The sequence below is a fragment of the Streptomyces sp. NPDC058632 genome, assembly GCF_042717095.1.
In the GTDB taxonomy this organism is placed as follows: domain Bacteria; phylum Actinomycetota; class Actinomycetes; order Streptomycetales; family Streptomycetaceae; genus Streptomyces.
On record NZ_JBHXQZ010000032.1, the window covers coordinates 1 to 56665 of the forward strand.

Annotated in this window: 50 protein-coding genes and 3 pseudogenes (1 of these 53 cut by a window edge); 36 read left to right on the top strand and 17 right to left on the bottom strand. The window is 70.0% G+C overall.

Features of this window, described 5'->3' with window-relative positions; translation table 11 throughout:
• Positions 1 to 742 precede the first annotated feature (742 nt).
• The gene (locus ACFWVE_RS14605; RefSeq protein WP_384013027.1) at positions 743 to 970 is read right to left on the bottom strand and encodes a hypothetical protein; all 228 of its coding nucleotides are present in this window, start codon (positions 968 to 970) and stop codon (positions 743 to 745) included.
• Between the two features lie 327 nt (positions 971 to 1297).
• Between ACFWVE_RS14605 and ACFWVE_RS14610 the strand changes: the two genes are divergently transcribed.
• Positions 1298 to 2023, top strand: coding sequence for a glycoside hydrolase family 11 protein (locus tag ACFWVE_RS14610; protein WP_384013030.1), 726 nt, complete (start codon positions 1298 to 1300; stop codon positions 2021 to 2023).
• 358 nt (positions 2024 to 2381) lie between these two features.
• Here ACFWVE_RS14610 and ACFWVE_RS14615 read toward each other — a convergent pair.
• The 3 genes and pseudogenes from ACFWVE_RS14615 to ACFWVE_RS14625 all read right to left on the bottom strand — a co-directional run.
• Positions 2382 to 2957: pseudogene (locus ACFWVE_RS14615) on the bottom strand (hypothetical protein); the annotation flags it as partial.
• A 3-nt stretch (positions 2958 to 2960) separates the two neighbouring features.
• Positions 2961 to 3815 carry a helix-turn-helix transcriptional regulator gene (locus ACFWVE_RS14620; RefSeq protein ID WP_384013033.1) on the bottom strand — a complete coding sequence of 285 codons (855 nt, stop codon included), beginning with the start codon at positions 3813 to 3815 and terminating at the stop codon, positions 2961 to 2963.
• Positions 3816 to 4035: 220 nt separating this feature from the next.
• A complete protein-coding gene (locus ACFWVE_RS14625) occupies positions 4036 to 5568 on the bottom strand; it encodes an HD domain-containing phosphohydrolase (protein WP_384013036.1) in 1533 nt (510 codons plus the stop codon).
• Between the two features lie 287 nt (positions 5569 to 5855).
• Between ACFWVE_RS14625 and ACFWVE_RS14630 the strand changes: the two genes are divergently transcribed.
• The 3 genes from ACFWVE_RS14630 to ACFWVE_RS14640 all read left to right on the top strand — a co-directional run bounded on the left by ACFWVE_RS14630 (position 5856) and on the right by ACFWVE_RS14640 (position 8091).
• Positions 5856 to 6269: a nuclear transport factor 2 family protein gene (locus ACFWVE_RS14630; RefSeq protein WP_384013039.1), complete on the top strand. Its 414-nt coding sequence runs from the start codon at positions 5856 to 5858 to the stop codon at positions 6267 to 6269.
• Positions 6270 to 6433: 164 nt separating this feature from the next.
• On the top strand, positions 6434 to 7501 hold the full coding sequence (locus ACFWVE_RS14635; protein ID WP_384013042.1) for a methyltransferase: 1068 nt from the start codon (positions 6434 to 6436) through the stop codon (positions 7499 to 7501).
• Between the two features lie 389 nt (positions 7502 to 7890).
• Positions 7891 to 8091, top strand: a complete 201-nt coding sequence (locus ACFWVE_RS14640) for a hypothetical protein (RefSeq protein WP_384013045.1) — start codon at positions 7891 to 7893, stop codon at positions 8089 to 8091.
• A gap of 355 nt (positions 8092 to 8446) precedes the next feature.
• Here the strand turns inward: ACFWVE_RS14640 and ACFWVE_RS14645 are convergent, their stop codons facing one another.
• Positions 8447 to 9202: an Atu4866 domain-containing protein gene (locus ACFWVE_RS14645; RefSeq protein ID WP_384013048.1), complete on the bottom strand. Its 756-nt coding sequence runs from the start codon at positions 9200 to 9202 to the stop codon at positions 8447 to 8449.
• 336 nt (positions 9203 to 9538) lie between these two features.
• Here ACFWVE_RS14645 and ACFWVE_RS14650 point away from each other — a divergent pair, with 336 nt between their 5' ends.
• The 4 genes from ACFWVE_RS14650 (at position 9539) to ACFWVE_RS14665 (ending at position 12164) form a co-directional block, all read left to right on the top strand.
• Positions 9539 to 9829 (top strand): Atu4866 domain-containing protein, encoded by a 291-nt coding sequence (locus tag ACFWVE_RS14650; RefSeq protein ID WP_384013051.1) that lies wholly within the window; start codon positions 9539 to 9541, stop codon positions 9827 to 9829.
• A gap of 162 nt (positions 9830 to 9991) precedes the next feature.
• The gene (locus ACFWVE_RS14655) at positions 9992 to 10219 is read left to right on the top strand and encodes a hypothetical protein (RefSeq protein WP_384013054.1); all 228 of its coding nucleotides are present in this window, start codon (positions 9992 to 9994) and stop codon (positions 10217 to 10219) included.
• Between the two features lie 46 nt (positions 10220 to 10265).
• Positions 10266 to 10805, top strand: a complete 540-nt coding sequence (locus ACFWVE_RS14660) for a DUF6183 family protein (protein WP_384013057.1) — start codon at positions 10266 to 10268, stop codon at positions 10803 to 10805.
• A 54-nt stretch (positions 10806 to 10859) separates the two neighbouring features.
• Positions 10860 to 12164: a YncE family protein gene (locus tag ACFWVE_RS14665; RefSeq protein WP_384013060.1), complete on the top strand. Its 1305-nt coding sequence runs from the start codon at positions 10860 to 10862 to the stop codon at positions 12162 to 12164.
• 623 nt (positions 12165 to 12787) lie between these two features.
• On the opposite strand, the gene htpG is transcribed toward ACFWVE_RS14665, so the two are convergent.
• Positions 12788 to 14707 (bottom strand): molecular chaperone HtpG, encoded by a 1920-nt coding sequence (gene htpG, locus ACFWVE_RS14670; protein ID WP_384013063.1) that lies wholly within the window; start codon positions 14705 to 14707, stop codon positions 12788 to 12790.
• A gap of 129 nt (positions 14708 to 14836) precedes the next feature.
• Complete coding sequence (locus tag ACFWVE_RS14675) at positions 14837 to 15487, bottom strand: type III effector protein (RefSeq protein ID WP_384013066.1); 651 nt, start codon at positions 15485 to 15487, stop codon at positions 14837 to 14839.
• 129 nt (positions 15488 to 15616) lie between these two features.
• On the opposite strand from ACFWVE_RS14675, the gene ACFWVE_RS14680 reads away from it, so the two are divergent.
• The 4 genes and pseudogenes from ACFWVE_RS14680 (at position 15617) to ACFWVE_RS14695 (ending at position 17076) form a co-directional block, all read left to right on the top strand.
• A complete protein-coding gene (locus ACFWVE_RS14680; RefSeq protein ID WP_384013069.1) occupies positions 15617 to 16048 on the top strand; it encodes an Hsp20/alpha crystallin family protein in 432 nt (143 codons plus the stop codon).
• A gap of 97 nt (positions 16049 to 16145) precedes the next feature.
• Positions 16146 to 16541: a DUF2267 domain-containing protein gene (locus ACFWVE_RS14685; RefSeq protein ID WP_384013071.1), complete on the top strand. Its 396-nt coding sequence runs from the start codon at positions 16146 to 16148 to the stop codon at positions 16539 to 16541.
• A gap of 59 nt (positions 16542 to 16600) precedes the next feature.
• Positions 16601 to 16750, top strand: a pseudogene (locus ACFWVE_RS14690) (DUF2267 domain-containing protein); the annotation flags it as partial.
• Positions 16751 to 16887: 137 nt separating this feature from the next.
• The gene (locus ACFWVE_RS14695; RefSeq protein WP_384013191.1) at positions 16888 to 17076 is read left to right on the top strand and encodes a transposase; all 189 of its coding nucleotides are present in this window, start codon (positions 16888 to 16890) and stop codon (positions 17074 to 17076) included.
• Between the two features lie 425 nt (positions 17077 to 17501).
• Here ACFWVE_RS14695 and ACFWVE_RS14700 read toward each other — a convergent pair whose 3' ends face one another.
• The gene (locus ACFWVE_RS14700; RefSeq protein WP_384013074.1) at positions 17502 to 18377 is read right to left on the bottom strand and encodes a helix-turn-helix domain-containing protein; all 876 of its coding nucleotides are present in this window, start codon (positions 18375 to 18377) and stop codon (positions 17502 to 17504) included.
• A 167-nt stretch (positions 18378 to 18544) separates the two neighbouring features.
• Between ACFWVE_RS14700 and ACFWVE_RS14705 the strand changes: the two genes are divergently transcribed.
• The 6 genes from ACFWVE_RS14705 to ACFWVE_RS14730 all read left to right on the top strand — a co-directional run bounded on the left by ACFWVE_RS14705 (position 18545) and on the right by ACFWVE_RS14730 (position 26472).
• Positions 18545 to 18832, top strand: a complete 288-nt coding sequence (locus ACFWVE_RS14705) for an aldo/keto reductase (RefSeq protein ID WP_384013077.1) — start codon at positions 18545 to 18547, stop codon at positions 18830 to 18832.
• A gap of 194 nt (positions 18833 to 19026) precedes the next feature.
• A complete protein-coding gene (locus ACFWVE_RS14710) occupies positions 19027 to 19941 on the top strand; it encodes an MBL fold metallo-hydrolase (protein ID WP_384013080.1) in 915 nt (304 codons plus the stop codon).
• Between the two features lie 21 nt (positions 19942 to 19962).
• A complete protein-coding gene (locus ACFWVE_RS14715) occupies positions 19963 to 21453 on the top strand; it encodes a carboxylesterase/lipase family protein (RefSeq protein ID WP_384013083.1) in 1491 nt (496 codons plus the stop codon).
• Positions 21454 to 22326: 873 nt separating this feature from the next.
• Positions 22327 to 23973: a family 43 glycosylhydrolase gene (locus ACFWVE_RS14720; RefSeq protein WP_384013086.1), complete on the top strand. Its 1647-nt coding sequence runs from the start codon at positions 22327 to 22329 to the stop codon at positions 23971 to 23973.
• Positions 23974 to 24332: 359 nt separating this feature from the next.
• A complete protein-coding gene (locus ACFWVE_RS14725; RefSeq protein WP_384013089.1) occupies positions 24333 to 25757 on the top strand; it encodes a non-reducing end alpha-L-arabinofuranosidase family hydrolase in 1425 nt (474 codons plus the stop codon).
• Positions 25758 to 26097: 340 nt separating this feature from the next.
• The gene (locus ACFWVE_RS14730; protein ID WP_384013092.1) at positions 26098 to 26472 is read left to right on the top strand and encodes an aldo/keto reductase; all 375 of its coding nucleotides are present in this window, start codon (positions 26098 to 26100) and stop codon (positions 26470 to 26472) included.
• A gap of 1254 nt (positions 26473 to 27726) precedes the next feature.
• On the opposite strand, the gene ACFWVE_RS14735 is transcribed toward ACFWVE_RS14730, so the two are convergent.
• Positions 27727 to 28563, bottom strand: coding sequence for an alpha/beta fold hydrolase (locus ACFWVE_RS14735; RefSeq protein ID WP_384013095.1), 837 nt, complete (start codon positions 28561 to 28563; stop codon positions 27727 to 27729).
• A gap of 413 nt (positions 28564 to 28976) precedes the next feature.
• Here ACFWVE_RS14735 and ACFWVE_RS14740 point away from each other — a divergent pair.
• Positions 28977 to 29054 (top strand): annotated as a pseudogene (locus ACFWVE_RS14740) (hypothetical protein); the annotation flags it as partial.
• Between the two features lie 53 nt (positions 29055 to 29107).
• On the opposite strand, the gene ACFWVE_RS14745 reads toward ACFWVE_RS14740, so the two are convergent.
• A complete protein-coding gene (locus ACFWVE_RS14745; protein WP_384013098.1) occupies positions 29108 to 29422 on the bottom strand; it encodes a hypothetical protein in 315 nt (104 codons plus the stop codon).
• A gap of 314 nt (positions 29423 to 29736) precedes the next feature.
• Between ACFWVE_RS14745 and ACFWVE_RS14750 the strand changes: the two genes are divergently transcribed.
• Both ACFWVE_RS14750 and ACFWVE_RS14755 read left to right on the top strand, forming a co-directional pair.
• Positions 29737 to 31830, top strand: a complete 2094-nt coding sequence (locus ACFWVE_RS14750) for a sensor histidine kinase (RefSeq protein ID WP_384013101.1) — start codon at positions 29737 to 29739, stop codon at positions 31828 to 31830.
• 118 nt (positions 31831 to 31948) lie between these two features.
• Positions 31949 to 32620: a response regulator gene (locus tag ACFWVE_RS14755; protein ID WP_384013194.1), complete on the top strand. Its 672-nt coding sequence runs from the start codon at positions 31949 to 31951 to the stop codon at positions 32618 to 32620.
• Here ACFWVE_RS14755 and ACFWVE_RS14760 read toward each other — a convergent pair.
• Positions 32575 to 33132, bottom strand: a complete 558-nt coding sequence (locus ACFWVE_RS14760) for a hypothetical protein (protein WP_384013104.1) — start codon at positions 33130 to 33132, stop codon at positions 32575 to 32577. The two genes, ACFWVE_RS14755 and ACFWVE_RS14760, sit on opposite strands and share 46 nt — an antisense overlap.
• Positions 33133 to 33652: 520 nt before the next feature.
• On the opposite strand from ACFWVE_RS14760, the gene ACFWVE_RS14765 reads away from it, so the two are divergent.
• The 6 genes from ACFWVE_RS14765 (at position 33653) to ACFWVE_RS14790 (ending at position 40375) form a co-directional block, all read left to right on the top strand.
• Positions 33653 to 34027 (top strand): peptidase inhibitor family I36 protein, encoded by a 375-nt coding sequence (locus ACFWVE_RS14765; RefSeq protein ID WP_384013107.1) that lies wholly within the window; start codon positions 33653 to 33655, stop codon positions 34025 to 34027.
• 235 nt (positions 34028 to 34262) lie between these two features.
• Positions 34263 to 34688, top strand: coding sequence for an OsmC family protein (locus ACFWVE_RS14770; RefSeq protein WP_384013110.1), 426 nt, complete (start codon positions 34263 to 34265; stop codon positions 34686 to 34688).
• A 783-nt stretch (positions 34689 to 35471) separates the two neighbouring features.
• Positions 35472 to 37109, top strand: coding sequence for an alpha/beta hydrolase (locus ACFWVE_RS14775; protein ID WP_384013113.1), 1638 nt, complete (start codon positions 35472 to 35474; stop codon positions 37107 to 37109).
• Positions 37110 to 37840: 731 nt separating this feature from the next.
• Positions 37841 to 38044 carry a cold-shock protein gene (locus ACFWVE_RS14780; RefSeq protein ID WP_004986771.1) on the top strand — a complete coding sequence of 68 codons (204 nt, stop codon included), beginning with the start codon at positions 37841 to 37843 and terminating at the stop codon, positions 38042 to 38044.
• Positions 38045 to 38389: 345 nt separating this feature from the next.
• Positions 38390 to 39868, top strand: coding sequence for a DEAD/DEAH box helicase (locus ACFWVE_RS14785; protein ID WP_384013120.1), 1479 nt, complete (start codon positions 38390 to 38392; stop codon positions 39866 to 39868).
• Between the two features lie 198 nt (positions 39869 to 40066).
• The gene (locus tag ACFWVE_RS14790) at positions 40067 to 40375 is read left to right on the top strand and encodes an SCO5918 family protein (RefSeq protein WP_384013123.1); all 309 of its coding nucleotides are present in this window, start codon (positions 40067 to 40069) and stop codon (positions 40373 to 40375) included.
• 115 nt (positions 40376 to 40490) lie between these two features.
• On the opposite strand, the gene ACFWVE_RS14795 is transcribed toward ACFWVE_RS14790, so the two are convergent.
• The gene (locus ACFWVE_RS14795) at positions 40491 to 40829 is read right to left on the bottom strand and encodes a helix-turn-helix domain-containing protein (RefSeq protein ID WP_384013196.1); all 339 of its coding nucleotides are present in this window, start codon (positions 40827 to 40829) and stop codon (positions 40491 to 40493) included.
• Positions 40830 to 41633: 804 nt separating this feature from the next.
• Between ACFWVE_RS14795 and ACFWVE_RS14800 the strand changes: the two genes are divergently transcribed.
• A complete protein-coding gene (locus tag ACFWVE_RS14800; protein ID WP_384013199.1) occupies positions 41634 to 42680 on the top strand; it encodes a sodium:calcium antiporter in 1047 nt (348 codons plus the stop codon).
• Between the two features lie 110 nt (positions 42681 to 42790).
• On the opposite strand, the gene ACFWVE_RS14805 is transcribed toward ACFWVE_RS14800, so the two are convergent.
• Together ACFWVE_RS14805 and ACFWVE_RS14810 are read right to left on the bottom strand one after the other, a co-directional pair.
• The gene (locus ACFWVE_RS14805; RefSeq protein ID WP_384013126.1) at positions 42791 to 42946 is read right to left on the bottom strand and encodes a hypothetical protein; all 156 of its coding nucleotides are present in this window, start codon (positions 42944 to 42946) and stop codon (positions 42791 to 42793) included.
• 31 nt (positions 42947 to 42977) lie between these two features.
• On the bottom strand, positions 42978 to 43634 hold the full coding sequence (locus ACFWVE_RS14810) for a hypothetical protein (RefSeq protein WP_384013129.1): 657 nt from the start codon (positions 43632 to 43634) through the stop codon (positions 42978 to 42980).
• A gap of 167 nt (positions 43635 to 43801) precedes the next feature.
• Between ACFWVE_RS14810 and ACFWVE_RS14815 the strand changes: the two genes are divergently transcribed.
• The 5 genes from ACFWVE_RS14815 (at position 43802) to ACFWVE_RS14835 (ending at position 47613) form a co-directional block, all read left to right on the top strand.
• A complete protein-coding gene (locus ACFWVE_RS14815) occupies positions 43802 to 44323 on the top strand; it encodes a hypothetical protein (protein ID WP_384013133.1) in 522 nt (173 codons plus the stop codon).
• 102 nt (positions 44324 to 44425) lie between these two features.
• Positions 44426 to 44584 (top strand): hypothetical protein, encoded by a 159-nt coding sequence (locus tag ACFWVE_RS14820; RefSeq protein WP_384013136.1) that lies wholly within the window; start codon positions 44426 to 44428, stop codon positions 44582 to 44584.
• A 340-nt stretch (positions 44585 to 44924) separates the two neighbouring features.
• Positions 44925 to 45752 carry an SAM-dependent methyltransferase gene (locus tag ACFWVE_RS14825; protein WP_384013139.1) on the top strand — a complete coding sequence of 276 codons (828 nt, stop codon included), beginning with the start codon at positions 44925 to 44927 and terminating at the stop codon, positions 45750 to 45752.
• Positions 45753 to 46112: 360 nt separating this feature from the next.
• A complete protein-coding gene (locus ACFWVE_RS14830) occupies positions 46113 to 46622 on the top strand; it encodes a glutathione peroxidase (RefSeq protein WP_384013142.1) in 510 nt (169 codons plus the stop codon).
• 139 nt (positions 46623 to 46761) lie between these two features.
• Entirely contained in the window at positions 46762 to 47613 is an 852-nt protein-coding gene (locus ACFWVE_RS14835) for a MerR family transcriptional regulator (RefSeq protein WP_384013145.1), read from the top strand.
• Between the two features lie 232 nt (positions 47614 to 47845).
• On the opposite strand, the gene ACFWVE_RS14840 is transcribed toward ACFWVE_RS14835, so the two are convergent.
• The 3 genes from ACFWVE_RS14840 to ACFWVE_RS14850 all read right to left on the bottom strand — a co-directional run bounded on the left by ACFWVE_RS14840 (position 47846) and on the right by ACFWVE_RS14850 (position 50172).
• Positions 47846 to 48037 (bottom strand): DUF397 domain-containing protein, encoded by a 192-nt coding sequence (locus ACFWVE_RS14840; RefSeq protein WP_042169210.1) that lies wholly within the window; start codon positions 48035 to 48037, stop codon positions 47846 to 47848.
• Positions 48038 to 48264: 227 nt separating this feature from the next.
• On the bottom strand, positions 48265 to 49122 hold the full coding sequence (locus tag ACFWVE_RS14845; RefSeq protein ID WP_384013148.1) for a helix-turn-helix domain-containing protein: 858 nt from the start codon (positions 49120 to 49122) through the stop codon (positions 48265 to 48267).
• Between the two features lie 288 nt (positions 49123 to 49410).
• On the bottom strand, positions 49411 to 50172 hold the full coding sequence (locus tag ACFWVE_RS14850; protein ID WP_384013151.1) for a GPP34 family phosphoprotein: 762 nt from the start codon (positions 50170 to 50172) through the stop codon (positions 49411 to 49413).
• Between the two features lie 228 nt (positions 50173 to 50400).
• Here ACFWVE_RS14850 and ACFWVE_RS14855 point away from each other — a divergent pair, with 228 nt between their 5' ends.
• From ACFWVE_RS14855 to ACFWVE_RS14865, 3 genes are all read left to right on the top strand, one after another.
• The gene (locus ACFWVE_RS14855; RefSeq protein WP_384013154.1) at positions 50401 to 53061 is read left to right on the top strand and encodes a D-alanyl-D-alanine carboxypeptidase; all 2661 of its coding nucleotides are present in this window, start codon (positions 50401 to 50403) and stop codon (positions 53059 to 53061) included.
• Positions 53062 to 53279: 218 nt separating this feature from the next.
• A complete protein-coding gene (locus ACFWVE_RS14860; protein WP_384013158.1) occupies positions 53280 to 55196 on the top strand; it encodes a DUF3488 domain-containing protein in 1917 nt (638 codons plus the stop codon).
• Between the two features lie 467 nt (positions 55197 to 55663).
• Positions 55664 to 56665 carry the 5' portion of a sodium:solute symporter family protein gene (locus tag ACFWVE_RS14865; protein ID WP_384013161.1) on the top strand. Its footprint extends 567 nt past the window's final position, so 1002 of the gene's 1569 nt are visible here — the first part of the coding sequence; its start codon is at positions 55664 to 55666; its stop codon lies off the right edge, out of view.

The following is a 56665-nucleotide window of genomic DNA, read 5'->3' on the forward strand; positions in this document are numbered from 1 at the left end:
CCTACGCCATGCCGCCCGCGACTGCCACAGGCCCCTGACCGCCCTCGGCCTCACCGGATGAATCCGGACAGATCTCGATCATGCAAGGGACCCTGCCTGATCACCCGTCTCACCCACCGCCGGCCTCCACCGTCGACCACATCCTGGCTTGGTGATGTCACCACTCCCCGCATCCCGGGGGGACCTCACCCGCCCGCCCTGCCGTGGCCGTGGCCGTGGCCGCGCCGCAACGTGCTCGACATCACCCCCGGCATCAACCAGGCCTCCGCAGAAGCGGCCATCGCGGAGACCGGCGGCGGTGCGGCGAAGGCTGGTGGGATGCTGCCCGGACGCGGTGAAACGAGGTCGGACCTGCGACAGGGAGAAGGGGGGCGTGTCCGGTGACGCGGCCGGTGGTGACGGAAAGCCGGTCCAAGCGTTCGCGGGAGTGGACGAAGGCGGTGCCGTCGCTGACCTTCGGATGCGGGAAGCGTTCCGCGAGCTGTGCTTCGAAGGCGTCGACGGCGTGCAGGCCGCGGAGCCGGACCACCACGAGCAGGTTGTCGGAGCCGCTGACGGACACGGCGGGGCGGACCTCCTCCCTCCGGGCCGGCGCGTTGCCCGTGCCGCGAGATGGGTGCGGGGGACCACCGTGCGGTGGAACACGCGTCGAGAGCCCCGCGAGGGGGTGGGCCAGGTCGCAGCGGAAGGTGATGGCACCGTCCCGCCATCCGCTGAAGCCGGCGACGGACGGTGTGCTCGCTCATCCCGGTCGCCGCCCCGCGGTCGAGAGAGCCGAGGCGTCCGTCAGGGCGAGGCTGACGGATTCGAGGGTCCGCGCGCGGCACCGCACCTCGACGTAGACGACGGTCGCGGATTTCGCCGCGTCGTACGCGGTGACCCGGGTCGGGCCGTTCGCGCTCAGTCGTTCCCGATGGGGCCGCCGCAGTCGCGTCCACTCCCGTTCGAAACTTTCGAACGTTGCGTACATCCTTGCGTTGCATCCCTTCCCTGTCTCATTCCATCCCGCACGGTGATTCGCGTGAGAAGTAGCCTGAACAGCAAAGATGCACTCGACATGACCTCTTCTGGTTAAGGAAATGTTTCCGAAAGACCGTCGAAAGTGTTGACAGGGTCATTGCGCTTTACGAAAACTGTGGCCACCGAACGACAGGAGACCGTCGTTCCCCTCACGTCATGTGGCCGGGGATGGCGGTCGGTCGTTGCGGCACGACGACGGGTGACCCCCGCCGTGTTCCATGCAAGGCCGCAGGCAGCAGAAGCCGCCTGCCCCCACCAGCCTTCATCGGGAGGACGCATGCAACAGGACGGCACGCAGCAGGACCAGATTCAGCAGAACCCCGCTCCCTCCAGCGGCTTGAGCCGACGAGGCTTCCTCGGCGGCGCCGGCACCGTCGCGCTCGCCACCGCGTCCGGACTGCTGCTGCCCGGCACCGCCCACGCCGCCACCACCATCACCACCAACCAGACCGGCTACGACGGCATGTACTACTCGTTCTGGACCGACGGCGGCGGCTCCGTCTCCATGACGCTCAACGGCGGCGGCAGCTACAGCACCCGGTGGACCAACTGCGGCAACTTCGTCGCCGGCAAGGGCTGGAACACCGGCGGGCGCAGGACGGTCCGCTACACCGGCTACTTCAACCCGTCGGGCAACGGCTACGGCTGCCTCTACGGCTGGACGTCGAACCCGCTGGTGGAGTACTACATCGTCGACAACTGGGGCAACTACCGGCCCACCGGCGAGTACAGGGGCACCGTCCACAGCGACGGAGGCACGTACGACATCTACAAGACGACGCGGTACAACGCCCCCTCCGTCGAGGGCACCCGCACCTTCGACCAGTACTGGAGCGTCCGGCAGTCGAAGGTCACCAGCGGCTCCGGCACCATCACCACCGGCAACCACTTCGACGCCTGGGCACGCGCGGGCATGAACATGGGCCAGTTCAGGTACTACATGATCATGGCTACCGAGGGCTACCGGAGCAGCGGAAGCTCGAACATCACGGTCAGCGGCTGACCTCTGTCCGGCGAACAACCGGCTGCGGGCTCCGTCCCCGTGGCGGATCCCGCAGCCGTGGCGAACTCGCCACCGCGGTGGGGGCGCCCCCGGCCGAAGGCTGGGGGAGGTCGACCGGTGAAGCTTCCCCTTGATCGTGGACACCTGGAGACTGGGGCGTGAGCGCCCAGAGGAAGCTGTGCCAGGTGGGAGGCAAGTACACGAAGCGGTACTCGGAGGAGTACAAGCGGGACGCGATCGAGCTGGTGCGGTCGTCGGGCCGGACGGCACCAAGGTCAGTGCGGCGGCGTGCGCCGCCAGGCGCACGGAACGTGGGACCGGCGGTGCGGCCCGTGCGGGCGTTCCGGCAGCCAGGGCGTCAGGCACGGCGGCTTGCCGCTTCCGGCGGTGCGGGTGCCTTCGCGATCTCGGCGTGGACCACCTTGAAGCCGCCCTTGATCACGGTCGTGAACGGTGCGGGGGCCATGCACGTACCGGCCTGCGGCCTGAGGTGCCGGCCGTTCTCGTCGATGAGCTCGGGGTCGAAGTTCACCACGCCCCAGGAGAAGCCGAGCCGGTCCGGCTCGCCCCTGGCGCCCTGCTGGACGCTGATGCCGAGGCGGGCGCCGGTCTCCTCGACGTTCGACTTTGTCACGACCGCGGTCAGGGTTGCCGTCCGGCCACTGGTGACCAGGCAGTCCACTTTGGCCTCCGCCCACCCCGCGTCTCCGTCAGGGAGAGTGTGGGAGATCTTCAGCGTGCCCCGGGCATCTGTGGGCAGACCCGAGGGGGCACTGGGCGGCAACGGGCGGGTGAACGGTGTCTGTTCGGCGTGGATGGTGAAGCGGATGTCGTGGTCGATCGACTCGATGTAGGAAATGCGTGCTTTTCCATGAACGCTCGCGGTCTTCGCCGGACTTTTCTCGGCGGACGGAGCCGGGGCTGCAGGAGCGGGCCCTCACGTGACCTGCCTCGGCGAGTCGTCCTGGTGTCCGGGGTGGGTGGTCGCCGCCAGCGAGCCGAGCAGGCGGAGCGCGTCCGCGGTCCGGGTGCCCTCCTGGGCGTGGTAGACGATCAGCTGCTGCCCAGGGGCGGAGCGTACGTCGAAGGTCTGCATGCGCAAGGTGAGCTCACCGACATCGGGATGCAGCAGGACCTTCACGGCGTCGCTCTTGCCCCGTGCGTCTCGCCTCTGCCAGAGGCCGGTGAACTCGCGGCTGCTCTTCGAGGCCGTCTGCAGTACCTCGTGGATCCGCGGGTCGTTCGGCCGGGCGCCCTCCAGGAAGCGGAATCCCGCGACCGCGTTGGCCGCGGCCTTCTCCCAGTCCGCGTGGAAGGAGCGGACCGACGGGTCGAGGAACATCGCGAGCAGCACGTTCGCGCCGGGTTGGAGGTGGGGGAAGACAGCCCGCCCCAGCGTGTTCGTGGCCAGAACGTCGTAGGCCCGTCCCAGGAGCAGAACCGGCGTGCGGTCCCACAGTTCGGCCAGTGTCAGCAGCTGGGGGTCGGCTCGCTCGATGCTGCCCTCGTGGCGCGGGAGCGGGGAAGTGCCCGCGATGCGGTGCAGGTGCAGCCGGCCGTCGTCGTCCAGCAGCAGCGCGTCACTCAGGGCATCCAGGACCTGCGGCGACGGGCGCCGCTCACGGCCCTGCTCCAGTCGCAGGTAGTAGTCGACGCTGATGCGGGCCAGCATCGCGACCTCTTCGCGGCGCAAGCCTGGAACGCGTCGCCGCCCGTCCCGGGGCAGACCGACGTCGGTCGGCGTCACCTGCGCACGCCGGCTCCGCAGGTAGTCGCCCAGTTTCGTTGTCATGTCGCTCAGGCTAGGCTCCCGAGCGGCTGGGAGCCTGGTCCCAACGCCCCCAGGACGGACGTGGTCCGCCGCCGTCTCTCATCCCGTCGAGGGTGCCCGAGCCCCGTGGACCGGGGCCGGCCGGGGTCCAGGATGTGCACCCTGGCGGACGCGAACGGACTGTCCCTTCTCGTCGGCGTCTCAGCCGCCGACGTCCACGACGGCGGAGGCCGAGCGACGGTCAGGGCAGGAGCTGCTGCTCCATGGCGAAGACAGCCACGCCGGCCCGGGTCCGTCGCCCGGTCTTGTCGTAGATGTGCCCGAGGTGATGGCCCACGGTGCGGCTCGATATGGACAGCTCGGCGCCTATCTGATGGTTGGTCAGGCCGCGGGCGGCCAGTCGCAGTACTTCGATCTCCCGCGCCGTGAGCCCGGCCGGCCGGCCGGGCCGGGACGGCCGTCCGCCCGCCGCCCGGAGCACGAGGTCGCAGGCGGTGCGGTCCAGGGTGCCGGAGTCCGCCTCCCGCGTCAGGTGTCCTGCGGCCTCGTCGGCGGTGAAGGCGTCCCGGTGCGCCCGCGGCTCGGTCAGTGCGGCGAACACGTCGGCGGCGGCGAGAATGCGGGCCGCGGGAGAGGTACGGGCCCCGGAGTCCCCGCGGTGGTAGCCGCTGCCGTCGAGGCGCTCGTGGTGCGCGGCGGCGATCGGTGCCAGCGGAGCGAGCGCGGGCACGCGTTCCAGTACGCGCTGGGTCCAGTACGTGTGCATCCGCACCCGCTCCATGTCGGCGGTGCTCAACGGCCCGGGCCGGTCCCAGACGTCTGCGGAGATCCCGGCCCGCCCCAGGTCGTGCAACAAGGCCGCGCACCGCAGCCGGGTCACCTCGTCGAGGGCGAGACCTCCCAGCCGGCCGGCGCTCTCCGCCAGCCGCGCGACGTGCTCGCTGTGTCCGACCAGCCACTTGCCTTTGAGGTCCACGAACCTGCCGAGAACCGCGCACAGGCTGGAGACCTCCTCGGCGGGCACCATGACGTACGGCGGCGGTTCGGCGGTCACCGCGGAGGCGACGGCATCGGGTTCACGAAGTGAGGCGAGCACCACCGTGGCATCGGCTGCGAACGCACGCGCCAGTGCGGGATCGAGGTGGCCGCCGGCACGCCCGACCACCTGCGAGACGGCGGCCGGCTCGCCGCCCTTCGCATGGGCCAGGACAGCCTGTTCGGCCACCTGGACGACGCGAGCGGCGAAGGAAAGGTGCTCGCCCGCGGCTCCGTGGGGGATTCCCTGCCCGTCCCATCGTTCGTACACGTCGTTCAGCGCCGTGAGGGTCTGCGGCAGCACACCGAGACCCGAACCGAGCGCCTGGCCGGCCTCGCAGCCGTTGCGCATGGCCTCCACCCCGAGCGTGGGCAGCACCTCGGTCAGCGTGTCCGTCAACCGCTGGGCCGTCTCGTGCGTCCAGCCACCGAGCCGGAGCAACTGCTCTGCCAGCGGCACCTCGTCACTCGGGTCGAGGTACTTCAGCGCGCTCTGGAACGCCACTTCGTCGCCGAAGACCGCCGCGAGTTCGGGAGCGAACGACGTGCAGCCGACCGAGCGCAGCAGTGCCGTCTCGTAGACCGCCCGGCAGGTCTCCCGGTCGCCCGCGAGGACGTCGCGGGCGAACACCGTGGCGACGACGCAGGTGCGCAGCCCTTTTTCGAAGGTCATGCCTGCGGCCAAGTCGGTCGTCAGGGACAACGCCGCCAGCACCTCGGCCAACCGAACCTCTTCCACCGATCAAGCGTAACTGCCCCTCCTCGGCGCCCCGGCCCCGTCCGCCCGCGCTCCTCACGCACAGGACGCGCACCGGCAGCCGCGAGGCGAGGAGAGCGAACACGCCTCCCACGGCAGGTAGACCAGCGGCATAGGTCGAACAGCCGATGTCCGTCGGTCGCTTTACGAGGAGGATCTGGCGGAGGCGGGCGCGGGCTCGGCCGCAGCGCTCGGAACCGTGTTCCGCGCCCCGGCGGCGGGCTGCCGGGGCGCGCCTGCCGCCCCTCGACACAGCACGGAGGTTCCGCATGACCACGCACCAGCACGACGAACACACCGCCACAGGGAGCGCGGTGGTGGAAGCGTTGTACAGCTCGCTCGCCCAGGGTGACGTCACCGCGCTGCTCGCGGGACTCGACGAGCGGATCGAATGGGTCGTTCCGCCGGGTCTGCACTACGGAGGCACCTACCGGGGACCCGAGGAGGTGCTCAGGAACGTGTTCTCCCGTTTCGTCACCGAGTGGCAGGACTTCACCGTCGCCCCTGCGGAGATCATGGAGGCCGGGGGCCGTGTCATCGCACTCGGCTACTACAGCGGCAGAAACCTGGCGACCGGGAAGCCCATGAGGACACGCTTCGTGCACGTGTGGCGACTGCGGGACGGTGTCCCCGTGCACTTCGAGACCGTCCTCGACACCCACACCATGGTCGCCGCGATGTGAACCGGTTTTCTCCGGCAGCCGAGCAGAGCCACGCGAAGCCCGTTGCCGCACGCACAGCGCAGTACTCGTGGAACCGCGACGCGGGGCAGGCACCCGCCCCTTCGGGGGCGATCCGGTCGAACGTCCCAGGCTCCGGCCCATCTCTGAATCGAAAGACGCAGCACATGACTTTGTTCGAGCATGATTTCGTCGCGGCGGGTTCCGCCGAACCGCCCGGGAACGACACGGGGCGCATGCTCCAAATGATGACCGGGTACTGGGTGACCCAAGTAGTGCGGACCGCAGCCGAACTGCACATCGCCGATCACCTGTACGCCGGCGGTGCCACGCCTGCGGAAGTGGCCGCGGCGGAGTCACTGGACCCGGACTCGACCTTCCGGTTCCTGCGGGCGTGCGCTTCCCTCGGGCTCGCCGCGTCGACGGACGGGAAACGGTTCGTCAGTACGTCCCTGCTGGACACCTTGCGCACCGACGTCCCGGGTTCCCTGCGGGGCCTGGCGCTGTGGGGCGGGGCCGAGTCGCACTGGCTGCCCTGGGGACGGCTGTCGGACGCGATCCGCACCGGCACCACCCAGGCGGAAGCCGCCCTCGGCACCTCCTTCTTCGACTGGCTTGCCACCGTTCCCCGAGAAGCCGAGGTCTTCACCAGTGCCATGACCGCCATGACGCGCGGTCTTGCCCACCATTTGGCGGACGTGATCGAGCTCAAGGGCGCCGAAGTTGTCGTGGATGTCGGCGGCGCCGGCGGCAACCTCGTCCAGACACTCATGCAGCGGCATCCCGGACTGACCGGGGTGGTCCTCGACCTCCCGCACGTGGGTGCCCAGGCGGAGGCCTCCGCGTCGAGCCTGGGCGTCACGGACCGGTTCACCTTCGTCGGCGGCGACTTCTTCGAGGAGGTGCCGTCCGGGGACGTGCACCTGCTGAAGTTCGTCCTGCACGACTGGGACGACGATGCCTGCGTGCGCATCCTGCGCAACTGCCGCGAAGCGCTCGAGCCGGGTGGACGCGTGCTGGTGATGGAGCTCATCGTGGACGAGGTGGGCACACCCGGCCTGGAGCCACTGATGGACCTCAACATGATGGCCCTGTCGACCGGACGCGAGCGCAGTCTCGACGAATTCGAGAACCTCTTCGAACGGGCCGGCCTGACGCTGACCAGAACGACGGCGTCCGCGTCCCTGGTCTCCGTCCTGGAGCTCGCGCCGCCCAACCCTCGCTCAGAGCACTGAGGTTGGTGCTCAGAAGAATCAACGTACGTGCAGCAGTGGACACATCCGTGTGGGAGAACCGTGAACACGATCACGGACCCGGCTTCTTCACGACAGCGGCCGGCCCGCGTCCCATCAGCTCGCTTCGCCTTGGCCGGTGTCTGTTCGCTGTGGCAGCTGAAAACATCACCGGAGTGGTCGGAGCGGGGCAGGCGTGACGGTAGCAGTGGTGGAGAGTTCGCCCGAAACGTTGCCGGTTTCGTGCCGAACGGCTCGCCACCGGACCACCGTCCAGTCCTGCTCGATCCAGCATCGCCGGCCGGTCCACCATGCCCGGGGCCGGTCGGCGAGACGAGAGCGACGACGCCGCGAAAGAGTGCCCGACGCCAAAGGCACCTGTGCGCGGGGCGGTGGACGCCTGGCTCAACCGGGGCGGCGACCGCGACGGAAAGCCCGGCTGGGTGGAGCGAGGACAGATCGCCAAGGGCGGTCTCCACGACCCCCTGCGTGAGCAGATCCGTTTCGCCGACCTCGATGGTGACTACTTGAAGGTGGATGACGAGACCGGGGCGGTGGACGCCTGGCTCAACCGGGGCGGCGACCCGGCCTGACGTCCGGGGGTGACCCACACCGAGGGGCGGGCCGGGCCGGCCCGCCCCTCGGCGCGCCCCCACCTGCGGGCCGCTGCCCCCGACCACGCGCCCGCGAACGCGGCCTACGGTGAGCCGGACCGGGCGCACGACGGTGTACGGGTGAGGCGATGGGGCGCGCCCACCGTGGAAACGTGCCGAGAGCACTCGGGAGGACCGGTGGAACTCGGGACCCAGCCGGTCGCGGCGCGTGCGGCACCAGGCGGATCGTGGCCTCGGCCCCTCCGCTGGGGGCTGACCGTGCCGCCGTTCCCCGGTGCCGCACGCCCGGGCGCGGAACGTGCCCCGGCACATGATTCCGGGGCCGCGCGAGGAATCAGCCCAGGTGCATGATGTAGCCGACGTGGTGCAGTTCGTCACCGCGGAAGTACCCCACGGCCCAGAAACCGAGGTCGTCCAGGTAGTCGATCCGGTCGCCGTCGATCCAGTACCGGCCCTGATAGGCGTGCGGCCGGCCGCCCCGTGTCTCGTCGTAGCGGCCGTCGGCGGTGAGCTCCTGGTGCAGGAAGTCCTCCTGGTCGATCCAGACGCCGACCCGCGGGCTGCCGGTCAGGTCCGGTGAGGCCGGGATGCCCACCTCGGGGGCGGTGGCCCGGCCGGGGGCGTCGCGGCCGGCCCACAGTACGGGCCGGCCGGCCGCGACCAGTGCGCGGACCTGCTCCGGCCGGGACATGAGCGTGGCCAGGGCGCTCGGCACGTCGGCGGCGAGCTCGTCGGGCACCACCAGCAGGTCGCTGGTGTTGCCCGGGGTCAGCGTCGCGACGTGCTCCGAGCGCTTACCGCGGCCGCCGGCCAGCGCGACGGTGTCCACGACGGCGGGGACGATGGTCGTGCCCGTGGAGTCGACGACGATGGCGTTGTCGTCCTCCGCCGCGGTGAACAGGGACGGGCCGACCGCCACGATCAGGGAGCCGACGAACAGGATGTCGGCACCGGTCATGGTCCCGATCAGCGGGTCCATCGTCAGGATGCGGGCGTTGGTGAACAGGACGGGACGTCCCGCGTCGTTCGAGAGGATCTCGTCGAGGGCCTTGGAGTTCCAGCCCGCGATGTCCGTGTCGGTGATGCTCATTGCTCACTTCTCAGGTGGTCGGTTCATCGGTGTGCACGGTGCGCGAAGTGCGCTGCTGCGAGCCGTCGGGGGATGGGTGGCGCCGGACGGCTGCTGCACCATCAGCTTCGGCGCGTTCCGGAGTCGGAACCAGGCCGCCATGTCCCCAGGTTCACCGCACCCACGGTGAGTGCCGCCCGGTGCGGTGGTGAGCGAGGAGCGGTCCCGGACGGCCTGCTCAGGGGGCGGGACGGTGATCATGACCACCGTGGACGGTGGGTGCGCGGCACCCAGGAAGCCCTCACCTGGGAGGGCGGCGGCCTGGTTGCGTCCCGCCGCAGGGCCGAGGGTGGGGCCATGACAAGCAACGACACACCCCGCGATGCACACCCGTACGTCGGGATGTGGGTGACCGCGGACGGCTACATCCGCCAGGAACTGCTGCCGAACGGCCGCTACGACGAGGCCCGGGGCAACCGCCGGAGCGCCTACACCGGCCGCTACACCGTCACCGGCAGCCACCTCGACTACGTCGACGACACCGGCTTCACCGCCACCGGCGACGTCCGCGACGGCGTTCTCTTCCACGAGCACCTCGTGCTCCACCGCGAGGGCGATCCACGCGCCCGGCAGGGGGCCCGGCCATGACCAAGATCCAGCTGCGGGTGACCTGAGCCGCCATCACCAAACCGGCGAACGTTCGCCGCCCGACGGGGCACAGCGACCGCGAGGCTCTCGTCGCCCTGCACGACGACCCGGAATCCTCCGGTGCTTCGTGCATCGGGGACGGCGCGTTCGAGCCGGGCAAGCATGTCCGCGTCGATGTCCTGGCCGGTCACAGCCGGTGGACGGGGTGCGTCCGAGGCGCGGTTCCTCACGCTGCAGAGCCCGTTCGGCCCTGGGAATTTCGGCATTTCGCACATCAAGGATCTGCCCTTGGACTGCCTGGCCGGAGAAAGCAGCTGCCGGGGCAGCGCGATCGCCTGCGCGACGACACCCGACGACGTGCTCAACGAACTGTTCCCGGCTCCGTACTGAGGGGGAGTGAACGGCCGGGGGCAGGACGGCGCGGACGCACGGCTGTATGCCTGGGTTCCACGAGCTGAAGAGGCTGCCCGCCACCGCACCCTTCCCGGAGGCGGTGCGACACGTCGCGGATTACCGATGGCTGCGCTTCGTGGCATTGACGGACTGGTTCCGCCACGACACGTCGGACGCGGTTTTCGCCGTACTCGATCCCACCCGGGCCCGGGTCGTGGTGCTGGCGGCGACCGACACCGACGCCGACCACGAGGTCCTGCGCGCGGAGCTGCCTGATCCCGCTGACGACATGCGGAATGCCCGCCGGAGAACCGGCGCCGACCGGGCCCGCCGGCGGGGTCGCGAAGCCGCCCGTCTGCCCTGTCGTCGAGTCCGACGCCCCGAGGGACGCCGACCGAGCCGGCTGCGGCGCGGGCGGACGGGATGGATGCCGCACCGTCAACCGGAGGTCGTCCATCGTGCGCAAGGCGGCTCGGGCGGGCCCGCCGTGGTCAACCGTCGGGAAGGCTCGATCGCACCCGTCGAGGAATCTCGATCGGACTCTGTTCAAGTTCCCCTCTCCTGGCTACGTTACCCCCAGTAACAGATGCGGGCCTGTCCGACGGCGCGCCGCCCACCCCTGCCTCTGGAGTTCACCATGACGCTTTCCGCTACCCGTCGTCGTCGCCGTCGGCGCCCCTTCGGCGCGGCCGTCCTTGTCGCCGCGGGACTGACCGCAGGCGCGCTGCCCACCGTCCCCGGCTCGGCCGGCGCGAGCGAGACCCCGAAGCCGGCACGGGAAGCCGCCTCGGAGGAGCTCAAGGAGGTGTTCTTCGTCGGCAACAACTGGGAGGGCACCGCCGACGTCATCAACTCCCGTGGCGACTACGCCAAAATCGGCCGGATCAACATGATCCCCGACAAGAAGGAACGCCTGCGGGAGATCTACCTCAACCCCATCAAGCTCGCCTTCTTCCTCGGTATCCGGCTCGGCCCGGGCGAGGGCCACGACCAGTACGTCGACGACATGTACACCACGAAGGACGGCAACGCCGTCGTCGCCTCCCGGCCGAGTTTCGCCGACGTGGTCTCCATCGACGTGGGGAGCGGAAAAATCAACTGGCGCTTCCCGGTGTCCGGTTTCCGCTCCGACCACATGGCGGTCTCCCCCGACGGCACTCAGGTCGCCGTCTCCTCCTCCACCTCCAACACCGTGCACGTCCTGGACATGGCGACGGGCAAGGAGGCGGGCAACTTCAAGACGGGCGACAAGCCGCACGAGAACGTGTACACCGACGGCGGCAAGTACCTCTGGAACATGGCCATCGGCGAGGTCAACACCGACATGGACGCGCCCTGGCAGGACTTCACCAAGGGCGACCGCCGCATCACCATCGCCGACGCGAAGACCTTCCAGGTCAAAAAGATCATCGACATGCGCGAGCGGCTCGACGCCTTCGGTCGCAAGGACCTGTCCGACGCGCTGCGCCCCGTCGCCTTCACGCCCGACGAGTCGAAGATGTACTTCCAGCTCTCCTTCTTCAACGGCTTCGTCGAGTACGACGTGCACAATGACGAGATCACCCGAGTGAAGACGCTGCCGAAGAACCCGGACACCAGCGACGAACGCACCACCTACGTCAACGACTCCCGCCACCACGGCATGTCCATGAGCCCCCGGGGCGACAAGCTCTGCATCGCCGGGACCATGGACGACTACGTCACCGTCGTGAACCGCGAGACGCTTCAGGAGGGCCCGCTCGTCACCGCCTCCAAGCCGTACTGGGCCACCGTCAGCGGAGACGGCAAGCACTGCGTGGTGTCCGAGAGCGGCACCGACCAGGTGACGGCGATCGACTTTGCCACCGGCAAGAAGGTCACCTCCATCCCCGTCGGCGACCACCCGCAGCGGGTCCGCCTCGGCCACGTCCCCACGGACTGGACCGGCCCCACCACAGGCTGAGACGCTTCGGAGCCCGAGTCTCACGCCGCTCCAACCCGCACCCGCCGGATCCGGTCTCGCCCCCGCCGCACCGGATCCGACGGGATGGGCGGGTGCGCGTTCTCCCCCCACTCCCAGCCCGGATTGCGAAGCACGCTGCGGGCTGAGGCTGATCCCGGGGGTGGGCACCGGGTTTCATGCGGACGAGTGACAGCGTACGTGTCGTGATCAGTTCGTGATCAGTTGTTGTTCGGAACGCGGCTGGTGTGAGCCGAGCGCGGAGGGGCGACGGCGTCGGTTGTAGTACCAAAGCCGGCGGAACAACTCGAGCCGGGTCTGTGCCGTCGAGGGTCCCGGCGGGACCGGATCGGGGGTATGCCCTTCACGGAGCGGCTCTCACCGTCACTCACCTCGTCGGCGTGATCCGCGCGGGACGGTGCCGGGTGACCTGGCGGAACGTGAGGCGATCTCCCATTTCAGCCCAAGACATCACCCCGTGTGGTAGATGGGCAGCCTGAACGCATCCGTCTGCCCCGGCACCCCGTACGGGGTGCCGGGGCAGACGAATGCGTGGGGAGTGCGAGGGTGGCGAGGTCGGGGTGGGTGCGGCCGGGCGCTTCGGCTGTGCCGGGCCGCACCCGTGGTTACAGAGTGCGGGTCAGGCGGTCGGTGAGCAGCCGGGTGAAGCGGGCCGGGTCGGGCAGGTCGCCCCCTTCGGCGAGCAGCGCGCTGCCGTATATCAGTTCGGCGATCTCCGCCAGTGCGGGGTCGTCGGCGCCTGCGTCGTGTGCTGTGCGCAGGGCGGTGATCAGTGGGTGTGCGGGGTTGAGTTCCAGGATCCGCTTGACCGGGGGTATCTGCTGTCCCATCGCCCGGTACATCTTCTCCAGGGTCGGCGTCACGTCGTGGGCGTCGCCGACGATGCAGGCCGCCGAGGTCGTCAGGCGTGACGACAGGCGGACCTGCTTGACCTGCTCGGACAGGGTGGTGGTCAGCCACGCCAGCAGGGTTGCGAAGTCCTGATCGCGCTGGGCCTTCTCGGCGTCGGTTTCCTGGTCGCCGTCGGCGGACTCGTCGAGATCGACCTGGCCCTTGGCGATGGACTGCAGACGGTGGCCGTCGAAGGCCGGGACCTGGTCCACCCACACCTCGTCGACGGGGTCGGTGAGGATCAGAACCTCGTACCCCTTGGCGGCGAAGGCTTCCATGTGCGGGGAGTTCTCCACCATCGCGCGGGTCTCGCCGGTCAGGTAGTAGATGGTGTCCTGGCCGTCCTTCATGCGCTCGACGTACTCGCGCAGCGTGGTGGTCTTCTCCGGGTCGTGCGTGGAGGCGGCCGACACCAGCTCCAGCAGGGCCTCGGTGTTGTCCGTGTCCTCGACCAGGCCTTCCTTCAGCGCCCGGCCGAACTGCGCCCACACCTTCGCGTAGCGCTCGACGTCCTTGGACTGCATGTCCTTGATGGCGCCGAGGACCTTCTTGACCAGGCGCCGGCGTACGCCGCGGATCTGTCGGTCGTGCTGGAGGATCTCGCGGGAGACGTTCAGCGACAGGTCGTGGGCGTCCACGACACCCTTGACGAAGCGCAGGTAGTTGGGCATGAGCGCTTCGCAGTCGTCCATGATGAACACTCGCTTGACGTACAGCTGCACGCCGGGCTTGGTCTCGCGGGAGAACAGGTCGAAGGGTGCCTGCGAGGGGATGAACAGCAGCGCCTCGTACTCGAAGGTGCCTTCGGCGCGCATATGGATCGTCTCGGCCGGGGGCAGCCAGTCGTGGCTGATCTGCTGGTAGAACTCGTTGTACTCGTCCTCGGTCACCTCGCTGCGTGGCCGGGCCCACAGCGCCTTCATCGAGTTGAGCGTGTCGATGTCGCGGGTGGTGTCGCCCTCGGCGTCGGTGCGCTCGGTGGCCATCCGGATCGGCCAGCGGATGAAGTCCGAGTACTGCTTGACGATCTGACGGATCTTCGACTCGGACAGGTAGTCGGCGAGCCCGTCCTCGCTGTCGGCGGGCTTGAGGTGCAGGGTGACCGAGGTGCCCACGGGCAGGCCGTCGACGGACTGGAGGCCGTAGGTGCCCTCGCCGTCGGACTCCCACTGGGTGCCGGAGTCGGTGCCGGCCCGCCGGGTGCGCAGGGTGACCTTGTCGGCAACCATGAACGCCGAGTAGAAGCCGACGCCGAACTGCCCGATCAGGCTCTCGGCGGTGGCGGCGTCCTTGGACTCCTTGATCTTCTCCAGCAGGCCGGCGGTGCCGGACTTGGCGATCGTGCCGATCAGCTCCACGAGATCGTCCCGGGTCATGCCGATCCCGTTGTCACGGACGGTCAATGTGCGGGCGTCCTTGTCGACCTCCAACCAGATGTGCAGGTCGGTGGCGTCGATCTCGGCGACGCTGGAGTCGGTCAGCGATTCCAGCCGCAGCTTGTCCAAGGCGTCGGAGGCGTTCGAGATCAGCTCGCGCAGGAAGATGTCCTTGTTCGAGTAGATCGAGTGAATCACCAGTCGGAGCAACTGGCGGGTCTCGGCCTGAAATTCCAGCGTTTCGACACTGCTGCCCATGGGGGTCTCTTTCTGTGGGAACGTCATGAACGGACTTGGACTCGGGCCGAGACGGGCCGTTGCCCGCCGTCGGCGTGGTTCGGGGCGGCCCGTACCGCACCCGCATGATGTGACTCTGCGTGGTGGGAATCAGTCATCGTCAGCGGCTGTCGTCGTGCGCCGGCCTTCGAGGGCGTCCAGGGATTCGACGAGGCCGGTGTGGCGGGCATCGAGGTGGGGGCGCATGCCGGCCAGGGGCGCGATGAGCTCGGCGGCGTCGGCGGCGCCGAGAGCGGCATGCAGGGCGGCCTGGGCTGAGCGCGCTTCGGGCCCGAGGTGGGTGAGCGCGGTGATCTGTCCGGCGAGGCGGCGCAGGTCGGCGGCGTGGGCACGGGCCCAGGTGGCGGCGGCGCGTTCGGCGGCCCTGGCCTGGCGGGTGGCCGTCACGCGCTGCTCGCCGGTGGTGCCGACGGTGCCGGGGCGGCCGCGCAGGTAGCGGCGTTCGGCGGCCTGGCGGCTGGCGACGCCGAGGGGGCCGGCGAGGTCGGCCCAGCTGGCGCCCGCGTCGCGGGCGGTTTCGATCAGGCCGGTCTCCCAGCCGGCGAGCTGCTCGCGCACCTGCCGCAGCAGCATCAGGGAGGCCAGCGCCTGCTCGGGACCGGGCCCGGCGGCGTCGGGAGTCTCGTGCTGGGCATCGCGCAGCGCGTCGTCTATGGCGGCAAGGGCCGCCGCGGCGGCGAGAAAGGACGCCGGGCTGTGGGCGTCGGTACTGGTCGTGGACGGCTGGTCGGCTGCGGTCACGGGCACCTCCCTCGGACGGGTCATCGGGTCGACGACATCATGTTTGTCATCTACTGGATGACATGTTACAACGGTGTCAGTGCGGCGCGTTAGCAGCAACTGCTCGAACCTACTGGAGGTGTTTTCACGATGTTGATGCGCACTGACCCCTTCCGTGAGCTGGACCGGATGGCGCAGCAGCTGATGGGCCCGAGCACCTGGTCGAAGCCGTCGGTGATGCCGATGGACGCTTACCGCGAGGGTGACGAGTATGTGGTGGCCTTCGACATCCCCGGCGTGACCGCGGACGCGATCGACATCGACGTCGAACGGAACATGCTGACCGTCAAGGCCGAGCGGCGGCCGGTGGCGAAGGCCGACGACGTGAAGGTGGAGCTGTCCGAGCGGCCGCTGGGCGTCTTCTCCCGCCAGATCGTGCTCGCCGACACCCTGGACACCGAGCGCATCCAGGCCGACTACGACGCCGGTGTGCTCACCCTGCGCATTCCGATCGCCGAGCGCGCCAAGCCCCGCAAGATCTCCATCGGCGTCGACTCCGGCCGCAAGGAGATCTCCGGCTGACACCGGCCGGACCGGTGCGGAGGACGGACACCTGATCTCCCCCTCCCCGCCCTCCGCACCCCCGTGGACAGCCCGACGACAAAAGGGGTGGCGGCCGATGACCTTGCGACACGAAGCGTTCCTCGACCACGTGAAGCAACGCGGCGAATACGACACCGCGGAGGAAGCCGATCGTGCGGCCCGCGTGGTGCTCGCCCTGCTCGGCGCACACCTGGTCGGCGAGGTCCGCGCCCAGCTCGCGGCACGCCTGCCGGAGGGCTTCGCCCTGATCCTGCTCAACCCGCTGCAGAGCGCCGAGCCGCTACTCCCGGAGAGGTTCGTCCGCGCGACCGCCGCGTGGATCGAGGGCGCCACCGAGCAGACCGCGACCTGGGACGTCAGCGCCGTGCTGTCCACCGTCGCCGACACGGCAGGCGAAGACTTGATGGGGCAGATCCTGCTCCAGCTCCCCGTCGGCTACGACCTTCTCTTCGGCCGCCCCCAGCCCACCTGACCAGGACCGGGGGTGCCGTACCCGGCGCCCCCATGGCTCCGTGAAAGGCATTCGCCGCAGTGATCTCCGACGCGCGCGTACCGCTTGAGCACCAGCAGCCGTACTCGACGGCGTACGAGCAGATGCCGGAGAAGGTCCGCCACGAGGGCGCCCACCCCACCCGTGAGCGGGCCGACGAAGCTGTCCGCCTGGTCCTCGCGGGCCGGGGCAGTGCTGCCGGCCGAGACGGTCCGCAAGGTGGGCCTGGACACCGCGGTATCGGCGGCACCGGCGCCGTGGCGCAAACCGTGGGCAGTGCACGACCCCGGGCAAGGTCCTGCTGGATGTCGCGCTCGCATGGATGCCCATGCTCGCCCTGACCGGTCGAACCCGCCGCTGGGAACCCGAACGCCTTCGCCCGCGCCTCTTCCCCGCCGCCGCCCAACTCGTTCGCACGGACCGCCGCCGCTGCCTCCGCCTGCCCGCCCGATGGCCCTGGACCGACGAGATCACCCGGGCAATCGACCGGCTCAATGTCTTGCCAAGCCCCGGCTGACCAGCCACACCGACCACCCCATCGATCTGCACCACCACACCGGAGCAGTGGAACCCGGCGCCCACCCGACGCGACAACCGGCCTGTCGGCCTGCCCACCCTCAGCCACCGAAAGCGAAACGGTCCGCCGACTCCGTCGGCGGACCGTCAAGAAAGATCGAGGCTGAGTACCTTTCGGCTTTCCTGACGCTGATTTGACGCCCCAGGTGGCCATGGGACGGTTTCGGTCGGCTTCGAACCTGCTCTTACCTGCGACTATGCCTGTTTGTAATGCGTGCGACGTCTTTTCCATGCCCTCGCACGTGGAGTGCGTGGCTATTCCTGAGCCTGCCGAGAAGGGTGCCTGGCCTGCTGGCCTTCTGATTACCGCTGGTTTCGAAGCGGGGCTCTCGGACCTGATTCCGTGAGTGCACGACGTTGCGTACGTCATTCGCCGGACGTAGGGGGCGACGGGGCGGTGGCCTGGGCGAGCAGGCGGAGCGCGGCCTGTGACGGGGAGCCGGGTTCGGTGAAGGTGAGCACGATGTGCCGTTCCCCGTCCTGCGTCGGGCGCAGGCTCTGCTGCGTCACGGTGAGACGGCCGACCAGCGGGTGGCGCATCTCGTACACGGCGGAGTCGCACGGGCTGACCCGGTGATCGGCCCACAGGGATGCGAACTCCGGGCTCTTCATGGTCAACTCGCCGACGAGTGAGGCGAGCAGCGCGTCGTCGGGGTGCCGGCCGGCCGTCATGCGCAGGTTCTCGACGACTGCTCTCGCTTTGCTCGGCCAGTCGGAGTAGAGCGCGCGGGTGTGGGGGTCGAGGAAGGCCAGCCGGGCCAGGTTGGGACGGTTGGCGGCATCCGCCGGGCCGGCCGGGTCGATGTGGGAGGCGAACAGCGCGTGCCCCGTCCGGTTCCAGGCCAGGACGTCGCCGCGCCGCCCGCTGATGAGGGCGGGAACGTCACCGAACGCCTCCAGCAGGTGGAGGATCGACGAGTCGACGTGTTCGGCGGGCGGACAGTGGAGCACCGCACGCCGCTTCACGCTGTCCGCCAGGTCGTGCAGGTGACGCTGTTCGGCCTCGTCCAGGTGCAGTGCCCGGCCGATGGCGTCGAGGATCTCCGGCGAGGCGCCCACGGACTGGCCCTGCTCCAGACGTGTGTAGTACGAGGCACTCACGCCGGCCAGCAGCGCCAGTTCCTCACGTCGCAGGCCAGGCACCCGGCGCCGGTCTCCGTAGTCGGGCAGCCCGACGTCCTCGGGCCGCAGTTGAGCCCGGCGGATCTGCAGGAAGTTCCCGAGTCCTCGCTGTCCGTTCATGGAATCCAGTATGTGGACCCCGTCGGCCGGGAACCTGACCCGCCCAGGGATAGGCACAACCCGGTCTGGCTGGGCCGCCGCGATACCGCTGACATGGCTCCTGCACCGTTCACCTGTGGCGACGAGGGCGCGCCCCGTCGCCAGGCACGTCTCGTGAGGACCATCACATGACCGAGGTACCTGCCACCGCCGATCCGACCACCGCGGCCTCCGGGAACTTCCGCGTCGCCACCGGCCGGCTGGCGGCGCCGGGCGGCCCGCTGGACGCCCCGGCCGAGGAGTACGGCGCCAGTGCCGCGCAACTGGCCCTGGCCTGGTTGCTCCACACGGCTCCCAACGTGCTGCCGATCCCGGGCACCTCGAAGGTGGCCCACCTGGAGGAGAACGTCGCCGCCTCCTTGGTCCGCCTTGCCGAAGCCGACATCGAGGCCCTGAACCGCGCGGTGACGGCCTGACGCGTCCTCCCGGCCGGCCACCGGCCGTCGGCCCACGGCGGTGCGGCCACCGGCCGTCGCCGCACCGCCGGCATCGGGAGCCATTCACCCGCGGCACCTGGGCCCACGCTGCCCCAGCGGCCCCGTTCCCCACCACCGACAGCCGTCCTGCCGGACGGACACCTGACGAGACCACGCATCGGAGACCAGCCGCCGTGAACACCATCACCCTGGGCCACATCACGCTCACCCGCGTACGGGAGTATTTCGGTCCCGTGGACATGACTCCCGAGACCTTCTTTCCGGAGAGCCCCGCCGAGGCATGGGAAGAACACCGCACCATGCTGGTCCCGGATTTCCTGGCCGACGACACCCGGATCGTCAACTCGGCGATCCAGACCTGGCTGCTGCGCAGCGAGGGCAGAACCATCCTCGTCGACACCGGCGTGGGCAATCACAAGGAGCGCCCGTACGCCCCTGTGTGGAGCCGGATGGACACCGGCTTCCTCGACAACCTCGCCCGTGAGGGAGTCACCCCCGAGGACGTGGACATCGTGATCAACACACACCTGCACATCGATCACGTCGGCTGGAACACGTATCTCGACGGGCGTACCTGGGTTCCCACCTTTCCCAACGCCACCTACCTGATGCCGAAGGACGACTTCGCGTTCTGGAACCCGGAGAACGGCCACGAGACCGTACTCGGCCGCGGCAACCAGAACGTGTTCGAGGACAGTGTCACGCCGGTGCACCAGGCCGGCCAGACCCTGCTGTGGGAGGACAGTCACCGGATCGACGCCGGTCTCCGCCTGGACGCCGCTCCCGGACACACTCCCGGCTCCTCCGTACTGACCCTCACCTCCGGGACGGACCGCGCGGTGTTCGTCGGCGACCTGTTGCACAGCCCGCTGCAGATGCTCGAACCGGACTCCAACAGCTGCTTCTGCGAAGACCCCGCCCAGGCGCGCGCCACCCGCCGCAAGGTGCTGGGCTGGGCGGCGGACAACAACGCCCTCGTCATTCCCGCGCACCTGGGCGGCCACGGCGCCGCGCAGGTGGTGCGCGACGGCGGCAAGTTCGCAGTCAAGGGCTGGGCCCCCTTCGCCCCGTACACCGAACAGAGCTGAGACCCGGAGAAAGGCACTTCTGTGAACCGCCGTAACGACCCCGTCGTGACCCTGACGCAGGGGGCTGTCCGTGGCCTGCGGCAGGGCGCGATCAGCACATTCCTGAACATCCCCTACGCCGCCCCGCCCCGCGGCGCCGGCCGGTTCGCGGCGCCCCGGCCGCACGAACCGTGGGACGGCGTACGGGATGCCACGAGGCCGGGGCCCAACGCTCCGCAGTCCGCGCGCGAGCTCGGCACCGTGGACATGTCCCCCTACTTCGGAACCGGGTGGAGTCGTGGCGAGGACTACCTCACGGTCAACGTCTGGGCGCCCGCCGACGCGGACGGTGACCTGCCCGTCATGCTGTTCGTCCACGGCGGTGGATTCGTCGCGGGGTCGACGCGGTCCGCGCTGTACGACGGCTCCGCCTTCGCCCGCGACGGTGTCGTCCTCGTCACCCTCAACTACCGCCTCGGAGCTGGGGGGTTCCTCGACCTTCCCGGAGCGCCCGCCAACCGCGGCCTGCTCGACGTCGTGGCCGCGCTGCGCTGGGTGCAGGACAACATCGCCGCCTTCGGCGGGGCCCCGCACAACGTCACTCTCTTCGGTCAGTCGGCGGGCGCGACCGTCGTCGGCGGTGTCCTGGTCGCTCCCGAGGCCGCGGGCCTCTTCCGCCGGGCGATCGTCCAGAGCGGCAACGGCCTGGGCGCGTTCACCACCGAGCAGGCCGCCCGCGTCAGCAGGGCGGCGGCCCGGTTCCTGGGCATCGAGGCGCACATCGACGCGTTCGCGGAGATCCCGGACGATCGCCTGGTCGAGGCGGCCTCCGCACTCGTCGGCACGGACCTGCGGACGGCGACGCACCACGACCCGCTGATCGGGCTCAGCCCCTTCAGCCTGGTCCTCGACACCCAGCCCGCCGAATCCGTCGCCGCGGGCCTCGGCGCCGACGTCGACCTGCTCATCGGGACCAACACGGAGGAGGGCAACCTCTACCTGGTCCCGTCGGGCACCTACGCCACCTCGACCAGTGCGGACGTCGACGCCATCGCGGCACGCGCCCATCCCGATCCGGTCCGACTCGTGGATACGTACCGAAGGACCCGCCCAAGGGCGACCTCCGGTGAGCTGCGGTCGGCCATCATGGGCGATGCCCTGTTCGGCGCGGGCAGCCGGGCCCTGGCCGACGCACACGCCTGCCGGACCGGGGCCGCCACCTACAGCTACGAGTTCGCGTGGCGCTCCCACGCCCTGGACGGAGAACTCGGTGCCACCCACGCGGTGGAGCTGCCCTTCGTCTTCGATCTCGTCCGGCTGCCCCGGTTGCACGGCGCCCATGCCCTGCTCGGCCCCGACAGGCCACCCGCCGATCTTGCCCCTCGCGTGCACGAGAAATGGATCCGGTTCGCCACGACCGGTGACCCCGGCTGGGATCCGTACGACTCCGAGCGACGGGCCACCATGCGTGTCGACGCCGACTGGACCCAGATCGACGACCCTCACGGCCAGGAACGACAGGCATGGACCTGACCCGGCACGCACGTGGTCCGACACACTCGCCCCGGACGAGTGCGAAGGCCATGGGCGTGATCCCGGCGACGCGTGCGACAGGGGGCGATTCGCGGGCCGGCGCCACCCAGCCACGGTGCCTTCTTGACGCACGGATGACGCTCGTTCCGAGCGGCCGTCAGATTCAGGGAGGCGTGTGTGGGCGCGGGCGAGCCCAGCTGTGCGGGATCCGCCGAATACCCATCGATCATGCTGAGGCCGTCACCCGAGCCCGTACGTCAGGGCTCGGGGGGCGAGCGGAGCCGACTTCAGGAGGAAGTACGACGGCTGTGCGGTGAAACCGACCTGCCCCATGCGCTGTTCCGGCTGTTCCACCCCAGCGGCGGGCTGAGCGCCGGGCTGTCCGGTGCGGCCGTGGCGGTGGAGTGGGAGGAGACAGTCGCGGACGCGGTGACCGCAGCACGGCGGTCGCGAGGAGGTGGAGCAGTCGTCCGCCTGTTCGTCCGGGCACCCGGGGATCCTTTACCCGGGATCAGGGAGAGAGTCCGAAATTTCGGACCTCGTTCGGAAAATCGGGGTGTCGCGGACGCTGGAGACGCGGTCGGCTGTGTCGACGCCGTCGGCGAAATCGCCCCGCTCCGGCGCCGCGTGATGGCCCATCTCAGTTATTCGATGCTTGACCTGCGCTGTTTCGTCCGGAAAGCTCTGCGAATGTTTCGACATTGCTCGCGACTCATGCGAGAGGTATTGACGTCGTTCACCGGTTCCCTATCATTCAGGTTGCTCGACACTTCGACCTTTGTTCGGTATCACGAACGAGTCGGGGTCGCTCCATCGCACAGCAGGGCATCTCCGGGTCACGCCCCGAACGCCGAGCCGCAAGGAGCCTGCCGCATGCATATGTCATGGCCTCGTCACTCTTTCTCCCGTCGTCGCGCGCTGGCGACCGCCACCGGCCTCGCCGCCGGCGCGGTCGTCCCGCTGACGGGAGCGTCCCGCGCCGCAGCCGTTCCCGCCCAGGGGCCGGCCCGCGTCACCGCCGGGGAGTACGCGAACCCGGTGATCTGGCAGGACTTCGCGGACATCGACGTCATCCGCGTCGGAAACACCTACTACGCCTCGGCCTCGACCATGCACTACTCGCCGGGCGCGCCCGTCCTGCGCTCGTACGACCTGGTGCACTGGGAGATCGCCGGCCACTCGGTGCCGGTCCTGGACTTCGGCGCCAAGTACGACCTGAACGGGGCCCGCGGCTATGTCAGAGGGATCTGGGCGTCGTCGCTGGCCTACCGTCCGAGCGACAGGACGTTCTACTGGCTGGGCCAGATCGACTTCACCCGGACGTACATCTACACCGCGACGGCCGTTGAGGGGCCGTGGAACCGGCTGACGACGATCGGCACGCCCTACTACGACGCGGGGCTGCTGGTCGACAGCGACGACACCCTGTACGTGGCGTACGGCAACACCACGATCAGCGTGGCCCAGCTCTCCCCCGACGGTCGCACCCAGGTCCGCACGCAGCAGGTGTTCACGACCCCGTCGAGCGTCGGCACCCTCGAGGGCTCCCGCTTCTACAAGATCAACGGGCAGTACTACATCTTCCTGACCCGCCCCGCGAACGGGCAGTACATCCTGAAATCGTCGGGCGGCCCCTTCGGTCCGTACACGATGCGGCAGGTGCTGCTCGACCTGCGCGGGCCGATCCCCGGCGGAGGCGTCCCGCACCAGGGCGGCCTGGTCCAGACGCAGAACGGCGCCTGGTACTACCTGGCATTCGTCGACGCCTACCCCGGCGGCCGGGTGCCCGCGCTGGCACCGGTCACATGGACCTGGGACGGGTGGCCCGTCGTCCAACTGGTGAACGGCGCATGGGGCACCTCCTATCCCGGCCCGGCCGTGCCGCCGCCGCCCCGCCAGGTCACCCCCATGACCGGCGTCGACACCTTCGACCGCACGACCCTCGAACCGGGATGGGAGTGGAACCACAACCCGGACAACACCAAGTGGTCGGTCGGCAACGGTCTGACCCTGCGCACCGCGACGGTCACCGACGACCTGTACTGGGCCCGCAACACCCTCACGCACCGCATCCAGGGCCCCACCTCCACCGCCACGGTCCAGCTCGACCACCTTGCGATGCGGGACGGCGACCGGGCCGGACTCGCGCTGCTGCGCGACTCCTCCGCGTGGATCGGTGTCAAGCGCGAGGGCGGCGCCACACGGGTGGTGATGGTCGGCGGGCTGACCATGGACAGCAGTTGGAACACCACCGGCACCGGCTACGAGCTCGCGAGCGCGGCGGCCTCGGGCAGCCGCATCTGGCTGCGCGCGAGCGCGGACATCCGCCCCGGCGCGGCACGTCCGGGAACTTTCTCCTACAGCACCGACGGCATCACGTTCACCCGACTCGGCCCCGACTTCTCGATGGGCAACGACTGGCGGTTCTTCATGGGACACCGGTTCGCCCTCTTCAACCATGCCACCCGGGCGCTCGGCGGTTCGGTCCGCGTCACGCGGTTCGAGCTGTCCACGCCCTGAACCGAGCCGATATCGGCCAAGCGCCCACCGCACCCGGCCGTAGGGGGAGAGGCATGAACCCGCTCCAACGCTTCGGACGTCGCCGAGCCTCGGTCTCGGGCCTGCCGGCCGCGACAGTCCTGATGACGCCCGGGACCGCGACGGGCTCACCCGGCGCCGTCCGGTCCTCCACCCCGGGCGCCCATGTGGCCCGAAGGCGCCGGGCGCCACCGGTCTTTCAGAAGGTCGCGAAGGACCGGGAAGTCACAAGCGGTCTGCCGTGGTGCTCACAGACCGCTGCACACCGCACTGCACCGACAGTCCGGACGACCTCTGACGAGGCCAACCGGAACCGCCTACTCAAGGTTGGGGAAGTTCCCATGCACAGAGGAAGTTTCAGCCGCAGGCATCCGTCTGCGGTGCTCGCCGCCGCTGTTGCGGTCCTGGCCGCGTTGGCGGCGATGCTCGTCGCCACCCCGGCTCAGGCGGCTGCCAGTGGCGCCTTGCGCGGTGTCGGTTCGGGCCGGTGTCTCGATGTGCCGGGCGCCGGCCAGACCAACGGCACGTACCTGCAGATCCACGACTGCTGGGACGGGGCCAACCAGCAGTGGACGTTGACGGACGGCAACCAGCTGACCGTGTACGGCAACAAGTGCCTGGATGTTCCGGGCCACGCCACCGCGGCCGGTACCCGGGTGCAGATCTGGACCTGTTCCGGCGGTGCGAACCAGCAGTGGCGGGTGAACTCCGACGGCACGGTCGTCGGCGTGGAGTCCGGGCTGTGCCTGGAGGCCACGGGCGCCGGTACGGCCAACGGCACGGCGGTGCAGATCTGGACGTGTAACGGCGGCAGCAACCAGAAGTGGACCGGCCTGCCCGGGACGCCGCCGACGGACGGCACGTGTTCTCTTCCGTCGACGTACCGGTGGACGTCGACGGGTGTGCTGGCGCAGCCGGCGAACGGGTGGGCCGCGGTGAAGGACTTCACCACCGTGACGCACAACGGCAAGCACCTGGTCTACGCGTCGAACGTGTCGGGATCGTCGTACGGCTCGATGATGTTCAGTCCCTTCACGAACTGGTCGGACATGGCGTCGGCGGGCCAGACCGGGATGAGCCAGGCCGCGGTGGCGCCCACGCTGTTCTACTTCGCGCCCAAGAACATCTGGGTGCTGGCGTACCAGTGGGGTGCGTGGCCCTTCATCTACCGCACGTCGAGCGACCCCACCAACCCCAACGGCTGGTCCTCTCCGCAGTCGCTGTTCACCGGGAGCATCTCCGGCTCCGACACCGGCCCGATCGACCAGACCCTGATCGCCGACGGCCAGAACATGTACCTGTTCTTCGCCGGTGACAACGGCAAGATCTACCGGGCGAGCATGCCGATCGGGAACTTCCCGGGCAACTTCGGCTCGTCGTACACGACGATCATGAGCGACACGAAGGCCAACCTGTTCGAGGGCGTACAGGTCTACAAGGTTCAGGGCCAGAACCAGTACCTCATGATCGTCGAGGCGATGGGCGCGAACGGGCGCTACTTCCGTTCCTTCACGGCCTCCAGCCTGAGCGGCTCGTGGACCCCGCAGGCCGCCGGCGAGAGCAACCCCTTCGCGGGCAAGGCCAACAGCGGCGCCACCTGGACCAACGACATCAGCCACGGTGACCTGGTCCGCAACAATCCCGACCAGACCATGACCATCGACCCCTGCAACCTGCAGTTCCTCTACCAGGGCAAGTCCCCCACCGCGGGCGGCGACTACAACCGACTGCCGTGGCGGCCGGGTGTCCTCACCCTGCAGCGCTGACCTTCCCGATTCACGGTGACCGTGATGTGGTGCGGTCCGCAGGCGTGTGGGCGAGCCGTTTACGGCGTGGGCGATTCCGCCTGCTGACCGACACCCACCGCCTCGAGGAACCCCAGCCGTGCGGCGGCCGGGGTTCCTCTCGTCTCCGTTGCCGTTGCCGCGGCCCGGCCCGTCTTCGAGGAGGCCGAGGCACCCGGACCCCACTACGGCATGTCCGCCACCGGACGCGCCAAGCCGGCCCGTCCCGCCCACACCGTGGCGCTCCGGATCATCCACCGCCTCCTCGACGCGGGCGTCGAGACCCACTGGGCCTTACGGGAGCACCACCTGAAGCGGGTTCGTGACCGAGCAGCCGCCGTACTCGATCCTGGTCCGCGGCATCGAAGGGGACGTGCTGCCCACCGTGCGCCGCCACGGCATGGGCACCCTCACCTACAGCCCGCTCTCCGGCGGCCGGCTCTCCGGTCGTCACCGCAAGAACGCCACCGGGGGCCCCGCCTCCGCGGCGCCCCCAGGCCGCTTCGACATGAGCAGCCCCGCCGACCAGCGCAAGCTCGACGCTGTCGAACAACTCGCCGTCCTGGCGGAGAAAGCCGGCCTCACCCTGATCGAGCCGGCCGTCGCCTTCGTCATCAACCACCCCGGCGTCACCTCGGCGATCATCGGACCGCGCACATGGAGCAACTGGAGGCTGCGGGCCCACCAGCGGCGGTGATGACACGAGTCGGATCGGCGGGTCACGGCCGGTCGATTCGCATCCCGGGTTCACGGCGGCGGTACGCCGACGGGGCCGGCACAGACGGAGGTGCGATGCCCGCGCGTCGGATCCGGTACGAGTGCCCAGGGCGTCCCGCCCTGTGCTCGCCGCAGCCAGGTGTCACACCTCGCAGCACTCGCGCGTGCGGCGTCATCATCCCTCCGTCATGACGCTCATTCGACGCCCGATGCGTCCGACGACCTCGCACATGGAGTGCGTGACGATCTTGGAGCCTTCTGCAAAGAGTGCCTGGGCTGCGGTTTTGTGCCCCGGGTGGTTCGCTCGACCTGTTTTCCTCCGCGAAGCGGGTCGAGCGAACAGCTTCACCACTCCAAGTCGCTGACCTGCGGTTTCAGAGTGCGGTGGCTGTCACCCGGGCGCCGGTGCCGGAGACTGTTCGTACTTCCTGACGCTCGGGTGACGCTCGGATGGGGAGTCCGACGCAGAGGCACGATTCTGTTGGCAGGTGCGGTTGCCGGGAGAGCGACGACGGCTACCGGGAGGACCGCCCCGGCAGACGGTGGGCGCACCAGGGCTCGACGGAGAACATCGGGGGAAACCCAGCCTCAGCGGCCTTTCCGTCACTCTTCGTTGCCCGGCATCTCGAAGCGTGGAGCACGGCCGCGTCACGCGCTCTCGGATGCGGTGGGTCTCAGCAGATCGGATGACTTTCGAGGGGACTTCAAGCTGAGCTGCCGGGAAGGCGCGTGGCCCTGAGACCGTCGAGGGGTATTCCTCGGGCAGGTGAGCGGGTCCGCCCGGCACGATGATCTGCCCAGCGACCGGCCGGGACGTGCCGGTGGCGAGGAACTGGGCCTTCCCGGATTCCATGTACGTTCTGCCGTCCTGGGCGATGACACTGACGCCGTTTCCACCTGGAGCACACGTTTCGGCTGTTCACGCAGACGCTCGAGTGGGCCAGGCCCCGGCTGCGCAGGCCGGATGCGGCCGTGGGAGGAGCCGGCCCTGCCGAACGAGTTCACCCCGCGCGCGTCCGGCGCGGGTTCGGAAACCTCCGCACGAAGACTGGCTCCCCGGCCGGCGCACCGGAACCGACGCGTCCCGGTCCCGGACGGCCGCCCGGCTCGAAAAATCACCGGCCGGCCATCCGGCCACGAGGTGGGTCAGGTCCTCACCACCGGCGAGGCCTGCATCCGGACCACGCGCCATAAGAGGGGCACCACGCTCCGCCGAACCGCATGAACGGCAAACTCATCCCTTCAGGAATTCGGTGATCCGCGGGGCGATCCTCTTCGGTGCCATGACGACGGCGCCGTGGTTGAGTCCGGACAGGGTGCGGTGGTCGGCCCGCGGCAGGATTTCGGTGACGGCGCGGGCGGCGCGCTGGAGGGCGGCCGGGCTCTTGCCTCCGGTCAGCACCCGGGTGGGCACGCTCGCGCCCTTCCACTCCTCGGCGTTGAGCGGCTTGCCCTGCTGGGTGTCGCCCATGACCGCGATGTCGTAGGGCAGGGTGCGGGCCAGCCTGGTGAGGTTCGCCCACGTCTTCGGCATGAGCTTCATGAAGAACACGACGATGCCGGGCATGCCCTGCACCCTGGTCATGAAGTACTTGACCGCGTCGCTGTGGCGGCCCTCCGCAAGCAGCGCGGTGACCTGCTGGGTGAGGTCCTTGGGTGGTCCGTGGTCGCCGTCGGCGACCACGAACGGCGGCTCGTACAGGGCCAGGCGTTCGACGTTCACTCCGGCAGCGGCCGCGCGCAGGGCGAGGACCGCTCCGGAGGACGAGCCGAACAGCGACGCCGAGCCGCCGACGTGTTCGATCAGGGCGGCGATGTCCTCGATCTCGCGCTCGACGGCGTAGGCGTCGGAGTCATCGCTGGCGCCCCGCCCGCGCCGGTCGTAGTTGATCACCGTGAAGTGCTCGGCGAGGAGGGCGGCAAGCCTGGTGGTGTCGGAGCGGTCGGCCAGGGCCGAGGCCACCAGGACGACGGCCGGCCCGCTGCCCGACTGCTCGAATGCTATCTCGGTGCCGTCGGCGGAGACGACGCGTGCGTCGGCCGTGGCTGCCTGTTCTCGGGCTGCTGACATGTCCTTCTCTCCGGTTCGCACAGGGACGTACTGCTGTGGCGTGAGCTGCTGCCGTTGAGACCCCCGTGGGGCAGAAAACTCATCGGGGCCCCAGGGGCCGGACGCGCAGTAACGGAAGACACCTGCGGACGGACCCTGTGAAGGGCGGTGCCGCCAAAACACAGTGGGCGTTCGGTATTTGTCAGCCCGGAAAAGTACTGACCTGGACAAGCCGACACGATGACGACGCACGAGCTTGGAACTCAAGCTGAGGGAAGGGTGTCGCGGGAGCCTGTCTCAGGACCGGGCCGGCGGCGTCCGGCGCAGCCACTTCAGCCGAGCGTCCCGGGCGTCGCCGGACAGGGTGGTCCCGGGGACCGTCGGTCCGCTCGTTCCACGCGGACTGGGAGAAGGCCGCGGCCAACGCGGTCGAGGGATTCCGCTTCCTGGAGGGCGCCCGGCCGAACGACCCGCGGATCCACGAGGTACCGCAGACGGCCTCGGAGGACAGCCGCGAGTTTGCCGACCTCCGGCAGAGGCGAGACGCACGGGGCAAGGCGGACACTCATGCGTCGATGTCCTGGTGGTGGGAGTGCCGATCGGCGCGTGTGGCCCTGAAGGACTTGACTCCTTGGAAGGCCGAGGCGACGAGCGCGGCGAACAGGACGTTCACGCTGATCATGAAGGTCCACTCGGCCCATGTGCTGCCGGCGCCCAGGGCCGATTCCATCGCCGAGAAGAGTTCCTCGCCCACGGGGTGGAAGGCGACGCACAGGACGAGGAAGAGCCAGAACGGCAGTTTCTCCAGCGGCTTGGACCACGCAATGACGGCAAGGGCCACAGCTGCGACCAGGACGATGAGGACATCGATTCGATCCATGTGACGATCCTTTCGCCCCGGGGGCCGCCGCGGCGTCGGCCACCAGGAGGAACGCCGCCTAGGCCGCAGGACATAGAGCGTCGGCACGACGCCCGGAACAGGCCCGGGACGAACCCCTCGCCGAGGCCTGCGCGCGGGGGAGCCAGGAGCGCGGGGTGGTCCTCGCCGTGCTGTCGGCCCGTACCGGCCTTGCCCTGCAAGGGGATTCGCTCAGGTGGCCGCCCGCACGCCCACCAAGGGCCCGAAGGCCGGGCCCCGTGGCGAACGAGCTCCCGTCGGTACACGGCCCCGCGACCGGCTCTACACTCGCGTCGATGGGGATTGCTCGAGGCCGGCTTCTGCCGGCCCTGTTCGCGGTGGCGCAGTCGGTGCTGTGGTTCACCACCGTCCCGACGCTGGAGGAGCCGCCGAGCACCACGGCGTGGGTCGTCGCGCTCTCCGCCACGGCGTTCACCGTGGTGGCACTCGAACGACGCAACCGGACACCGCTCGCCGCCCTCGGCGTGATTCTCGCGGCGTCCGTACTGGGACAGGTTCTGGCACCGCCCGACATGCTGGGCCTGGTGCCGGGGCTGGCGGTCCTGACGGCGATCTTCTCCGTCACCGCTCGGAGCGACTGGACCGTCGCCCTGGGCGCGACCGCCGCTGCCGCCGTCGTCCAGCCCCTGCCGACGGCCGTACGGCACGGATTCGGCGGTGCTCCGGTCTCCGACTGGCTCATCACCGTCGGCCTCTACCTGGTGGCCTCCGCCCTCGGCGCAGGCCGCCGGCACCGGCTGCGGGAACGGCAGACGGCGAAAGAGCAGCTGGCCCGTGCCGAGCGGGAGCGGGAGCAGGCCGCCGTCACCGAACGGGAGCGGCTGGCAAACGAGTTGCACGACATCAGCGCGCATCACCTCACCTCGGTCGTGGTGTCCGTCGAGGCCGCCCGCAGGCTCGGTGGCAGCAGGCCCGAACTGGCCGCGGAAGCCCTCACGTTCGCGAGCCGCACCGCGCGGGAGACCCAGTCCGCGCTGCGGCGTCTCGTGGCCGTCACGCGGGTGGGCGACGCACCGGCTCCCCCGTCGATGACCGCTCCGATCGAGGCCCTGATCGCCGGCTTCGGCAGACTGGGCCGCCCCATCTCCGTCTGTCTGCCCGCCGACCTCACCGGCCCCGCGGCGGAGGCGGCACACGGCATCATCCGGGAGGCGCTGACCAACGCCCTGCGCTACGCACCGGGTGCCTCGGTCGGCGTGCGGGCGGAGCGAGCCGGGGACGCCCTGCGCCTGACCGTCGACAACGGCAAGCCGCCCGGCGGCACCGGCGGCGACAGGCCGGGCATCGGCTCCGGCCGCGGAGTGGCGGGGATGCACCGGCGCGCCGCCGCCGTCGGCGGGCAGCTGTCCGCAGGGCCCCGCCCCGGCGGGGGCTGGCGCGTACGCGCCGTACTCCCCGATGCTCCGTCCGCACGGCGGCCGGTCACGGGGCGGCGGCGCGACTTCACCCGCGAGCAGCGGATCGCGGACGGGGCGGTCTTCGGCTCGGCCGCCGTGGCGTCGTGGAGCTTCGCCCTGACGAACGCGCGAAATGCCGGTCACGGATTCCAGGTGTGCCTGCTGCTCGCGCTGGTCCTGACCGTTCACGCGCTGCCGCTGCTGTGGCGCCGGCGTGCCCCGTGGCTGGTCCTCGCGGCGATCGGGGCCACCGCCCTCGTGTGGCCGGTGCTGCTCCGCAGCGGTGTGCTGCCGCCGTCCACCGCGGTCTGCCTCCTGGGCGGCGGAGTCGTCGAGCTGGCCGCCGTCTACGCCGTCGCGGCCTACGGCCGCGCCCTGAGACCCGCGACCGCGCCCGCCGCCCGGTATGCCCCGTCCTCGACGCCACCGATGACGTATCCGCCCGGTTTCCGGCTGTCGTACCTGTCGGTTCCCGCCACGGTCCTCTCGTTCGGGATCCCGATGACGGCCGCCTTCGCCGCCGACGGAACGCTGCTCGGAGAGCCGGCCGGTCCTTTTCTCGTGCTGTTCCTCTCCGGCCAGATGCTGGTCCTCCTCGGCCTGGGGTTCACGGTCGCGTGGGGGGCGGGGTGGCTGATGCACGGGCGCCGCAGGCGGGAGCTGAGCCGCGAGGACGCGGCGCTCACGGCCCTGCTGTCGGGCGCGAGGGACCTGGCCCGCAGTGAGCGGCAGCGAGTCGCCGGCGGTCTGCAGCAGACGGTGCTCCAGCAGACCACCCGGGTGATCTCCTCGGCGGAGGCGGGCAGCCTGGACGACGTCGCCGCCGCATCGAGGGCGACGCTGGCCGCCATGCGTCGACTGCTCGGGAGCCTCGACGCCGGTAAGGCGCCGGCGACGCCCCGGGAGACCGCCGTACAGGGCGCCCCTGGCACGTGGGAGGGACCGACGCGAGACCGGACTGCGCCGGGGTGATCGCGTTCCGGCTGCCCGTGGGCAGGGCACGCCGACCTGGCATGGCCTGCCCGCGGCCCCCGTGGGAGGATGTGGCGCAGGCGATGGGCCCTGCGGGGGCGAGGCAAGGAGAGGCGCCATCAGCATCCGTGTGCTGGTCGTGGACGATCAGGCGATCGTTCGCGCGGGCTTCGTGGCGATCCTGGGTGCCGAGGCCGACATGACCGTGGTCGGCGAGGCCGGGGACGGGGACGCGGCAGTGTCGATGGCGGCCGAACTCGCGCCCGATCTGGTGCTGATGGACATCCGGATGCCCGGTATGGACGGGCTGACGGCCACCCGGCTGATCATGCGTCACAGCAGCCGTACCAGGGTCCTGGTGCTCACCACGTTCGACCTCGACGCCTACGTCTACGAAGCTCTGCGTGCCGGAGCCTCCGGCTTCCTGCTCAAGGATTCCGAGCCGGACGATCTGCTGTCCGCGATACGGGTCGTCGCCTCCGGCGACGGCGCCCTCGCGCCCGCGGTCACGGGACGTCTGATAGCGGCCTTCGCCCACGGGGCCCCGGTCGCTGCGGAGGCCGCCGGAGTCCTGGGCCGCCTCACCCATCGCGAACGCGAGATCCTGATCCTGGTGGCCACGGGCTTGAGCAACGCGGAGATCGGAGCGCGTCTGGGGCTGGCCGTGGGCACGGTGAAAGTGCATGTGAGCGCGGTGCTCGGCAAACTGGGTCTGCGGGACCGCGTGCAGGCGACCATCTTCGCCTACGAGAGCGGACTGATCCGCCCGTCGGGGATGCCGACCGCCTGAGCGGCCCCGCGCTGCGTCCGGGCGCCGTCGGGGCCGGATCGCCGTCCGTCCCGCCCGGTGCACGACGGTGCCGGCAGAGCTGTTCCGGAAGCACAGAGGGACCGAAGCGCGACGGCGGGAGAGGACCGGAGTCGCGCCACCACGAGGAACCGGTGCCGGGCGAGGCCGGCAGCGCGGCCGTCGGAACGGTGGGGGCCACCCGGGGAGTGGTGTTCACGTCGGTACCTGTTCAGTCGTGGGTGGAACTGCGAACCCGGAACGACGGTGCCGATCGGGTCGTTGAGCGGCATGTTGGTGAGGTCTTCGGCCCCGACGACCAGCTGGTCCGCTTTCACGCCCGGCGTGAGCGAGCCGGTGACGTCGCCCAGGCTGTTGGTACGGGCGCCCGGGAGGGTGGCGAAGTCCGGGGCGTCGTGGGTGGTGATCCGGTCCGGCTGCCGGTCGGTGCCGTGAACGGCGTCGACCGCGCGCATCCACTGGACGGGGTGCGGGGTCCGCAGCTGCGCGAACATGTCGCCGACCGGAGCGACTTCGACGCCTTCCCCTCGACGGGGTGGGGTACGGGAGGAGACCGCGTCCGTCCAGGGCGCACCGGGACCAGGCCCCCAGCCGTTGTGGAGCCTGGCCCGACCGACATGACGACCTCGAAACGGGGCGACGACCCGCGGAGCCGGCGCGAGCGGGTGGGGCGATCCGACAGCGGTCTGCCCGAGTCCGGGCGGCGACGTCCTGACCGCGAACACGTGGGGCGCACGGTCTTCCACCTCCTCCGACCCGGCGCGCACCTGCTGTTCACCACGTTTCCCAACGAGGCGGGTAGACCAGCGACATAGGTCGATCAGCCGATGTCCGCCGGTCGGTTCTCAAGCAGAATCTGCGGAGGCGGAGCACGAGCCCGACCGCCGGGCTGCGCGCGGTCCGGGTGGAACGACCGGTCGCACGGGCCGCAGCCGGAACATCGAATTCCTCATCGCTTCCCTGCCGAAGCGTCAAGCATCTCTTCATGCCGCACTGCAACACAGGAGAAAACCCATGTCACGAAATCGTCGTCTCGGAGTGGCGTTCGGCACCCTCGTATCCCTGGGTGGCCTGCTCGTTCTGGGAGCTCCCGCCGCGTCGGCGGCCACGGCCGCCGAGACCTGCCCCTGGCCGCACGCCAGTGTGGCGCCGGTGTGCGTCTACGACGGTGCGGACTTCACGGGGCTGCTCGACAACAATCCGGCCTGGGTGCCGAACCTCGGCGACAAGAACGACAGGATTTCCTCGATCACCAACGACTCCGACTACCGCATCCGGGTCTGGGCGGACATCAACTACCGCGGTGACTGGCTGGAGATCGAGCCCCATCGGAAGTGGGTGGCTCCTGCGGAGTGGAACAACCGCATCTCTTCGTACATCACCTACTGAGGATTCGCCTCGTCCGCTGTCAGCACGACCCGGCCACTTCGGACAGGCGGGTCGGGCCGTCTCACAGCACGTGAGCGACTCAGCGCTCGGTTGCCTGACTGGTGGTGGCCGTGGCCTGGCGCCGTCGCCTCCGATGGACGTTCAGGACACCCGACATCGTGCCGAGCGCCGTGTCACTCGCCCACCGCATCAGACGCATCGTCGAAATACACACTGCGAAAGAGAAGGACCCATCGTGGCAACCAAGCGCTCAGCACACACCGTCTGGGAAGGCGACCTGCTCAACGGCAACGGCGTCGTCACCTTCGACTCCTCCGGTATCGGTGACCAGCCGGTGTCGTGGCCGTCGCGCGCCGAGCAGGCGAACGGAAAGACCAGCCCGGAGGAGCTGATCGCCGCGGCCCACTCCAGCTGCTTCTCCATGGCGCTGTCGCACGGCCTCGAAGAAGCGGGCACCCCGCCCACCAAGCTCGTCACCTCCGCCGACGTAACGTTTCAGCCCGGCGAGGGCGTCACCGGCATCCACCTCACCGTCGAGGGCACCGTTTCCGGCATCGGCAACGACGCGTTCGTCACCGCGGCGCAGGACGCCAAGGCCAACTGCCCGCTCAGCAAGGCCCTGTCGGGCACGACGATCACGCTCTCGGCCAAACTCGCCTGAACCGGACCGGACGCTCTCGGGATGCCGCGCGCCGCGGGAGCGCGCGGCATCCCTTGCCATGAACACCGCCAGGACCAGGAACAGCCGTGCACGGAGCGGTCGCACGAACCGTTGAACAGGACGGGCTCGGCGCCGCACAAGTAGGTGAGGCGCTCTGGGACCGGTGGAGCCGCCCGCGCCGTCTTCGTCACGGGGCCACCCACGACGTGCCGGCCTGCTGGTCCGAAGTGGACCGTTCCACCATCACCCGGGCCCTCAACGAGGTGCGGCCCCTTCTCGCAGAGCGAGCTTCCGCCGTCGCTCCTCGTCGGCGGCTTGACGGCCTCGGCGAGCAGGGCCTCCTCCCCCTCCCCGGCCTTCACCTCGGCGGAGCGAGCGGACAAGGCGGGCGGGGTGAGCAGTGCTACGAGTGAGGGCGCCCGCATGTGACGCCGGTTCACGTACAGCCTCCGGTCGGTCGGTTGTGCCGATCGGACACGTGCCGCGTCCCGGTCGGCCGCATCTGCCGGGAGGCGGCTGCCCCGGCGGAACTTCCCGGTCTCGCGTCCTCGTCGACCGGTGCGGCGCCGACCGAGGGTGAGCGTCTCCTGTACGCCCCGTCGCCGAGGCGGGTACGGCCTGCCTCCGAGGGCGGTCGTCTTTCCCTACAACTCGGGTATCACGCAACGCTGTTGTGTCATTCCCAAGGCTGAGGGGAAGCGCATCCCGGCGAGGGATCCGCATGCGTGGCCGGTTCCTGAAAGATCTTTCCCGTCCGAACGTCCGACCGGAAGGATCGATATCGTGCGCAGACGACGTCTCGCGCCCCTGTTGGCCGTAAGCGTCACGGCAACGCTGGCTCCCGCGCTCGCCACCTCGACAGCCACCGCCGCTCCGACCGTCACCCCGTCGACCGCCTCCTCGTCCACCGCCAACGGGGCACTGGACCGGTATGTGAAGCAGAAGCCGCAGTGGAAGCGATGCGAGGCCGACTCTCCGGCGGAGTTCCAGTGCGCCACGATCAAGGTCCCGCTGGACTACCGGGTTCCCGCGGGCAGGCGGATCGACTTGGCCATATCCCGGATCAAGAGCATCGCGCCCGACAAACGGCACGGTGTCCTGTTCTCCAACCCCGGCGGCCCGGGCGGGCGGGGGCTCTACATGCCGCTGGGGATGCAGGAGAGGCTCCCCGAGTCCGCACAGCAGAAGTACGACCTCATCGGCTTCGACCCGCGCGGTGTGGGGCGGAGCAGCCCGGTCTCCTGCGACCTGAAACCGGAGGAGGAGAACTGGCTGCGGCCCTACAAGGAGGAGACGTTCGGGAAGGACGTCGCCCGGGCACGCGACGTCGCGGACAAGTGCGAGGAGAAAGCAGGCGACACGCTCCCGCACATCACCACGCGCAACACCGCGCGCGACATGGATCTGCTCCGGGCGATCCTCGGTGAGAAGAAGATCTCGTACGTGGGCTACTCGTACGGCACCTACCTGGGCGCCGTCTACACCCAGCTCTTCCCGGGGCGGGCCGACCGGTTCGTGCTGGACAGCGCGGTCGATCCGGCGCGCGCCTGGCGGGGGATGATCCAGTGGTGGGCGGAGGGCGCCGAGCCCGCGTTCGACCGGTGGACCGAGTGGGCCGCCGCGCGTTCGGAGAAGTACGGCCTGGGTGCCACCCCGAAGGAGGTCGACCGGACCTTCTGGAACCTGGTCGCGCAGGCCGACGGGAAGCCCATCGAGGTAGAGGGGCAGCCGACCACCGGTGACGACATCCGCAGCGGTATGCGCGAGGCGGTCTTCAGCCCGGAGTACGCCACCGAGGGGATGGTGGAGCTGAAGAAGGCGGCAGCCGGCGAGCCCGCCTCCGAGGAGAAGCTCGCGGCGTTCGCCGGATCCGAGGGGACCGGAACGGCAGGCGCCGCCACCGAGGTGCCGTCCGACAACATGACGGCGAGCTTCTGGGCCGTCGTGTGCGGTGACAACTCGGCCGCCTGGTCCCGCGATCCTGAGAGCTACCGGCAGGACGCCATCGAGGACAAGGGCCGTTACCCGCTCTACGGTGACTTCACGTCCAGCATCAAGCCCTGTGCGTTCTGGGACAGGTCCGTGGAACCGGCAACCGAGGTGAACAACGAGGCCGGCTCCCTGGTCGTCCAGAACGAGTGGGACTCGCAGACCCCGCTGCCCAGCGGCCAGGCCCTGCACGCAGCCCTGAAGGGCTCGAAAATGGTCACCGTCCTCGGCGGCGAGGGCCATGGCGTCTACCCGAACGGCAACGCGTGCACGGACGGCACGGTCACCGGCTATCTGCTCACCGGCAAGCTCCCGGCGAAGGACGTGACCTGCGAGGCGACGGCCGAGTCGAACGCTGAGGCGCGGAAGAACCGGAAGCGGGACGCGCTCCCCGGGTCCCCGCTCCCGGAGCGTGCCCCGGACCGTTTCTGAGGCCGGTCGCACGGCTCATTGCCGCATGACCCACTGAAGAGGGGGGCGGGACCTCCCGGCGGGGTTCCGCCCCCTCGTGTCAGGCCCGGGACCTTGCCTGAGCACTGTCCCGTAAATGATCTACGACGTGTTCGCCGACCTGCTCATTTCTTCGTCATCCGGCGAGGCTGAGGTTGTACGGGCGAGCGGTGCCGAGCATGGCGTGCTCGACGCGGGCGCGGACCTTCCGGTGCGAGGAAGTCGGCGCGGACGCGGGAGCGCACGGTCGAGTCCGGTGTCGGCCGGCGGGGGAGTGGTCGTACCGCGTGTTCCTTCCCCAGGACACCGTTACGAGCCGCTGGACGCCTTCCGGAAGGCGTCTTGCGGATGGCCGCGTACGTCGTCGCGCCCTGGCAGCCCTGGTCGCAGTCGGCGGCACCACTCTTCCCGAACGTTGCACTCCGAGTGAATCAATATCTGCACCCGTGAGGTAAGGGTTTGCCGGACCGTGCGGTAAGAGTTTTTGCGGTGAGAGGCAAAGTGGAATTATGTAACGTGCGCAGGCCGTTGCGGCATGCTACTGTCTATCTCAGTTGCAGTTGTGGTTCCCAAAACTTCAAGTGCCCCCAGTCGGCTCCTGCCGGTGGGAGCGCTTTTGTATTTCCGGTCTTTTTCCGGTGGGGTGATCATCGCGGCGACACGGTGTCCGCGCAGTGCGGGCACCGATTCACTGCCCCCGAAGGAGATATGACATGGCTACTGGCACCGTGAAGTGGTTCAACGCGGAAAAGGGCTTCGGCTTCATCGAGCAGGACGGCGGCGGCGCCGACGTGTTCGCCCACTACTCGAACATCGCCGCTCAGGGCTTCCGTGAGCTGCTCGAAGGCCAGAAGGTGAGCTTCGACATCGCGCAGGGCCAGAAGGGCCCGACGGCCGAGAACATCGTTCCCGCCTGACGCCTGCGCACACCGTACAGCTGGGGCCCGCATCCTTCGGGGTGCGGGCCCCAGCTGTCCGCACGTCCCGCACCTGCTTTCGCCCGCGGGACGACGCCGAGAAATCCGCCGCACCCCCGCGGCTCCCCCTTCAGCGGACGCAGACGCGTCCCTGAAGAGCCGCACCGCGGTCGACACCCCGATGGGGCGTCCCGGCCGCGTCACTCATCTCAGCACCTGCGCCCGCGGTAATTCCCGCCGGCCGGCCGTGCTTTCTTTTGCCATTCGGCCCGTTCTTGCAATTCTCCATGCCGTTCGCCGCTGCGGGAATTCCTTGATATGTGCCGTATCGAGGAAGGGTCCCCCATGAACCGCACCCGTACCAACGACCGCTTCGCCCGCACCGGTAACGGCGGCGGCGACGCCCCGCGGGGCGGCGGCCGCTTCGGCTCGCCGGCGGCGCGCCGCTCCGCCGGAGCGGCCCGTTCGGGCGGTCACGGCCGCCGGACCGCCGCGCCGCAGGGAGAGTTCGCCCTCCCCAAGACCCTCACCCCGGCGCTGCCCGCCGTGGCCGGCTTCGCCGACCTCGACATGCCCGCGCAGCTGCTGGCCGCGCTCGCCGCGGAGGGGGTCAGCGTGCCCTTCCCGATCCAGGGCGCGACACTGCCGAACTCACTGGCGGGCCGGGACGTCCTGGGCCGCGGGCGCACCGGTTCCGGCAAGACCCTCGCCTTCGGCCTGGCCCTGCTGGCCCGCACCGCCGGACAGCGGGCCGAGCCGCGCTCGCCGCTGGGGCTGATCCTCGTGCCCACCCGTGAGCTGGCGCAGCAGGTGACCGACGCGCTCACCCCCTACGCCCGTTCCGTCCGGCTGCGACTGGCCACGGTGGTGGGCGGGATGTCGATCGGCCGGCAGGCCGGCGCGCTGCGCGCCGGGGCCGAGATCGTCGTCGCGACCCCGGGCCGGCTCAAGGACCTCATCGACCGCGGCGACTGCCGGCTGGACCAGGTCGGCATCACGGTGCTGGACGAGGCCGACCAGATGGCCGACATGGGATTCATGCCGCAGGTCACCGCGCTGCTCGACCAGGTGCGCCCGCAGGGACAGCGGATGCTGTTCTCCGCCACCCTGGACCGCAACGTCGACCTGCTGGTGCGCCGCTACCTGAGCGACCCGGTCGTGCACTCGGTCGACCCCTCGGCCGGCGCGGTCACCACGATGGAACACCACGTCCTGCACGTCCACGGCGCCGACAAGCACGCCGCCACCACCGAGATCGCCGCCCGCGACGGCCGCGTGATCATGTTCCTGGACACCAAGCACGCCGTCGACCGGCTCACCCAGGACCTGCTCAACAGCGGCGTGCGGGCCGCCGCGCTGCACGGCGGCAAGTCACAGCCGCAGCGCACCCGCACCCTGGCACAGTTCAAGACCGGCCACGTCACCGTGCTGGTGGCCACCAACGTCGCGGCGCGCGGCATCCACGTCGACCACCTCGACCTGGTCGTCAACGTCGACCCGCCCACCGACCACAAGGACTACCTCCACCGCGGCGGCCGCACCGCCCGCGCCGGCGAGTCCGGCAGCGTGGTCACCCTGGTCATCCCGAACCAGCGCCGCGCCATGACCCGCCTCATGTCGGACGCCGGAATCGTCCCGCAGACCACCCAGGTCCGCTCGGGCGACGAGGCCCTGCACCGGATCACCGGCGCCCAGACCCCCTCCGGCATCCCGGTCGTGATCACCGCACCGGTGGCCGAACGCCCGCACCGCCGCCCCACCCGCGGCCGGCGCCGCCCCGCCCCGGCCACCCGGCGCGCGCCCGTCTCCGGCGCGGCCGCCTAAAACCCCCGCGCCCCCAAAGACCCGCCCGTCCACACCAAGGACGCCCCCGCCGCCGGCCGGACACGGCCGGCGGGCACCGGCCCCGCGCACCGGACACCGGCCCACGCCGCGGACACGGCAGCACCCCGGGCATCCACCCCCGCCCCCGCCGCCCCGCCCCCTGGCCGGCCCGTCCCCCCCTTCTCCCTGTGAGGCATCATGCGCTGCGTCATCGCCCGCTTCCCCTTCGAGCTCACCAAGTACGGCGTGCTGGAATCGATGAAGGGCGTCAAGCCCGAGCCGGTCGCCGCCGAGTCCGTGATCATCGGGCGCCGCCACTACCCCGCCAAGCAGGTCGGCCAGGTCCTCACCCGCCAGGACCGCCGCGATTTCAGCACCGGCGAGGTCCTCCGGGCCATGACCCAGCTGGGCTTCACCTGCCGCACCGCCGCCCCGGCCGCACCCGCGAAAACCACCGACCCGCTCCAGCGGGCCTCCGCGATGCTCGGCACCCCCCAGCCCCTCTGACCGACGGGGAACGAACACAAGCCGACACCAGGACAGCCGTCAGGACAGCCGGAGGTCGGCACGGCAGCCACGGCCCCTCGTCCCCTCGGGCTACCGTCCGCCGGGAAGGTGGGGGTCAGGCGCCCGCCCCGCGGTCGGCCCCCACGCCACCGCGTCGCAGTTCGTTGTTGATACGCAGGGCTTCTTCGAGTTGGTCTTCCAGGATGATGATGCGGCAAGCAGCCTCGATGGAAGTGCCCTGGTCGACCATCTCGCGGGCTCGGGCGGCGACACGCAGCTGGTAGCGGGAGTAGCGCCGGTGGCCGCCCTCGGAGCGCAGGGGCGCGATCAGCCTGGCTTCACCGAGGGACCGCAGGAAGGCGGGCGTGGTACCGAGCAGCTCCGCTGCTCGTCCCATGGTGTAAGCGGGGTAGTCGTCGTCGTCGATTCGGTCGAGCGGTGTGTCTGCGGTCATCTGCACCTCTGCTTGGGTCATGCGTCGAGGGGCCTTGGTGCCGTACGGCACCAAGGCCCCGAGGGATTTGTAACACCATCGCCGGCTTACTGCGATACCGGCCTTCTGTTTCCGCACCGGCCCCCCACGGGGGGCGGAGAGTGCGGGGATCGCGGATGCGTGACCGTGGGACCACCTTCCGTTCCGGGGCCTGCGGTACCCGGGCGAACCGTTCTCACCCGGGCGATCCTGATGGCGTCGCCCTCCTTCTCTGCTCTTTCCGACGGGCCTCTTGGTACTGCGGATCCTGCGTACTACCGGTACTGCTGATGGCCCTCGTACGGCCACCGAGCCCGGCGGTCAGCGAGGGGGCCCCAAAACCCGCTTCGGCCCCGCCACTCCACCGCCGTGCCATTACCTCTGTTCTTCATGCGGGCAGTCCGTGTCTGCCACGCCTCACCGACTTCTTGGCTACACCAAAGACATTAACCCCTCCGCGGGCGCATGTCTACATCAGCCACAACAGATTTCAGTCCATGCGAGTGAAAGGTTCTCCGCCGGCGCCCATCAGCCGCAGCCGCCCGGCTTCGACCGGGCCGGTGTTCCCCCTGCCCGTCAACGTCGAGCCGCCGGCTCGGGCGGACGCCTGCCGGGATCGGCTCTCCGACGGACGGTGCCTGGCTGTCCCGCGCGGCGCTCCTTTCTCCGAAGCTCTTCCGAAGCGGGAGGCGCGGATCCGAATCCTGCGGCGCGCACACGACATGAAGAGAAGAAGGCGGGGGTAACTGGTCGACTCCGCTTCTCCCTGACCGTGTGAAGGTGACCGTGCCCGCATTCCTGAACGAGCTGTGGCCGCTGGGCTGGAGCATCGCCGTCTTCGTCCTGGCCACGAGCGTCACCGTGGTGTGCAGTGTCCGGCTGGCGAGTGTGGGCGACGTACTGGCCGACCGGACGGGATGGGGCGAGGCGTTCTTCGGCGCCGTACTGTTCGGGCTGGTCACCTCGATGTCCGGGATCGTGATGACGGCGGTCAGCGCGGCCTCGGACCAACCACAGCTCGCGTACAGCAATGCTGTCGGCGGCATCGCCGCGCAGACCGTGGCGATCGCGGTGGCCGACGCGTTCCACCGGGACGCCAACCTGGAGCACGCTGCCGCTTCGTTGCAGAACATGATGTTCGGCTGCCTGCTCATCGTGCTGCTGGGCATCGCGTTGATGGCCACCTTCAGTCCGGACGTGACCGTACTGGGGGTCCACCCCGCGTCTGTCGCCATGGTGGCTCTGTACTGGGGCGGCCTGCGGCTCATACGCGGGCAGGGGTCTCCCATGTGGCGGGCCGTGCGCACCACGGACACGCTGGCGGACGTCCCCGACAGCGATGCCGCCGACGAGGCCGTGACGTCCCACAGCACCCGGCGGTTGTGGACGGAGTTCGCGGCCGCCGCGGTGCTCGTCGCGGTCAGTGGGTGGGCCGTGGCCCATGCCGCGGAGAGCCTCATGAAGCACACCGGTCTGAGTGCGGGTCTCGTCGGCGCGGTCTTCATGGGTGTGGTCAACGCACTGCCGGAGACGGTCACGTCCATCGCCGCCGTACGCCGTGGGGCCGTGACGCTGGCCATCGCGGCCATCATCGGCGGCAACTGCCTCGACGCGCTCAACCTGGTCGTGGGTGACATCGTCTACGGAGGAGGATCGCTCTTCCACGCCGCCGACCCGCAGGAACTGTTCCTCACCAGCGGCTCCCTGGTGATGACGGCTGTCCTCCTCAGCGGCCTGGTCGTCCGCCAGAGGGCCAACTGGCTGCGCGTGGGGTACGACGGTGTCCTGCTCCTGGCTGTCTACGCCGGCATCGTCACCGTCCTCGCCCTCTAGGGCCGGCACGCCGCCGCGGACGCGGCCACCCCTCCTGTCGCCGGGTGGCCGCGTCGTACCGCTTCCTCCCGTACCCGGGACTCCAGGCGGATCAGGGCAGGTACTCGTCGTCAGCGGTGCTGGGCGCTGGACCGGTGACGGCTCTCAGGCCGGTCGGGGCGGATGACGGCCGGCAGGGCGGGCACGAGCCACAGCACACCGAGGTGGGGGCCACCCGGAAGAGGGCCCAGGACCGCCTGCATGCCGCTGATGACCGGCATCAGCACGCGCGAGCTCCTGACCGGCCGGGGCATTTCGTCACCGGGGCCGGCGGGACCGTAGCCGGGCCCGTCCTGCCCTGCGTTGCCCGTGCTCATCCGCGGCCTCGCCGCTCGTCCCCGTCACCCGCTCCCCGTTCCGCAGGGCGACACCCCAGCGCTTCGGCCCTCTCGGAAGTGCTGTGCCACGGGCGGCCGATGGCCGTGTCCGTGTGGCATGCCCGCCCGACGGGGGCAGAACGCTCCGTGGCAGCCGCATGTGCGTGGACCGGACGGGCCCGCCCAGGTCCACGAACTCGCAGAGCATCGGATGCGACGTGGAGATCAGGGCCAGGTCGCCGGAGCCGAGGCAGGCCGTGCCGCGCCCCTGCTCCAGCCGGATCGCGCTGCCGTCCGCGACCAGGACCAGGAGGTAGTCCTCGGGGTCCTGGCGGCGGATCCGGACCGGGGAGCGGCGGGCCGTCATCGGGGAGCAGGTGAAGTCGGCGACCATGCTGTGCGGCAGTCGCACGGCCTCCGCCCGTCCCTCGAAACGGGTCGCGTGCAGGCTGGTCATCGTCACCCGCATGACCTCCTGGCCGACCAGGTCGCTCCACCGGCCGAACCGGTCCGGCGCCGGAACCGCGTCGGTGCCCATCGTCACCACCGGCCCCTCCGCCGCGCTGTTCCGCTCCGCCGCCTTCTTGAGGATGGACATACAACAATGATGCCGGGCAGGGGAGTTGACCGAGAAGGACGCTTCCGCCCGGAACGGGAGCCCGTCGCATCGCGTCATAGTGTGTACCGGTGAAGACAGAACGGGGCGGTTCGCGAGGGTCGTTCGGGTTGCGGGCCGCCGCTGTCGGCTGTGCGGTCCTTGCCGGCGTGGCCAGTTGGAGCGGTCTGCTGGTGGTGGCGGGACGGGTGGTTCCCGGCTGGGGAATGGGCTGCGCGCTGCTCTGCATCGCGCTGGGGCTGCTCATGCGGATGCACAGCACATCGCGCCGCTCGGCAGCCGATGCGGGGGCGAGGCAACCCCCACGCGTACCGCGTTGGATGCTCTTCCTGTCAACTGCCGCCGCCGCACTGGCCATCGTGTTCGGCGCGGGCGACGATCTGCTCAACGGAGCCGACTACTTCGTCCTCGAGCCCGAGGGGCCCGGTGGCTGCCGGGTTGCGGTGCGGGAGACGTCCTTCCTGGTCATGGGTGGCGGTGAGGTATTCGAGGTGGGGGCCGGCGGCCTGGGCCGGCGCGTCGGCTCGTGGACGGTCGACGACGGCTACCGCCCCTTCCGCTCCGGTACGTACGAGCTGGACTGGGGGCGCGACAGCGGAAGCCTCCGCGTCGACGGCACCGGCACCGACCCCGTCACACGGTCCGACATACCCGAAATCAACTGCGGCTGACACAGCACGGGTTCGTCCCTCCAGCCGGTATCCACGGCGTACTTCGTCTTCGACGCCGATGAAAACCTCGTCCGCGAGCGCGTCCACTTCGACAGCCTGGCCATGCTCAAGCAGCTCGTCGGCGGCCTGAACACGAAGAACCCCCGGAACCGGCTCCTGGCGGCACGCTGCCTCAAGGACCTCCTCGCCGTGTCCGGTGGCGAGCCCCGTCCCAGGCTCGTCAACACCACTCCCCCTGTCTCCGACGCCGGTTCGCGTTGAACGCCTCTCGAGCGACGTCCGGCTCGCACCAGACGTACGTCCCTCGGTGCCCTCCCTGGCGAGCGGCTGCCGGGCCCGCACGCCGGCGCAGGCCCGCACCGGCGCCGGACCCCGCCCGTGCCGCCCTCTCCGTCTCGCTCCGGTGTGCGCCCCTTCGTCGGCGCCCTGAAGGAGGAACAGGGCCCCTTGTGCAGCACCGGGCACTCCGCTGTGCGTACGGATTCCGGCGATGGCCGGAACAAGTACTCCGGTCACCGGGTTTGCCGCCAACCAAGGGGAGAGAGCGTCGAGTTCGCCTAGGTTGGACCCACTGGTCACGCTCATCACAGGAGGCTCAGCCGTGTCGGAGGACACTACTCAGGACAGCGCCGGTTTCGAGACACGTGCCCGCATCGATACGACGAGGCCGCACTCGGCGCGGTTCTGGAACTACTTCGTCGGGGGCAAGGACCACTACGAGGTCGACCGGGAGATCGGGGACCAGATCAAGGGCATCTTCCCCGGGCTGGTCGACGTGGCGCACACCAGCCGGCGGTTCCTCGGGCGGGCTGTCACGCATCTGGCCCTGCAGCAGGGGATACGGCAGTTCCTGGACATCGGTACGGGCCTGCCGACCGCCGACAACACGCATCAGGTGGCGCAGCGCGTCGCTCCGGACGCGCGGATCGTATACGTCGACAACGACCCGATCGTGCTGACCCACGCCAACGCCCTGCTGACCAGCACTCCCGAGGGCCGCACCGACTATCTGGACGCCGACCTCCACGACCCCGAGTCCGTCCTGCGGGCCGCCGCCGAAACGCTGGACCTGTCCCGGCCCGTCGCCCTGATCATCCTCAACACGCTCGGCCATGTCGCCGACTACGAGCAGGCCCGTGAACTGGTGAGCCGGCTCATGGCAGGGCTTGCCCCGGGCAGTTACCTCGTGATCAGCGACAGCACGGCGACGAGCGAGGGCATGATCGCCGCGTCGAACGCGTACAACTCGAGCGGCGCCGTGCCGTACTATGTGCGCGAGGTCGAGGAGATCGCCGGGTTCTTCGACGGCCTCGAGCTGGTCGAACCGGGGGTCGTACGGGTCCCGGAGTGGCGGCCCGAGGCCGGGACACCGGGCGAGGACGACGAGAAGGCCGTGGACGCCTACGGCGGAGTGGCCCGCAAGCCGTAGGCGGGCGGGCGGGCGGGAAACCGGTGCAGTTCGGCTCCCCGCCCGTTCGGCATCCCGGGGGATGCCGAACGGGACGACTGACGTCAGGGAACGTTTCCACTGGTCAGCACAGCAATCGCGTGCCCCCTCCACGCCATCGGTATGCGAGGGCCAGTCGGTGTCACCACGTCGCGGAGCGAGCGCCTCATGACCGAGCAGCATGGCCGGACACGGGTCCGGGAAACGCGGCGCGTCGGCGGCGGGCGTGGACGGCCAGGAACGCGGAGAAGAAGAAGGAGCGGGCCGGTCATCCCTGAGATCGAGGGCCCGTCGTGGCCGGGCAGGGGGCGGCGTGTCCTGTGGCGGAGTTAGCATCCGGTCATGACGACTGTAGAGACCAACGGTTCTTCTCCCCTCGATGTCGAGATCGGTGCTCTGAGCGGCGGTTCCGCCGGACTGGCACGGTATGCGGGTCAGGTCGTGCTCGTCGTGAACGTGGCCTCCAAGTGTGGGCTGACCCCGCAGTACGCCGGGCTGGAGCGCCTGCACGAGCAGTACGCCGCGAAGGGCTTCACGCTGCTCGGCGTGCCCTGCAACCAGTTCATGGGGCAGGAGCCCGGCACCTCGCAGGAGATCGCCGAGTTCTGCTCCGCGACGTACGGCGTGACCTTCCCCATGACCGAGAAGGTCGAGGTCAACGGGGAGGGGCGGCACGCTCTGTACGAGCGGCTGGTCGGCTTCGCCGACTCCGAGGGGCACAGCGGGGACATCCGCTGGAACTTCGAGAAGTTCCTGATCGGCCGCGACGGCAAGGTCGTCGCCCGTTTCTCGCCGCAGACCGAGCCGGAGTCGGCGGAGGTCGTGGCGGCGGTCGAGGGCGCGCTCGGATAGCCGGACGGAACTTCCTCGAGAGGAGCGGCCTCGCGTACGGCGGCCTCGGGTTCGTCGGGGTGTTGACCTTGACCCTGGGGCAGGGGCGAGCGTTCGTGTCGCCGGGCGGAAGGGCTGCCCGGCGGCGGAGGATGGCGCGGTGGACGAGGAACTGCTCGGGATCGGCGCGTTCGCGGCGCGGGCACGGTTGTCGGCCAAGGCGTTGCGGTTGTACGACCGGCTGGGGCTGTTGGTTCCGGCGCGGGTCGACGAGGTCACCGGGTACCGGTTCTACCGGGCGGGCCAGGTCGAGCGGGCCCGGACGGTGGCACTGCTGCGGCAGCTGGACATGCCGCTCGCCCGGATCGCCGAGGTCGTCGACGCGGGTGACGGTGCCGTGGCGGCCGACCGGCTCGCCGCCTACTGGGCGGACGTCGAGGCGCGGATCGCCGGGCAGCGGACACTCGCCGAGTACCTCCGTGGACGACTCTCCGGGAGGAACTGCGAGATGTACGGGAAGTTCGTGGTCGAGACGGTGGACGTGCCGCGGCAGGTACTGGTCACCGAGACGCGGCACACGCTGGCGGACGAGTTGCCTGCGTGGATCGGGTCGGCGCTGGGGCGGCTGGAGGAGGCAGCGTCGGCGTGCGGGGGTGTGGCCGGGGTGCCGTTCGTCGCCTACCACTCCGAGGTGTCGATGGAGAGTGACGGTCCCGCCGAGGCGTGCGTGCCGGTCGCCGACGAGGCGGCGGCACGGGCCTGGGCCGAGGCGCAGGGGCGGGCCCGGGAGACGGCGGTGCGGGTGGAGCCGGCCCAGCGGCTGGCCTGCACCCGGATCACCAAGGCGCAGGTGGCTCATCCGCAGATCCTGGCCGCGTTCGAGGCCGTGGAGCAGTGGATGGCGGCCGAAGGGCTGACGGCCGCGGGGCCCTGCCGGGAGGTGTACTTCGCGGACTGGGGGGCCGCGGGGGCCGAGGACCCGGTGTGCGACATCGCGTTCCCGGTGCGGTAACGGCGTAGCCGCGGCTGCGGGACGCGGGCACAGGCCGAGCCCTCTCGGCAAGGACGGCGATCTCGTCGAGAGGGCTCTTCAGCCGTGCAGTGGTGCAGTCATGCAGTCATGCAGGGATCAGGCTTGTGACGGGGCCCTGGAACGGGCTTGTGGTGGTGCCGCCGACAGGTCTCCCGTCATGAAGGCGGGGCCGCTGGCGGCCCGCTGTCCGTCTCTGTGCGGTCCGGCCTCCTCAGGCCTTCACCGAGGCCACGAAAGCGCTCCACGCGTCCGTGGGGAAGGCCAGCTTCGGACCCTCGGGGATCTTGGTGTCCCCGAGTTCCAGTGCTTCCTCGGTGGTCGACCTGACCATCACGCACGCACCGTTGTTGTTGGTGTAGGAGGACGTCGTCCACGTTTCCGTGGTGCCCAGACGAATTGCCATGTTCGCTCCGTAGCCAGTTGCTGAGTTGCTGTCACCGGGCTGCGCATTCCGGCAGGGACCCGCAGAACGGATTGCGCCAACCTTCACTGACGGTTGGCGTGATCGACGCTACTCGCCAACATCCTCTTTCGGAGGAGCCATTCACTCGACCGGGTGGCATATTCCAGGAGATACTTCCAACCAGGCATATCAGCGGTGTAGAGTGCCGCCTTTTTCCTGCCGGAACGTCAGCGTGCGTACTCCTTCGCGACCCGCTCGACCAGCTGACGGGACTGCTCCACGTTCAGGGACTGGGCCCGCAGGTGCTCGTACATCACGGTGTACTTCTGCACGTCGTGCGGCTTCTCCAGGTACAGGTCACTGGTCACGCCCTCGATGTACACGACGCTCGAATCGGCCGCGTCCGCGAACTCCAGGATGGAGTACTGGCCGTTGATGCCGGAGTGCGCGCCGACCTCGAACGGCAGCACCTGCACGGTGATGTGCGGCTGCTGCGACAACTCCATGACGTGTTCCAGCTGTTCACGCATGACCTGCCGGCTTCCGACGACCCGGCGCAACGACGCCTCGTCCAGCACCACCCACAGTCGTAGCGGGTCCGTCTCGGCGGTGATGCGGCTCTGCCGGCGCAGGCGGACCTCGACCCGCTTGTCGTTGTCCTGCTCGGACGACTCGGGCGACCCGCCCTGGACGATCGCCTCGGCGTACGCGCGGGTCTGCAGCAGGCCGGTGATGATCTGCGGTTCGTAGACCCTAAGCGACTCCGCGTCCGTCTCCAGGCCGATGTAGACGCTGTACGGGATGTCGCCGAAGGCGTGCCACCAGCCCTGCTGGCGCGAGTCCTTGGCCATCTGCATCAGCGACTCGACGATCCGCTGGTCCGCGACCTCGTAGACGCCGCAGAGGTCGCGGACGTCTCGCTGGCTGATGCTGCGCCGGCCGTTCTCCAGCCGGCTGATCTTCGACTGCGACACCAGCAGTCGCTCCGCCACCTCCTCCGCCGTCATGCCCTTGAGCTCGCGGAGCCTGCGCAGCTCCTGGCCCAGCCGGCGTCGCCTGACGGTGGGATTGACATTGGACGCCACGGGACGTGCACCTCCGGCTGCGTGCCTCGTACTTACTCGTACTTGCCACTTTGCGTATCTGGTGTTGAGCAGACTGCCACCAAGCTGCTTCCTACCGCTGGGAAACAACGGATATCCAGCGGGTGCACCCCGGTTCGGGGATGCCGGCGGCACGGAACAGTGCGGAGTCGGTACGGTGGCGGGTTTCCGGCACGCCGAGCGGGGCGGAGAGAGCGCACGCGCTCTCTCCGCCCCGCTCGGACAGCGGCTCCCGTGACCGGGTCTGTGGTGCCGTGGCCGGTCAGTGGCCTAGTGGGCCACGGCGCGCGCCATGGATCCGTGGCGCGGCTGGGCCGGAACGCCACGGGCGGGTTCCGGTCCGCCCCTGCCGCCGGCGGTGGCGGCCTGACGGCCTCCTGCCGGGGCCGGGTTGCGGCGTGGCTGGGCCGCCACACCGTTCTGCACGTCCATCACCGCGTGCGCCACCAGGCCGCCCATCGGGTCGTGCCGGATCAGGTCCCGCAACCGGGAACGTGAGGAGCGACCCTCGTTCCCCGGGTACAGGTGCTTGCCGAGGCCCACGGCGTGCGCCAGTGCGGCGAGCGCCGCGGTCCGTGGGTCCGGTGGCACGCCGGTACGGATCGCGGAGTCCAGCCGGGCCCTGATCTCCCGGCTGATCTCGGTGTCCGTCGCCTGGTAGCGAGTCGTCGGCAACACCCCGCACATCTGACCGGCCACGGCATGCACCATGCCGCACCGCTCCAGATACGAGAGGTAGGTCTGGCGAAGCCCCAGTCGCGGCCCGCCAATCCAGTTGACCGCCCGGACCGGAGCGCCGCGCCTTCGCAGCAACTCCAACGCGCAGTCCAATGTCGGATCTCCAGTCGGCCGTGGTACCACCACGGCGATACGATCCCCGTCTGGGGCTATCCGTCCGGCCAGCGCCAGCTCCACTAGCTGCGCTCCGGCCAGACCGAGGTCGAGCGACTGCGGCTGTGCAGTGGTACCCGTGGTCGGGTCCAACGCCAGCAGCAGAAGCTCTTCCGGAAGTGTTCTGCGGCTCCTGCCCATCCATGCCTCCCCGCGTGGATGAGTGACAGGGTGACCCCTCTCACATTGGTCTGTCGAGAGCACGTGACTGGTTTGTAAGGGAACCGATAGGTATGTCGTTCTCGTCTACCGCGTGGGGGAAGCCCGCAGACAGGACACTGGTAGATGGTTCGGACAGGGCTGCGAAGCGCTGTCGCGGGCGGCGGGACGGGTTCACGGTTCGGTTGGCGTACGCGCGACGCGCGACGCATGGAGGAGGCATCGGTGGCGGGCGAGTTCCCCGACAGGTCGAAGCAGCGCGAGTCGTCGGAAGAAGCGACGCCGGGGAGCGCGGGTCCGGTTCCCGAAGCCAGGAGCGAGGGGGGCGGCGCCGGGAATCGGGACCCCCGGCTGGCGGCGACCCGGGACGCTCCGTCGTCGACGGCGACGGCGACGGCGACTTCGGGTTCATCCACGTGGTCGAATCCCGCGGGGGATCGCGGGGGCGTGGACACGGCCACGCGGGTGCTTTCGGTGCGCGACGCGCGGGCCGACGACGAGGACGCCGTCGAGGCCGCGGACTCCGAGTCAGGCAACGGGACGTCCGTCCGGAGTGACGATTCCGCTACGGACGGTGAGGGTGAGCCGTTGGACGCCGTCGTCGCGGCGTGGGTACGGTCGGCGGACGAGGTGGAGCGGAGCGCGGGCGGCGAGGACGCCGACGGCGGCGACACGGGCGCCAGGAGCGGCCCGGAGGACGGCGGGGACGGCGGCGCGAGCCGGGACGAGGGGCCCGGCGGGGCTTCCGAGGGCGGATCGGCCGACGATGCCGGCGCGACCGGGGGGCCCGACGAGGCCGACGGTTCCGGCTCGGAGAGCGAACCGGTGCCCACCGCCGAGGCCGGGATCGAGCCCGAGCCCGAGCCGGAGACCGACGCCGGCGCAACCCCCGTCGCCGACGCCACCGACGACGCCCCGGACGCCTCCCAGGCCACCGCTGACGCCTCCCCCGGGGACGACGCCACCCCCACGGCCGAGGACGACAGCGACTCCGACAGCGACGGCGCGGACGCGCCCTCCGGGTCGACGCCCGAACCCGAGGCCGGCGCCAAGCCCGAAGCCGCCCCCGCACCGAGCGCGGACCGGGCCGACGGCACCGACACGGACGACGACGATCGCGACGGCACCGGCGGCGCCGAGCCGACCACCGATCAGCCCACCGATCAGCCCACCGCCGTCTTCAAGGCCCCGCGCCCCTCCGCTTCCGCCGTCGACCGGCCCACCACCATGCTCAAGCTGGGCGACGCGGCCAAGGACACCGGCACGGCCGACGAGGGAGAACCCGAGTCCACCTCGGACTCCGGGGCCAAGGACCGGAGCAGGGACGAGGACGAGCCCGGGTCGGGCCCCCTGTCCGGCCCTCGGCGCGCCGGCACGTTCGTGCCGCTCAAGGACCTGGACGGCCCCGAGACCCGTAAGCCTCAGAAGCCCTCGAAGCTGCCGGAGGGCGGGGACTCCGCCACCACCGCGCTGCGGTTGCCGCCTTCGGCTCAGACACGGCCCTCCGCGCCGTCCGCGCCCCCGGCCGACGGCACCCGTTCCGTCCCGCAGGTCGGGCCGGAGCTGACGCGGCAGCAGCCGCTGCCGCCCAAGCCGCCGCTGGACCTGCTGGCCGAGCTGACCAACACCCCACCGCCGCCGGACACTCCGCTGCGCACGGCCCTGCGGCGGGTCAAGATCTGGACGCCGCTGGTCGCGCTTCTGGTGATCGTCTTCGCGGTCGTGCAGAACATGCGTGCGCTCCCCACACCTACGCTCGAGCTGACCGCGGAGGACAGCTTCACCTTCGACGGCGGCAAGGTCGACATCCCGTGGCCGGCCGACGGGCAGGCCGCGCTGGACGTGCAGGGGATCGGCACCTTCGGCTCCTCCGGTGAGCAGAAGCCCGTGCCGATCGCCAGCGTCGCCAAGGTCATGACCACGTATCTGATCCTGCGCGAGCACCCGCTCAAGAGCGGCGCCGAGGGTCCGATGATCGAGATCGACGGCCCCGCGGAGGAGCAGTCCGACGCCGGCCAGGAGTCGACCGTCGATGTGACCGCTGGTGACGAGATCTCGCAGCGGGAGGCGCTGGAGGCCGTGTTGATCGCGTCCGCGAACAACGTGGCGCGACTGGTCGCCCGTTGGGACGCGGGGTCCGAGGAGGCGTTCGTCGAGAAGATGAACAAGGCCGCCGAGGACCTCGGCATGACCGACACGACGTACACGGACCCCTCGGGTCTGAACAACACCACGGTGAGTACGGCCGTGGACCAGGTGAAGCTGGCCCGGGCCGCGATGAAGCAGCCCGCCTTCCGCGAGATCGCCGCGATGATGTCGTACGACGACTACAAGGGTGTCAACCACTCCAACTGGAACCAGCTGGTGGGGTCCAACGGCGTCGTCGGCATCAAGCCCGGAACCACCACCTCGGCGCTCGGCAACCTCGTCTTCGCCGCGAAGAAGGACGTCGACGGCGAGATCCGGACCATCGTCGGTGCCGTGGTGCGCCAGCCCGCGGGCGGCGCCGACAACTCGATCCTGGCCGGGGCGCTCTCCGCGGGCGACCGGCTGATCCGGGCGGCGCAGGACGTACTGGAGTCGACGACGGTGCTGAAGAAGGGCAGCGTCGTCGGGTACGTGGACGACGGGCTGGGCGGCCGGACGCCCGTCGTCCTCACCGAGGACCTCAAGGCCGCCGGCTGGCCGGGGCTGAAGGTGAAGCTGACGTTCGCCGGGACGGAGGTGCCGCACCAGGCGAAGGCCGGCACGGAGGTGGGCTCGCTCACCGTGGGCGACGGCACGGACAGCGGTGCCGTCAAGGTCCCGGTCGCTCTCCAGGAGGACCTCGTGGAACCGGGCTTCACGGACAAGCTGACGCGCGTGGCCTGATCGACGAGCGACGACGAGCGACGACCAGCGGCGACGAGCGGTGGGCATCGCACCCCGTCGGCCGGTGCCCACCGCGGGCGACGGCCGACGGGGTGCGTGCTAGCGTCGCGAAACGGGCAGGTCGCCGGTGACCGCACCGCTGCCGTGACCGGACCACGCACCACGATCACGCACCACGAAGACGCGAGACGAAGACGCCATACGGGGAGTGCCTTCAGGTGGCCACTGCGGAGCCGACACGCGCCGACGACGCCGATCCGGGCCCGGAGTCCGGCCCGCGAATACCCCTGCCGGAAGCCGGCGGCCGGCCACCGGGCGCGGACACGAAAGGCACGCCGGGCACCTCCGCCTCCGCTTCCCGTCCCAGGGCTTCCCGTCCCAAGGCCGCCGTTTCGGCCGTACGTGCCCGGATGCTGCGGCATCCGGTACTGTCCGTCACCGCGCTCGCCGGTGCGCTGCACATCGTCTGGTTCTTCACGTTCGCGAACAGTGGCGGCGATCTCGCGGCGCAGGACGCCTGGGCCGAGTTCGTCGGTCGGCATCCCGACTCCGCGTACAACATGGCCTGGTACGGCGGGATGCACGCGGTGTCGTACAGCGTGGTGTCGCCGTATCTGATGTCGGCCCTCGGTGTGCGGACGACGATGATGCTCGCGGGGACGGTGTCGGCCGCGCTGCTGACGATGCTGCTGATCCGCAACCGGGCGGTGCGCAATCCGCTGTGGGCCGCGCTCGCGGGCGTGTTCGGGCTGCTGGGCAACGCGGCTTCGGGACGGGTGACGTTCGGGCTGGGCGTGCTGTTCGGGCTGGCCGCGGTCGCCGTCGTGTTCTGCTGGCCGCACCGCTGGCGCTACAAGCGCTGGGCGAAGGCCCTGTGCGCGGCACCGCTGGCGGCGCTGGCCACGATGTCCTCGCCGGTCGCGGGCCTGTTCGTGGGGCTGGTGGCGGTGGCGCTGTTCCTCCAGAAGCGGCGGCCGGGGGCGTGGGCGCTGGGGCTGGGGCCGACCGTGGTGGTGGCGGTGTCGGCCTGGCTGTTCCCGTTCTCGGGGACGCAGCCGATGGGGTTCGGTTCGGCGGTCCTGCCCCTGGCGTTCTCGGTCCTGGTGTACGTCCTGGTGCCCCGGGAGTGGATCACGGTCCGGATCACGGCCGCGGTGTACGGGCTGGGCGTGGTGCTGGTCTGGTTGGTGAGTTCGCAGATCGGTTCCAACATGACGCGGCTGGCGATGCTGTTCGCCGGGGTGGCGCTGGTGGCGGCGCTGCCGTTCGCGGTCCCGCGGAGCCTCAAGTGGTACGCGCTCGTCGTGGCGTTCGTCGGGTTCGTCGGATGGATCGGCTACAAGTCGGTCGACGACGTCGTGAACACGACGCCGGCCGCGTCCTGGGCGCGGGAGCTCGCGCCGCTGGTGAACGAGCTCCAGGAGGTCGGCGCCGACAAGGGGCGGGTGGAGGTCGTCCCGGCGCGTTCGCACCGCGAGGCCTCGGCGCTCGCGCCGTACGTCAATCTGGCGCGGGGCTGGAACCGGCAGGCCGACATGGAGCGCAACCCGCTCTTCTACGACGACACCCTCAACTCGGCGAACTATCACGAGTGGCTGAAGCGCTGGGCGGTGCACTTCGTGGTGCTGCCGAAGGAAGAGCCGGACGGTGACGGCAGTAAGCGGGAGCGGGAACTGGTGCAGCGGGGGCTGCCGTATCTCCAGCAGATCTGGGGCGACGCCAACTGGCAGCTGTTCGCCGTGCAGGATCCGTCCTCGCTGGCCGAACCGAACGCGGTCGTGGAACGGGCCAGCCAGAGCGAGATGACGATGCGGGTCGAGAAGGCGGGCCGGGTCGTCGTGCGCATCCCGTACTCGCCGTGGCTGAGCATCGTCGACGAGGACGGCAACAAGCTGGAGGGGCCGCAGGAGACGGAGGGGTCCAGGAACCGTTCCGACGGTGACGGCGCCGCCGACGGGGACGCGGACGACCGGCCAAAGACGTACGACAACCTCAACGGCTGCCTGATGGAGACCGAGGAGGACGAGAACGGCGACAAGTGGACCGTGCTGCTCGCGCCGGAGCCGGGCACGTACCGGCTGGCGGCGCCGTACGGCGTGCCGCGGGGCACGCCGTGCCCGGAGGAGCTGAGCTGACCGGCCGACGCAGCGGGTCCACGAACCGGTCGGTGCCGTACCGGATCCGGTGAACACCGTGCTGCCGCGCCGGATGTGGCGGACTGCCATGTGCCGGACGTGGCGGCGTTCCTGGCGCCGTAGCGCCGTAGCGTCCGCCGTAGCGCCGTAGCGGGCTCGGGTGGTCACGGGGCAGTCGCTGCTCGTCGACGCGGGTGCACTCACGCGCTGGTCCCGGCGGTCCCCGCCCCACCCCACTCCACCCCACCCAGACATTCGAAACCATGAACGTTGGTCATCAGCGTGAACATTTTTGCGTGCTCTTGACCTTCCCCTTCCTTGTCGTGCCCACGCCTACGCCTTCACGATGAGCGGGCACTTCGCACCCTGCCGCAGAAGTACCTCGGACCCACCGCAGACCTACCCCGCTCGGGCGAAGTGCCAACCAGCTGAGCGGAGTTCACAAGGCGGACCCTGGAAGGGGGGACATGAACAGTCTCGACTGGGCGGTACTCATCAGCTACTTCGCGGTGATGGTCGCCATCGGTGTCTGGTCGCACAAGCGGGTGGACAACGTCAGCGACTTCTTCACGGCCGGCGGCAAGATGCCCTGGTGGCTCTCCGGCATCTCCCACCACATGTCGGGTTACAGCGCGGTGATGTTCACCGGCTACGCCGGCATCGCGTACACGTACGGTGTGACGTCCTTCGTCACCTGGTCCTTCCCCATCGCCCTCGGTATCGCCATCGGGTCGAAGCTGTTCGCCCCGCGGATCAACCGGCTGCGTTCCCGGCTCCATGTGGCGTCCCCGCTGGAGTACCTCAAGAACCGTTACGACCTGAAGACCCAGCAGGCACTGGCCTGGTCCGGCATGCTGCTGAAGATCGTGGACGTGGGCGCGAAGTGGGCCGCGATCGCCACGCTGTTGGCGGTGTTCACCGGTATCTCGCTCAACGAGGGCATCCTCATCACCGGCGTGGTCACGGCGATCTACTGCACCATCGGTGGCCTGTGGGCGGACGCACTGACCGAGTTGGGTCAGTTCATTATCCAACTCCTCGCCGGTATAGCCATGTTCGTCGCGGTGGTGGCCGAACTCGGCGACCATGGCGGCTTCTTCGGAGTGTGGGACGAGCCCGAGCTCCAGGGGCATGCGGAGCCGCTGGTCGGGCCGTACGGCACGATCTTCCTGCTGGCGTTCCTCTTCATCAAGCTCTTCGAGTACAACGGCGGCATGCTCAACCAGGCCCAGCGGTACATGGCCACGGCCACACCCCGCGAGGCGGAGCGCTCGGCACGGCTCTCGGCGGTGCTGTGGCTGGTCTGGCCGCTGGTGCTGTTCTTCCCGATGTGGATGTCGCCGCTGCTGGTGGAGTCCCAGAAGGCGGACGGTTCCGACTCGTACGCGCTGATGACCGAACAGCTCCTGCCGCATGGACTGTTGGGACTGGTCATCGTCGGTTTCTTCTCCCACACGATGGCGATGTGC

What these genes read in the sequence shown, in the direction of transcription:
- ACFWVE_RS14630 (WP_384013039.1), top strand. Translation starts at nt 5,856, where the DNA reads ATGACCACGCACCAGCACGACGAACACACCGCCACAGGGAGCGCGGTG.
- ACFWVE_RS14745 (WP_384013098.1), bottom strand. Translation starts at nt 29,422, where the DNA reads ATGGATCGAATCGATGTCCTCATCGTCCTGGTCGCAGCTGTGGCCCTT.
- htpG (WP_384013063.1), bottom strand. Translation starts at nt 14,707, where the DNA reads ATGGGCAGCAGTGTCGAAACGCTGGAATTTCAGGCCGAGACCCGCCAG.
- ACFWVE_RS14855 (WP_384013154.1), top strand. Translation starts at nt 50,401, where the DNA reads ATGGAGGAGGCATCGGTGGCGGGCGAGTTCCCCGACAGGTCGAAGCAG.
- ACFWVE_RS14760 (WP_384013104.1), bottom strand. Translation starts at nt 33,132, where the DNA reads ATGTTCGCGCAGCTGCGGACCCCGCACCCCGTCCAGTGGATGCGCGCG.
- ACFWVE_RS14635 (WP_384013042.1), top strand. Translation starts at nt 6,434, where the DNA reads ATGACTTTGTTCGAGCATGATTTCGTCGCGGCGGGTTCCGCCGAACCG.
- ACFWVE_RS14660 (WP_384013057.1), top strand. Translation starts at nt 10,266, where the DNA reads ATGCCTGGGTTCCACGAGCTGAAGAGGCTGCCCGCCACCGCACCCTTC.
- ACFWVE_RS14840 (WP_042169210.1), bottom strand. Translation starts at nt 48,037, where the DNA reads ATGGCAATTCGTCTGGGCACCACGGAAACGTGGACGACGTCCTCCTAC.
- ACFWVE_RS14685 (WP_384013071.1), top strand. Translation starts at nt 16,146, where the DNA reads ATGACCTTGCGACACGAAGCGTTCCTCGACCACGTGAAGCAACGCGGC.
- ACFWVE_RS14790 (WP_384013123.1), top strand. Translation starts at nt 40,067, where the DNA reads ATGCGCTGCGTCATCGCCCGCTTCCCCTTCGAGCTCACCAAGTACGGC.
- ACFWVE_RS14735 (WP_384013095.1), bottom strand. Translation starts at nt 28,563, where the DNA reads ATGTCAGCAGCCCGAGAACAGGCAGCCACGGCCGACGCACGCGTCGTC.
- ACFWVE_RS14680 (WP_384013069.1), top strand. Translation starts at nt 15,617, where the DNA reads ATGTTGATGCGCACTGACCCCTTCCGTGAGCTGGACCGGATGGCGCAG.
- ACFWVE_RS14605 (WP_384013027.1), bottom strand. Translation starts at nt 970, where the DNA reads ATGTACGCAACGTTCGAAAGTTTCGAACGGGAGTGGACGCGACTGCGG.
- ACFWVE_RS14850 (WP_384013151.1), bottom strand. Translation starts at nt 50,172, where the DNA reads ATGGGCAGGAGCCGCAGAACACTTCCGGAAGAGCTTCTGCTGCTGGCG.
- ACFWVE_RS14725 (WP_384013089.1), top strand. Translation starts at nt 24,333, where the DNA reads ATGCACAGAGGAAGTTTCAGCCGCAGGCATCCGTCTGCGGTGCTCGCC.
- ACFWVE_RS14695 (WP_384013191.1), top strand. Translation starts at nt 16,888, where the DNA reads ATGCTCGCCCTGACCGGTCGAACCCGCCGCTGGGAACCCGAACGCCTT.
- ACFWVE_RS14810 (WP_384013129.1), bottom strand. Translation starts at nt 43,634, where the DNA reads ATGTCCATCCTCAAGAAGGCGGCGGAGCGGAACAGCGCGGCGGAGGGG.
- ACFWVE_RS14720 (WP_384013086.1), top strand. Translation starts at nt 22,327, where the DNA reads ATGCATATGTCATGGCCTCGTCACTCTTTCTCCCGTCGTCGCGCGCTG.
- ACFWVE_RS14765 (WP_384013107.1), top strand. Translation starts at nt 33,653, where the DNA reads ATGTCACGAAATCGTCGTCTCGGAGTGGCGTTCGGCACCCTCGTATCC.
- ACFWVE_RS14750 (WP_384013101.1), top strand. Translation starts at nt 29,737, where the DNA reads ATGGGGATTGCTCGAGGCCGGCTTCTGCCGGCCCTGTTCGCGGTGGCG.
- ACFWVE_RS14665 (WP_384013060.1), top strand. Translation starts at nt 10,860, where the DNA reads ATGACGCTTTCCGCTACCCGTCGTCGTCGCCGTCGGCGCCCCTTCGGC.
- ACFWVE_RS14830 (WP_384013142.1), top strand. Translation starts at nt 46,113, where the DNA reads ATGACGACTGTAGAGACCAACGGTTCTTCTCCCCTCGATGTCGAGATC.
- ACFWVE_RS14705 (WP_384013077.1), top strand. Translation starts at nt 18,545, where the DNA reads ATGACCGAGGTACCTGCCACCGCCGATCCGACCACCGCGGCCTCCGGG.
- ACFWVE_RS14820 (WP_384013136.1), top strand. Translation starts at nt 44,426, where the DNA reads ATGCTCAAGCAGCTCGTCGGCGGCCTGAACACGAAGAACCCCCGGAAC.
- ACFWVE_RS14795 (WP_384013196.1), bottom strand. Translation starts at nt 40,829, where the DNA reads ATGACCGCAGACACACCGCTCGACCGAATCGACGACGACGACTACCCC.
- ACFWVE_RS14655 (WP_384013054.1), top strand. Translation starts at nt 9,992, where the DNA reads ATGTCCGCGTCGATGTCCTGGCCGGTCACAGCCGGTGGACGGGGTGCG.
- ACFWVE_RS14650 (WP_384013051.1), top strand. Translation starts at nt 9,539, where the DNA reads ATGACAAGCAACGACACACCCCGCGATGCACACCCGTACGTCGGGATG.
- ACFWVE_RS14785 (WP_384013120.1), top strand. Translation starts at nt 38,390, where the DNA reads ATGAACCGCACCCGTACCAACGACCGCTTCGCCCGCACCGGTAACGGC.
- ACFWVE_RS14620 (WP_384013033.1), bottom strand. Translation starts at nt 3,815, where the DNA reads ATGACAACGAAACTGGGCGACTACCTGCGGAGCCGGCGTGCGCAGGTG.
- ACFWVE_RS14700 (WP_384013074.1), bottom strand. Translation starts at nt 18,377, where the DNA reads ATGAACGGACAGCGAGGACTCGGGAACTTCCTGCAGATCCGCCGGGCT.
- ACFWVE_RS14645 (WP_384013048.1), bottom strand. Translation starts at nt 9,202, where the DNA reads ATGAGCATCACCGACACGGACATCGCGGGCTGGAACTCCAAGGCCCTC.
- ACFWVE_RS14780 (WP_004986771.1), top strand. Translation starts at nt 37,841, where the DNA reads ATGGCTACTGGCACCGTGAAGTGGTTCAACGCGGAAAAGGGCTTCGGC.
- ACFWVE_RS14610 (WP_384013030.1), top strand. Translation starts at nt 1,298, where the DNA reads ATGCAACAGGACGGCACGCAGCAGGACCAGATTCAGCAGAACCCCGCT.